Below are 57,671 nucleotides of genomic sequence, written 5' to 3'. Positions count from 1 at the left end.
TTTTTCTTTACATTCAGAAGCTGTGCACGATTGATATAATATCCGTCAACCCTTTTATCTGAAATACTTTTTGACTATTTTCCCCCCTCAGGTAAATTCGTTCTGCACCTGGCTGACAGGACTCCAATTGACGATTCTTTGATCGACACTCATATTATTAATTCCTAAAAATAGATCTTGATTATGGTATAGTGAAATCTTCAGATTTGATTTATTTTTTGCAAAATGACCATGCTCAGATATTCACAGGAAAGAAGCTTGCATTGAAAATAGGTTTTTAATATATATCTTAGCCAAAGCTTCCAGCCTGTTTTTGAAATTTCATTTCCATAGTAGCCTATTACCATCTACATAATTTTTTATGCCTTGAGCTCACTAATGAATCAGAATTTATCTATTATTATCCTCGCTGCCGGCAAAGGCACGAGAATGAAATCGCAAAATGCAAAAGTTCTTCACGAAGTGTTTTATGCACCGATGATTGAACATGTACTCCATGCAACAATCCAATTACATGCAGAAAAGACTGTAGTCGTCGTTGGTCATCAACAGGAGCGGGTTAAAAATCAACTTTTATCTTTTGAAGTCATTTTTGCTGAACAAACCGAGCAACTCGGAACGGGTCATGCTGTACTATCTGCTGAAAAAGCTCTTGAAGGGGTTACTGGTACCATAATGATTCTTTGCGGAGATACCCCCCTTATTCGCCCGCAAATGCTTGAAGAGCTCCTTGAATTCCACCGTTTGAATAACTCTCACGTTACCCTTCTCACAACTCATCTCAGCGATCCGACGAATTACGGCAGGATTATCTCAGATCAAACTGGCAACATCCTTTCGATAGTAGAGCAAAAGGATGCCAACGATGAACAGCTGCGCATTTCTGAAATTAATGCAGGGATTTACTGTGTAGATAAACAATTCCTTTTCTCTACGCTTCAGGAAGTTGGCACCAATAACAGTCAGGGCGAAGTCTACCTTACAGACATTGTTCACTTAGCTGTCGCTAAAGGCCTTCGAGTCAAGAAATATACAACGTCTGACACCATTGATGTTCTTGGGGTAAATTCACGTTTAGAGCTCTCTTTAGCCCAGACCGAATTACAACTGAGAAGAAATAAAGAACTCATGAGCAATGGTGTGTCCATGATTAATCCCGAAACAATTCGAGTGTCCAAAGACTCCGATATTCTTGCAGACTCCTTGATTGAGGCTTGCGTACAGATTTGCCAGGGGTCGGTAATAGGACGGAAAACTGTCGTTGAAACAGGTGCAGTATTAAAACATTGCCGGGTAGGTGATGGAGCAATCATAGGAGCCCATTGCTATCTCGTCAACACAACTGTCGATAAAGGCGAGTCTGTAGCTCCTAACACAACCTGTATTGCATAGATTATACGTACCGTTACATTCATCTGTCAGTTATCCTACGGCACTACTCTACAAATTTATGAGGACTATTGTATGAGCGATCTAAAAAAAATGTATTCTACTATTCTTGGCGACAGTTTTCCTGCCGATATGACGATCTCTTTTGGCAACCAGAAACTTATCTACAAAAAGAAAAGCTGGGGAATTAAACAAGATGACGACAGCATAGATGAACGTGGCGTACGCTATGGGGAAAATCCAGATCAGGAAGCTGCTCTCTATGAACTGGTTAATGGGAATTTGACTCTAGGAGATTGTAAATTCATTGAACCAGGCAATGGTCTCGTCTCGGCTATCAAGGTAGAAGACATGCTTCAGGTTGGGAAGCACCCAGGGAAAATCAATCTAACCGATATCGATAACGGCCTTAACATCATTAAATACTTAATGAAAAAGCCAGCAGCGGTCATTCTAAAGCATAATAACCCCTGTGGTGCTGCTTGGGATACCGACCTCCCCACGGCTTTTCACAGGGCTCTCAGGTGTGACAGGATTGCGGCCTTTGGCGGAGCTGTGGTACTTAACAGAACCTGCGATGTTACTACTGCCGAGTTGCTTGCAAAAAATTACCTTGAAGTGGTCTGTGCTCCTGACTTTGCTGAGGGTAGCCTTGATATTCTTAAAAAAGCTAAAAACCTTCGAATAATACAAATCTCTGATATTTCCCGGCTCGCTGATTTTGAAAAATACCGTTTTGTTGACTTCAAAAGTCTTATTGACGGAGGAATAATTGTTCAACAGTCGGCTGTAAATTCTATCCGTTCAATCAATGATCTCAAAGCGGCATCTGCTACCTGGAAGGAAAAAACATATACCTGTGAACGAAGCCCCAGCCAGCGTGAAATTGACGATATGCTCTTTGGCTGGGCCATTGAGCACGGAGTTACATCAAATTCGGTGCTATATGTCAAAGATGGTTGCACTGTAGGGATAGGAACAGGGGAACAGGACCGTGTAGGCGTTGCTGAAATTGCTGTACAAAAGGCCTATGTAAAATATGCTGATATCACCTGTTTTGATGCCCATGGTATCGGTTACGCTGATTTAGTGCTTGCGATAAAGAAAGGTCAAAGAAACATGACCGAAAAAGAAGCGATAGATGCAAAGGTTCAGCAGGACAAGGCTGGAATTCCCGGTTCAGTTATGATTTCAGATGCTTTTTTTCCATTCAGAGATGGAGCCGACGTGGGTATTGCCCAAGGTGTATCGGCGATTCTCCAGGCAGGCGGATCCATGAGAGATTTTGAAACAATTGAGGCCTGTAATGAGGCAAATCCAAAAGTTGCTATGATGTTTACCGGGCAAAGGTCTTTCAAACATTAATCTGAATCGTATTCTGCAACAATTTTGTGGCGCATCTCATAAAAATAGGGCCCGCCGACAAGTTCATCGCGGGCCTGTCATTATTTTCATGCATCTTTTCCCGTTACTTTTCCCGTTACAGTACATCGACAACACTTACATACTGAACCTTGGCTGAATATTGTGGACTGCAACTCCTCAGCGCATCTAGTGTTGCAGCATGAGGATGAGCAATTCCTATTCCAACGCCACCTTGGAGGGCCGTAGCTACAAGTTTATCAAGCTGGCCACAGATATGTTCACGGGTAAGTATATTATCGAGGAAAACGTGTCGTCTGGCGCTTCTTATCCCCTGTTCTCGAGCACTTTCCAGGCCAACACTGTTCGAACTTGTATAGCTGTCTACGAAAAAAAGCGATCGATGTCCCAGTTCCGTCATTATTTGGATCATGGCATTTTTATCTTCGGTGAATAAAGATCCCATATGATTATTAACACCAACAGCATGGGGAACTTCAGCTAGGCACCGACGTAATTTTTGTAGCTGCACCTCAGGGGAATCGCTTACAAGCAGTGCTCCTGGTCCGGGATCAAAGGCTGCTGAGTTTGGCTGAAGTGGTAAATGGAGAAAAACAGTCTTCCCCTGCGAATAGGCACGTTGTTCAAGTATTTTAGTGTAAGGCGCGTAGGGGAGAAAAGACAAAGTAAGCTCAAGGGGCATATCTAAAAGTTCTTCTCCTAAAGCTAGGTTGTAACCAATATCATCAACAATAACGGCCACTTTTGGTAACGAAACTTCTCTTCGTAATTTTTCTATATCGGCCACAAGTGCCTCTTTTTCCTTACTGTGGCCCTCTTCTTTACTTTCTTTGTTGAGGTCCTGTGTTTTGTACTTTGGAAGAGCAACTGGCGGGTCTGGTTCTTCAAAAACAATATTGTTTTTAAGTGACGGCATGATTTCCTGGGCAAAAACCGTGCGAAAAAATATCACATACCCTGCTGTACAAAGAGAGAAAATGAGGAAGAGAAATAACAAGATAAAGAGAAATAATCGTCCTGCACTTGGAAAGAGCCAATTTTTTTTGCTGGATTTCTTTTTCCTTTGTCGGGATGTTGTTTTGCGCACAGCCATTAGTTCCAGGCCTTGAAAAAATTGATCATCTCAATCACAACCGTTTGCAATCGTTTATTTATCCCTTTTGAGGATAAAATAACCAAGGGCCTGTAATAGCTCGCATTCACCACGAACGTCGAGTGAATCAAATGTTCTAAGCTCGTTGCATGCATTTTGAATCGCCCTTTCTGCGTGTTCTCTTGCGTCAGTAAAGCCATTATTGCGATTTATGACCTTAATGACGGTCTTGAGACCAATATCTTTATTTTCCGTTCCTGCCTTTAACGCCTGCATCAAAAGCATTTTGTCAGCACTGTCTGCCTTTTGCAGCGCAAGTATCAGGGGGAGTGTCATTTTACCTTCAGCAAGATCATTGCCAACGGCTTTACCTGTTTTAGCAGAATCACCAAGATAATCTAAAATATCGTCGATAATCTGGAAAGCACAGCCGAGATTTTCACCATATTTTCTAAGGGCTGTAACAGATTTTTCGTCAGCACCCGCAAAGATTGCTCCCACCTCACAGGCTGCTGCGATCAGCAAACCAGTTTTTCCCATGATAGCATTATAGTAATCAATCTCTGAGAGGTTGTGTTTTTCTGCATTCTGGAGTTGCATAAACTCACCATCAACCATCCCCTTTGTCGCTCTGCAAAAGCTCGCCAGCCCCTTGCTTCCAGCATATTCAGAGACAAGAGCCATGGAATGAGCGTGAAGAAAATCACCTGCTAAAATGGCTGCAACTATGTCAAATTCTTTGTAGACGGCGGGCTTTCCTCTTCTGGTAGCAGATCCATCGATGATATCATCATGGAAGAGTGTCGCTGCATGGAGATATTCAAAGGCCATCCCTAGCCTGTAAGCGTCCTTTGATCGATTGCCGCACAATCTTGAACAAATTACGACAAGCAGTGGACGAACACGCTTACCTCCATTGAAAAGGCCATAATCCAAAACCTTCTGCAGGAGAGGGTCAGTTTCAGCTCCCATTGATGCAAGGTCTGCTCGCATATAGCAATCTATCTCAGCAGCTTCTTTCTTTACAAGATCCAGCAGGTCAGTCATAACATTGTCTATTTTAATTAGGTTCCCTTCTTTGATAACAAATCAACAGTTTGAGGAAAAAAAGTTTCTCACATCATTAAGCTCACGGGTAACAGGAGCTGGTGGCAGGCTTTTCAAAAAGGTACGCCCGTAGCCCTTTGTATATAACCGAACATCCATAATTGCGACAACACCAGTATCGGTAACAGAACGAAGAAGCCGCCCCACCCCCTGCTTAAGGGAGAGAACCGCCCTTGGAACCTGATATTCAAAAAAGGGGTTCCCCCCCTCACTGCGAACCCGCTCAATCCTCGTCTGCAACACGGGATCTGTGGGGACCTCAAAGGGCAGTTTATCTATGATAACACAGCTCAGAGACTCTCCACTGACATCAACACCTTCCCAGAAACTGGCAACTGCAATAAGAACACTGTGTGTCTCTTTTCTAAATGTATCCAGAAGCGCATTTTTAGCCGACCTTCCCTGCACTAAAATCTTATAATCAAGCTCAGTTTCCAGAAAATCGGCGATATGGTCCATATTTTTAAAGCTTGTGCACAACACCAGCCCTCTACCTGCACTCGCTTTCAGAAGTTGTGCAACTCTATTGCCAAGTTTCTCCTGGTATCTCTGGTCTATGGGCTCTGGAAAAGTCCGTTCAGGGACATAGATAAGAGAATTATGCTCATAGTCAAATGGAGAGGTGAACTGAAGGCATCTGGTTTCCTCCCCAAGGCCAAGTCGCTTTTTAATATAGGAAAAAGATGTCCCGGTTGAAAGGGTTGCCGACGTCATTATACAGGCTTCAACAGCGTTATACAGGTACTCTGAGAGAAGGTTTGAGACTTCTAAAGGCGTTGCTGACAATGCAACGGACCGCTCACGTTTTTCGTACCAGCGAATCAGCTCAGTTTCCTCCTGCTCTGATTTTATGGCAATATCTCTGAGTTTCTCAGCCAGTTCCTCACTCCTTCCGGCAAACGACGACCAGGCTTCACCGTATTTGGACAAAGCGGTCATTTCCTTTGCAAGATGCTTAAAACCAGTATTTACAAGATCAACCTCCTCAAGCCAGGCCTCCGGGCTTATCTTATCAATAAAGGTATCAAGATAAAATCTTCCCAATTCCTTAGGGAAAAGAGCCGCGAAGTTCTCTCCTCTTTTGCGTAAACCGGTTAACTGTGGCAGCAGCGTGTCTATCTTTTCTGCCGAAAGATCATTCTTGGCCTGCTGCTCAATATCATTGAGTAGATCAATTAACTGATAATGGCTAAAACTGCATGAGAAAAAAAGACTGGCCACATCTTCAATATGATGAGCTTCATCAAAGATCACGGTCTCATAGCGGGGTAATATGTCGCCAAAACCCTCTTTTTTTAGGGCGAGATCAGAGAAAAAAAGATGATGATTGACAATCAGCAGACGCGCAGCCCCTGCCTTTCTTCGTAGTTGAGTAATAAAACACTCGGCTCCATCCGGGCAATTGCTCCCAAGACATTGACTTGATCTTGCTGATATCTGCGACCATAAATCACCCTTCTCTCCAAGCCAGCCCAATTCCGCTTTATCTCCTGTAGAGGTGGTCTTCAACCAATTGTCAATTCTAGCCACGTCGGAATCAGCACCAGCAGAAAGTTGTGGATTGGATCGATACTGATACCATCTGTAAAGACAAAGATAATTTTCCCTGCCCTTTACACAGACAACCGGTAGATCTTCCCCCACAATTTGTTGTATAAGAGGAATATCCTTAAATATTATCTGATCCTGCAAATTCAGTGTGGCTGTCGATACAACAATCTTTTTCCCCGATAAGACTGCGGGAATAAGGTATGCGAGAGTTTTTCCGATTCCTGTTTCGGCCTCTATCACCAGGCATCTTTCGGCTGGCGTGGCGCTTTTCTTTCCCAGAGACAGCACTTCTTCAATAGCAGCAGCCATCAATTGCTGTCCCTCACGGGGCTGAAAACCGCTCAAGACTTCGGCCAGATAGCCATTTTCACCAAATATATCATTTAACTGTAACATGTATTCACCGGGTAGAGAGCAGGGCCTACTATACACCAGAATATCGGTACTCGGCATACGAATTTCGATCTTTCCCGCTTCAACTCTAAAAATATTCGTACACCATTGCTTTTTTTTGCTGTACTGTAAGATTCTATGCTACAAATATGAGAGACAATCTCTTCATACCTCAATTTTACTTTAGTTGCGCTGAAGCCATGGTTGAATTTCATTTTACACAACCTCTTACAGGAGATAGTCCTGTTCAACTCCTCGAAAAAGATGAGGTCGTAGCGGTTGTCGACGACTCCCAAGAGATTACTCTTCTGCTTTCCCACTACCTTAACAGTCAGGGCTTTACCGTTGTACAGGCAGCAAGTGCCGCAGCATTCCAGGATCTATTACAATCAAAAAACATTGCTCTTGTCCTCCTGGATATTGGCCTTCCGGACCGTAACGGTAATGAACTGCTCAAGGACATTGTTCCTGCCTATCCTGATCTTGGAATAATTATGGTAACCGGTACTACGGATATAGATATTGCTCTCGGTTGCCTGCGTCAGGGAGCCGATGATTATCTCACTAAGCCGGTCTCTATCAAGGATTTTTCCCGGACTGTTCTTAACACTTTAAAAAAAAGAAGACTTGTCATTAACGGTCGACGCTTTCAAAAAGAATTGGAAATGACCAACAACCGACTGCGCTTTCTTCATCAACTCAACTATAAAATTAATACTGTCTACCTCAACGTACGCGAGTTGAAAGCTATTCTAAAAGCCATCCTTATCGGAATAACTGCCGATGAAGGTTTACGTTTTAACCGAGCCTTTCTCGCCCTGTTGGACAAGCAGACAGGACGTCTTAACGGGCACATAGCAATTGGGACCTCATCAAGGGAGATGGCGGGTCAGATATGGGAATCCATTAAACAACAGGGTCTTCAATTCGATGATATTCTCAACAGCGGCCTAGGAGATCAGAACCCCACCGACCCGATCACTGAGAGTATCATTAAATCGCTCAGTGTTTCTACCGCCGACCAAGATAATATCCTTGCCCATGCTCTGCGGAATAAAAAAACAGTCCATGTGGAGCAAGGCCGGGCAGAAGGCTGCCACGTTCCTTCATCCCTTATTGAAATTCTACAGCAATCCTCTTTTATCGTCACACCACTCTATTCACCGAGTAGGTCCTTTGGGGTAATTATCGTTGATAACTTTATAACCCAGGCCCCCATTACCCCGGCAGATATTACCGATCTGGAAATATACGCCAGTCAGGCCAGCCTTGCCATCGAACATAGTTATCTGTACGAGGAAATGGCTCACAAAATAGCCGAACTCGAGTCGGTTACCACAGAGCTCAAAAAAAATAAGGACCTTCTATTAAAAGCCGAACGGACCATCACCATCAACCGAATCTCGTCCCAGCTTCTGCATGCTCTCAGAAACCCTATCACCTCAATTGGCGGGACCGCCCGGTTGCTCACGAGAAAATCAAAGGATCCTTATACCACAGAGTTTTTAAAAATAATTACCGGAGAAACGGATAAAATAGAACGGACTCTCGAAGATCTCTTTAGCTACGCAGAAGAGAGTGAACTGCCTCCAACACCCTTTCATCTTTATTCGATCATAAGAGAAACGGCTTTTATTTTTTACTCCCGCTTCAAGGATTATAACATCGAATATGAACTGAAGCTGGATGAGGCCGGTCCCCTGCTCTGTCTGAACGAGAATAAAATACGCCAGGTATTTTCACATTTAATACGAAACAGCACGGAAGCGATGGTTCAGGGTGGCAGGCTAACAATTGAAGGTATTGAAAGAGAAAACAACGTAACAATATGTATTAGCGACACTGGCCCCGGAATCCCGGAAGAACTTCTACAACGCGCAATGGAACCTTTTTATACAACAAAAATGTATGGGAATGGGATGGGACTCGCTCTGGTCAAACAAATTGTAACAACTCATAACGGGTCATTTTCCTTGGAAAATAACCAGCCCCACGGCCTTAAGGCAACAGTAACTCTGCCAAAACCTTAACCTTCACAAAGTGAAAATGATGCGGAACGTTACATTTCTTTTACAAAAATCAGCCCTGTCATTTACCACGAGGATTTAATCACGCAACAATGAGATAAGACATGCACTCAAGGACAGTGCGGCAATACATTTGAGGGTTGCACCAAACGCTATGACAAACTGTGCGGTATCAACATCACTTTTACTGAGGAGCATCAAGCCGTTAACGCTAAAATAAGAAAAAAGAACAGTAGCAAGCGTAGCCCCAACCACCATGCCAAAATTCCTGGCCGTAGCTAATATTCCCGCAGTGGCTCCTATGCAGCCATCTCCAACCTTAGAGAGGACAGAAGCACTGTTTGGCGAGAGAAAAATTGACTGGCCTGCTCCCATTGCAGCCAGAAGTGATAAGATCCACCAGACAGAACTGTCGGCAGAAAGTCCCGAGAGGCCTGCCAACGCAAGGCAACTGACCAACAGTCCAAATGATGTGAGGTATTTTGCCCCGATTTTGTCATACAAGAACCCTGCCGTCGGTGACAAGAGGACCAGGGTTCCTGGGACCGCCATCATAGCCAGCCCAATTTGTTTACTGGAAAAATGCAGGACATAGTCAAGATAAAAAGGGATGAGCACAAGGACACTGAACAGCGAAAGAAAAGAAAAACCTGCTGTAGTTACACCGACCCAATAGTAGCGATTACCGATAAGAGACAGGGGTAAGATAGGATGCACAGTACTTCGTTCTACATGGACAAAAACAACAAGTATAAGTATTAATACAGTAAGTTTGATCCCAAAAGCAATAAACCCGGTTTGATTCACGCTTTGTAAAATATTCAGACCCAAAGCCACAATAGCGACCCAACAAAAACTCCCTCCCCAATCAAAAGACTCTGGTTGCAGATTTGTACGATGATGCAGTTGAGATCTGAAAAGAAGGAAACCAAGCAAACTGACAATCAGGCTCACCAGGCCTAAAAGTAAGAAGATGCTTTTCCAGAGGAAGTGATTCAACAAATAACCACAGACAAGAGGCCCGGTCAATAAACCGCAGGCGGTTGCGATGCCGACGATACCAAGATTGCGGCCAAGGTTTTTTACCGGGAAAGAAATCTTGATGAGAGCAGGCCCGGAAGCCATCATCATTGAGGCTCCAAGTCCCTGAATAAATCTTGAGAAAAGAAGAAAAGAAAAACCGCCGGAAAAAAAACTTAACCACGCTCCCATTGAAAACACGAGCAACCCGCCAAGATAGATATTCTCTAATCCCTTTCGGTCAGCAATTCTTCCCCAGAAAACAAGTGTAATTGTAATAGTAAGAAGATAGATAGTGACAATCTGTTCTGCCTCTTCAATAGGTAGACGATAATAGCGCATAAGGGTGGGGATGGCGATATTTACCATCCCACTATCCAAAGTGGAGAGAAAGACCCCGGCCATAACCACCAATAGAGCAAACCACTTCATTTCTTTTCTCTCTGAAAGTGATTGCATATAAGCGGTGTCTCCTTAAAACACAAAAAAGCCCAGTGGATTCATCCACTGGGCTTTGACAACTACGAGGCGTAATACGTGGTATTTCTCAAATTAGAACTTCAGAGATACACGAACACCACCCTCGAACACATCATCATCACCAACAGCGTCGCCTGCTACAAGGTAAGCAAGAATGAACTCAGCATTCAGGTTATCCATGAGTGCATAGGTAAGTTTACCATCGAATTCAAGACCGAGTTCGTCTTCACCCATTGCATTATCTTCAGCGAGCATTGCGTACCAAACGTCGGCATCAAATGTCAGTTTGTCCATTGGCTTAACAGTAACACCTGCGTTGAAAGCTGCAATGTTTGTGATACCATCAGCAGGAGAACCGGTAGGTGCAGTGTTATCGAATACGCCAAGGCCTAATATCTCAGACCAGTAGTAAGAACGACCTCTTGGATTCATGAATGCATCATCGCCAGTTGCATAGAATGCTTGACCATGAGCGATACCCGCATTGGCACCACCAGCAACCAAGAATGCATCACCATCTACATCCTGAATGGTGTAACCGTTATAGATAAAGGTACCCCAAAGAGATACAGCATCCATCTTCACGTCTATGTCAGTACCGACGAAGAAATTATCCATATCTCCTGCAGCTGTGGAACTGGTTACCACAGTCTCCAATGGCTCTCCAATTGCAACTACTACATCCTCAGTTGTATCCGTAGTACCACTGCTTGCAGCATCGTATACAAAGTAAGGGCTCATGGAAATAGCATCGCTGATCTTAACAGAGGCAACAGCACCAAAATAACCGCGATCAAAATCCGCTCCACCACCATCTTCAGTCTGTACAGCAATGTAGAAAGGAGTCACACTTACATTGCCAAAATTACCTGTTACCATGATACCAGAGAAATCATCATCAAAGAGGAAACCGCGGGCAATAGTTGCACCCTGGATACCCAATTTAACATTGGTTGTGCCAAGATTAAAATCAGCATATGAGTTCTTCACTCTAAAGGTATCACCATCAGCTCCGATATCTCCACCGTTGTCATCACCCCAGACAGAGTTGAACTCAAATTTATTAACAAATTTGAAGTCATCGTTGAATTTCGCGGTATAATAGAGACGGGTACGATTGTCCATACGCCAGTAATCAGAACCTTGAGTAAAATTATCCTGATAGAAAGCACGTGTACGCCAGTAACCACCAAACTGACTCTCAACAGCAGAGGCGGTAGTTGCAGCAACACCACCAGCGACCATAAGGCCTAAAGCCGAAGCAATTATCTTCTTCATTGTTAAATTCTCCTGAGTATTTTTCTAACCCACAAGCGGGCCGTTTATCCTTTACCGAAGCTACAGCATGTATTCACCAAGACAATTGGTAAACATCCGGTAAGTTTCTTCCTTCTTTCGCCTGTACGTTAAACCTGCCAAAACTCTTTGTCAAGATTTTTTTACTCAGAAGTATAATTTTTTATACTGATTTTTTTTATTTATTATCAGACTGTTTTTTCTTGTAAAAATCCAGGTCGTAAAGGGTTAGCCTGGTATCACTCATGCCAGGAAGTAAACCAACAAAGGATCCACTGTATGGCATATTGACAACATAGAGCCTTCCACTCCCGGTGTATATACTCTGAGATTCAGCCTGAACATCTTGAGGGGGCTCTGTTTTCTGGAAAAGATAATCTACAATATATCCTTTGTATTGTCCGGTCCTCCAGGCTTCCGTCAGTTCCGAACCATTCCAGGCCAGACCAACCACTGTACCACCATCGTAGGATCGTATTCTTTTGAAAAAACCCAGCATGCCACTTTTATTTTTATTGACCACAACCTCAGATAAGCCGTCCTTGTCAACATCAGTCACCAGGATTCTTGCTGGTACAAATTTGAGTTCCCTGTCAGCGTCTTCATCAACAGAAAGACCTGTTTGCGACTGTTCATCAACTGCAGCCCCCTGGCTTGGCCCTATATAAGTTTTACTTCCACCAAAGGTTTCACTACTTACCCAAAGAAGCTCATTGTCATTACTAAAGACCCGGAGTTTCTCATCATTATCGAGCATAACCAGTTCTGCCCCCTTCTTGCCATCAAGCTCTGCGTAAGAAAAATCAAAGAGATCCACACCATCTGGGATAGGCAGTAATTTTTTTTCTGTGAGACTGAAGTCCTTGTTGAGTTCTAACTGATAAACTCCTTTTCCAATAAAATCGGTTTTGGTTCTCCCGCGCTTTTGTCCGGCAAGGATCAGGTTCTCTGTGCTGTCTTTCATCGGTCTGAGATACCAGCCGATTTCTTGAGCCATGGTTGTAAAACCACTTGTTTTACTCCAGACGACAATTCTTGAAGCGACCCGTAGTTCATTCGTCGCACTGATATATATCTCCAGCTTGCCATCTGCATCGATATCAGCCACATTAAGAGCATGCCCCCGTAACCCAGGGGGTAATTTCATTTCATCGACTGGAATAATTTTCCTTTCCTGACTTTGATAGATATTTAACGTTGAAGGGGTAAGACTTATCAATTCATCCGTTCCATCTCCATCGATATCTCCAACAGCACAGGCTATCATCTCGCCGGAAACGGATAAAGTTTTCTTGATTCCGTTGGCCTTTGCCTCAATTCCGTGCAGATCCGACTCGACAATCGTTCCGCTATACAGACCCTTTTTGTACTCCACTTCTGGATGTTCTGTCGTAAATCCGGAGACACTCGTATCAACAGCCGACCTCCCTGCCCCGTCAGCACTTCTCTTGCCAAACATTTTTTCTACAATCTCTGAAATAAGAGCATCACAGTCAGAAATAATATCATCCTGTTTCTCTGATATCTTGGAAAAACTCAGTACTTCCTTCGTCGTGTCAAAGGGATACATTGTAACCTGGACATTGACGCCCTTGGCAAGAGCGTAAATCGCACCCGTTACCAGGTAATCCGCATCCCCTTCAATCAAGGATTTCGCCTTAGAATTCTTCTGCGCAAGTGCCGCGAGCTGTTCTTTACTCAGGACACGATCAATAACCTCAATATTATCGTCTGAGGCCAGCCGGCTCATGATCATGGTCCGCACACTATCCCTTAAGTAAGCATATTTTTGTGCTGATTTGTTATCGAAGCTTGAAAAAATCAGCTTATATTCTTTCCCAGAATCGGCAGCAAGAACCACCCCTGTAAAACCCTGAAAAAAACCCATGCAAAGAATGATGATAAAAGATAAACGCATGCCTTCACCTGATAAATATTGATGCAGTACGCTTCAAGGAAGCGAAACTGCGGTATCTGTAATTTACAAAACTATCTATATCTTACTTCCGTGTTACTGGCAAGGCTGTCTACAGCTATTTTACACCTCTATAAGTAGAGTTACACTACGATACAAACGACTCTTCTCTCCTTGAATGATGACCTCTTTGAAACACTGACACTGGTGGTTTTCATAGCGAAATCCCCTTGACTTTTCCGGAGAATCGATACAAAATGTACACATAATATATGATAAATATCTGTCTACTTTTTCAGGTTATTCTGCAACAATTCAAGACGTATCTCCCGTGATTTCAATGAGATTAAAAACCCTCATCATATTTTCAATCGCTCTCAGCTGCTGCTGTACAGGTAAACTGCAGGCAGAAGAAAGAAGTACACACCATGCATACAGGGTAACATCCTATAACCTTGGAGCAATACTCGATTTTCATAAAAAAAATCAGTGTTTGATTCGAATAATTTCAAACCGCTCATGATCACCTCCAGCACAGCGGACATACTCAATAACGAGCTGCACCCCACTGTCTCCTGGGTGGAAACGGTCCCACACACCAGTTCCAGTAAAGGCATTGCAGTTTCAGCCGAGTATGAGGCGAGCGAGAATTTCTTAGTCACTGGTGCTTTTGGAATGACGAAAAATCTCTGGGCACCAGAGAGCATAGACTATGAAAATGAGGCCAGCTGGGAAGCCAATCTTGGTTTTATCTACAAGCTCGTCGACAATCTCTCCTACGAACTCCACTTTGGTTACATGGATACAGGTAACCTCTTTACAGACCAGTCTTCATATTCCGATGTAGAAAGCATTATTATGGTAAGCAATAGAATTACCATGAGTTTCTAACAGAAAGAACCTTTACCCACCCCTTCACCAAAAACTGTTCTGTTCTTTCCTTTTCACCGGCTTGACTTCTCTTCTCACTTGGAATAATAATCATCTTCAGTAAAAATAGAGCTTTACTCTTTCCAGAACTCGCATTTATGTAACAGGCATTGACAGTATGTTGGGGAACGCGTCAAACTACTCCAGCAAAGTGTAACCTTTACCGCCTGTTTTCTTTCCCTGAGGGGGAGTGTACATATTACCAAGGACCTCCTGATGACTGCGCTCTCCACTCTATCAAACCAGGATAATAAAACATACAATATACTGATGTATTCCCATGATACCTATGGGCTCGGCCACATCCGCAGAACAATGGCCATCGCAAATCATCTGCGCGACAAAAACACCAACGTTCTGATACTGACGGGCTCCCCCCTTGCCGGTCGTTTCAAATTCCCAGAGCAGGTAGACTTCGTCAGAATTCCCGGGATGATCAAGCACACCAACGACGAATATAAATCTCTTTCAATCAAAATTGACGAGAAACAGGCTCTCTCCATTCGGACCAATATAATATTAGCCACAGCTCAAACCTTTAGACCACATCTGTTCATCGTAGATAAGGAGCCACTCGGTCTAAAAAAAGAAGTTCTTCCTACATTGAATTGGTTTAAGAATGAAAGTCCTGAAACCAAAACCGTCCTCGGGCTCCGTGACATACTCGACGACTCAACTGTTATCCAGGAGGATTGGAAAGAAAAAAACGTATACTCCTATCTTGATGAACTCTACGGAGAAATATGGGTGTATGGAAATCAGGAAATCTATGATCCCATCGAGATGTACAACATTCCTGCCTCCATACATGACAGGGTCAAGTTTACCGGCTACATCCCCAGAAAAACTCTCAGCAACAAAGATAAAAAGGCAGTCCGGAGACGCTATCGAATTATGGAGGATGATAAATTCGTCCTGGTCACTACCGGCGGAGGCGGTGACGGCTTTGAAATGATCAACCATTTCCTTGAAATGCACGACTATTACCCAAGCTCTCTGCCCTTTAAGTCCATAATTATTACAGGGCCCTTCATGCCGAAAAAGGCTCGGGAACACTTAAAAAAAAGAGCAAATAAATTCGGTATAAAAGTACTCCCTTTTCATCCACGAATGGAGGAACTGATGGGAGCCGCTGATCTTGTTATTTCCATGGGCGGCTACAATACTATCTGCGAAATACTCACCCAGCAGACGCCGGCACTCATCATCCCCAGAGAATACCCAAGAAAAGAGCAGCTTATCCGTGCAGAACGGCTTAAAAAGCAAGGTCTTCTTGATTTCATTCCCTGGAAAGAAGTAACGCCACAAAATCTACGGGAGAAAGTGTTCGACCTGATAAACCAGCAGGACGCCTATGTCAAAAGTATAAACTCGTTTGAGCTCTCCGGCCTGGACACAATGCTTGCCAGACTCACCGCTTTCAAGAACATTGAGGCAATTCCGGCCCAAACAGAAACGATCACCCAATTGGAACCTTTCGCCTGCCTATAACTCTTTTCTTCATATCCTCCAATGAACCAGTATAAAACCGAATCTACACCAAAAACTCTTGCCTATATTCTCAAAGGCTACCCCAGAATTTCAGAAACATTTATCTCCAACGAAATTCTTCTCCTTGAAAAACTTGGCTTTCAGATGCACCTGTTCCCGATGCGGCAGCCACGAGAAAATTTTTCCCATGCCTCAGTCAAGAAAATCAATGCAGAGGTAAGCTACCTGCCAACGGAACTTGGCGAAAACCTCGTAAAACTCCTTATACCGAACCTCCTTCTTGCAATCAAACATCCTAAGCGCTTTACAAGGACTGTACGACTGGCGGCACAGGGGAGTACTACAAACCGACTGGCAACGCTTAAACATTTTCTCCAGGCAGGCTACATGAGTTACTATTTCCTTATGGAGAATACAGATATTACCCATCTTCACGGTCACTTTGCCCATTCTCCAACCTCTGTCACCCGCTTTGCCTCATCATTTTCAGGAATCCCTTACAGCTTTACTGCCCATGCCAAAGACATTTACACATCCAAAAAGGACAAGCTTCGCCAGAGAATTCAGGAGGCAAAGTTTGTTGTGACCTGTACCAAACACAATCAGAAATACCTTGAGGAGATAAAGGGGGATTGTCCGACCCCAATCCATTGCATTTATCACGGCATCGACCTTGACCTTTTTCAAAACAGCACAGGTGAAAAAATACCAACAGAACCCCATCAAATTTTTACTGTTGCCCGACTCACTGCAAAAAAAGGCTTGCCAACAATATATCAGGCTCTCGCCCTGCTTAAACAAAAAGGACTCAGCTTCACTCATACCTTGATCGGGGATGGAGATGACCGGGATCAGATAATGGCACTCATCAAGGACCTTGATCTGGAAAAAGAGTGTCACTGGCTGGGAACCCAGACCCATGAAGAGGTGTTGAAACAGTTTAAAAAGAGTGATCTCTTTGTCCTTGGTTGCGAGATCGCGGCAAATGGTGACCGAGACGGGATTCCAAACGTCATTGTTGAGAGTCTAGCCATGGGTATCCCGGCTCTCTCCACCCATGTTTCTGCTCTTCCTGAAATACTTGTCCATGAACAGACCGGACTCCTTGTCCCGCCCAAAGACCCTGCTGCCATGGCCGAGGCCATGGAACGTATTCTCACAGATCAGGCCCTCAGAAAAAAGATCATTACCGAAGGTAAAAAACGGGTCACAACCCAGTTTGACAATAAACTGTTAATCCAAGAACTGGCGCAGATATTCCGCAGTCAGGTGCCTGAACTTGCTTAGTTATGGATGACAAATGACGAGAGAAATTCCAGAAAAAACAACTCTTATTGGTCTTATTCGACACGGCGAAACCGAATGGAATACCCAAAAAAGAATCCAGGGTTCAGGTAATTCTCCCCTCACCCCAAAAGGGGTCAGCCGAACCAGAGAATGGGCCAGGACACTGCAACAATGGCCGTGGGACCAGATACATGCCAGTGATCTCGGTCGGGTTAAACAGACGGTAACTATCCTCAACAAAGACCTGCAACTCCCTGTTTTTTTTGATGAGAGGCTCAGAGAACAGCATTGGGGTGAGTGGGAGGGTCTCACACTTTCTTCAATTAAGACGGATCACAGAATTGAACTGGAAAGACAGGTCGCCAGAGGCTGGGAGTTTACCGCCCCCGGTGGAGAAGCCAGAAGCAGTGTACGCAACAGGGTTTTTGCCTGCCTTGAACAGATCGTGACAGAGGCACCCGGAAAAAAGATACTTGTTGTCTGTCATATGGGAATCATAAAAACCATACTCTATCACATAAGTAACCGCGCTTTTCGCCCCGAAGAAACAGGTTTTATTCAGAACAACCTGTTCCACATCATCAGCGGTGACCAAGACGGATTTAAGCTTGAATGCCTGAATATTCCAAGACAGAGTAACGGATGAAAATTTCTTATTACTGTCAACATGTCCTCGGCATCGGGCATCTTCGCAGAAGCCTTGAAGTAGTAAAATCTCTGATGAAAGACCATGAGGTCACCCTTATCCTCGGCGGCCCTCCGGTATCAATTGACACCACAGGTTGTAAAATCCTGAAGCTGCCGGGTCTGCAGATGGATAGAGAATTTAACAACCTCATTCCATCAGACAACAAGCTCACTCTTGAAGGTACCAAACAAAAGCGACAAGAGCTTCTGTACAACCACTTTGTGTCCTCAACACCGGATTGTTTTATCACAGAACTATACCCCTTTGGCCGAAAAGCGTTTCGCTTTGAACTCGACCCGGTTCTGACAGCCATCAAATCAAAGGAACTTCCAGAGTGTAAATGTATCTGCAGTGTCAGAGATATTCTTGTAGAAAAAACACAGGGAAAAGAAAAATTTGAAAAGAGGGTCATTGCTACACTCAACAAATATTATTCGGCCATCCTGGTCCACGCAGACCCTGCTGTTGTTGAACTCAGCGAAACATTTGAGCCGTTAGCTGAGATCCAGACACCACTCTACTACACCGGATATGTCAATGAAACATTAACTGCAAGCAACAGATCCATTCGCAATGAGGTGAATATGGGCCAGCAGGATAGCCTTATTGTCGCAAGTGCAGGAGGGGGAAGCGTTGGCAGCGAATTGTTTTTTGCCGTCATCTCGGCCTTCAAAGGCCTACTCAAGACCTCTCCTCTTGCGAGACTGCAAATTTTTACTGGGCCCTACTGTGACGCCCAAATGTATGAAGATCTTGTGGCACACACCTCAGAAAATATTAAGGTCGACCGTTTCAGCAACTCCTTTACCGACTGGCTGATGGCAGCTGATCTCTCTATTTCCATGGCGGGCTACAATACCTGCATGAATCTTCTGCAAACTGGAGTTCCCGCTCTGGTACTACCGTTTACCCAAAACCGCGAGCAGCATCTTCGCGCCAGCAAATTGAGTTGCGCTGCGCCGATAGAGGTCCTCGATAAAACAGACCTGAATACGGAAATATTACTGGCCAAAATGATCCGTCAGCTCCAACTTCAACACCAAAAAACGTCGGTTCAGCTCGACGGCGCCGCTCGTAGCCTTGAGATAATCAATACGCTTCTCACAATAGGTAAGTAATCAAATGACCAGACCCTCCTCACAAATTTACCGAACCCGCCTGCCGGACCTACCCAGACAGCTGATAACGGCAATTGACAAGGGCTGTCAGAGGAGCACTACACCTCCTGTTGTTTTTTTTCGGGCAGACGATATAGGAATCCCCTCCCGACAATTCTCCCAGCTCATAGAAATTTTTCATCGCCACCGTATGCCGCTGTGCCTGGCAACCGTGCCCGGCTGGCTTACACCTGAAAGGTATAAGGAGCTGAAAATACTCACAGGAAACTCCAAAGAACAATGGTGCTGGCACCAGCATGGCTATGTGCATCGCAACTTCGAACCTAAAACCATGAAAAAACAAGAGTTTGGTCCTGGAGTATCGGCAACTGGAGCAATGAACATCACAGCTCGCCTGTTACGAGGAAAAAAAAGGCTCGACAATATTTTAGGGGATCACAATCAGCCTGTCTTTACTCCACCATGGAACCGCTGCAGCAAGGACACCCTCGACGCCCTGCAGCAACTGGGCTTCAAGGCAGTTTCAAGAAGCCTTAGGGCAAAACCACCAACCACTCGAGCGTTTCCAGACTTCCAGGTGAGCGTTGACCTGCATACCAGAAAAGAAGCTACCGCTGAAGAAGGGCTCCACAAGCTGCTGGCAGAGATTGAAGAGGGACTCACTTTAGACAGATGCGGAATAATGCTCCATCACCAGAGAATGAATGGTCGCGCGGTGGCACTGCTCGACACGCTTCTCTCTTGCCTTAAACAGGCACCCCAGATCTCCTTTGTCCATTTTGGAGATCTTCTGTGAGATACCCCTGTGGTAATTTGTAACAAGACTAGCCTGTCAACTCATGACAACGACTGGTTTCATCCCTATTATCAGAAAAGTCACAGCAGCATACGATATTTTTACATATGTTCATCCATAAAAGGGTAAATGGGTGAACGGTCAAATATCCAACGCCCCAATCCCCGGAGTGACCAACTCCATAATCATCTTAACCATAGAAGTGTCCGATGAATAATTCATATAAAAAACTTGTTGACCAATTCAGTAAACTTGCCCATCTCGAACATGCACTCACCTTTCTCCAGTGGGACCATATGGTCATGATGCCTCCAGGGGGTAACACCCCCAGATCTGCAGCTATTGCCGAGCTGACGAGCTTGCACCACCAAGAATTGACATCATCCAAAACAGGTGAACTCCTGGATCAGGTAACAGCTGAAACAGCGGTAGAGGAGCAGAGTATAAAAGAGATGCGCCGGGAATACCAGCAGGCCGTTTGTCTCCCCGCAGATCTTGTAAGGGCGCAATCCCTGGCCGGTTCAAAATGTGAGCATGACTGGAGAAATCAGCGCCAGCAAAACGACTGGCCCGGATTTTTGAAAAACTTCAGGCCTGTCGTCCTCTTGGCACGACAAGAGGCCCAGGCAAGATTTGATGCTGCGATCGAGCCGCTTGCAAGCCCCTACGATGCCATGCTCGACCTCTATTGCGCCGGGGACAGTGCAGGCTTTATTGCAAATATCTTCACCCGCCTGAAAAAAGAACTCCCCAACCTGCTCCAGGAGGTGATGGAAAAACAGAAACAGAATCCAACCAGACTAGCGACGTCTTCCTACCCCATCGAGGCACAGAAAGAACTCAACCGGCAGCTCATGAAATCCCTTGGTTTTAATTTTGATCACGGCAGGATGGATGTCAGTGCCCATCCGTTTAGTACAGGTTGCCGCGGTGATCAACGCATTACTACACGGTTTCGGGAAGGGGATTTCTTAGACGCCCTCCTGGCAACAGCCCATGAGACCGGACATGCCAGCTATGAAGACGGCCTGCCTGAACAGTGGGACAACCTGCCCATCGGCCATGCCCGCAATCTCTCCCTCCACGAAAGCCAAAGCCTGTTCTTTGAAAAACAGATTTTTCTCTCGGCCCCGTTTATCCATTATTTCACCTCTTTTATCCATACCCATCTGCCCGAGACTCTGAAATATAGCGGGAAACAACTCAGAGACGCAGCAATCTCAGTTCAACCAAGCTATATACGGGTGGAGGCTGACGAGGTAACCTATCCCCTCCACGTTATCCTGCGCTTTGAAATTGAAAAAGAACTGATAAATGGTCAGATCGAAGCAGAAGACATCCCTGAGCTCTGGGACCATAAAATGACAGAAAGTCTTGGCCTGTCTACAAAGGATAATTACAAAGATGGCTGCATGCAGGATATGCACTGGACTGACGGTTCTTTTGGTTACTTTCCTTCATACACAATGGGTGCACTCAACAGCGCACAGTTTTTTGCAACCATAAAAAAGACCTTCCCGGACTGGGAGAAAAACCTTCGTGCTGGAGATATCTCTTTTATCAGAAGGTGGCTCAAAGAAAACATCTGGTCAAAGGCCTCCAGTATGGCTGGACAGGACATTATTATTTCAGCTACTGGCGAGAAAACAAATGCGAATTTCTTTCTCAGCCATTTAAGAGATCGCTACCTGAAAGATCTGTACTAACCACCATTATACGGCGAAAAAAATCGAGATGGACACAAGACAGCTTGAATACTTGAAATAACAAGAATTCAAGCTGCAAGTTTCAAAAAACCAAAACGTTGAACCGCATCTTTTCATCAACGCTGAAATTCATATAACTGGACATGCCTTCAGCGCCAAGAACTGTATAAATATTTTTTATGCTGTAAACGATCGGCCAAAAACACTGTGGCAGTTGTTATCCACACTCTTTGCCAACATAGAGATTGGAACAGCCATCGGTTGCAGACACACCGGCTGCAACACCTGGGGTCTTTACCCTCTTGGGTCATAAGCAGGCTGAGCAAAACATTTCGAAACGAGAAAACAGATGTGCCGTAAGGCTATACGGCCACAATATTTTTTAAATTTATCTCAATGATTTGCACCTCTTGCCCGTACTGTTGTATACTTTCAATGGTAAGGCTTAAAAAATACTCTCAACTCTCTCACTATGTTACACAAAAGGAGTAACTTTATAATATGGAATTGACAAAAAACCAGGCAGCATTGATTCTAGATGCCTCAGAAGATGGCGAAATTACCGTTGATATTGCCTTATCAGATGAAGCAAATCTCGCAGGAGCTCTCTGTCAGGCTATTGCGACAAAGCTGATGAACGATGAGAATTTCCAGACGGAGCTGATGCAGATGGTTGAGGGTGATACGATGAACTAAAGTTTGCAAACCTCATCCGCCCACCGGCTTATCCACTGGTGGGCCCGGCTTTGGCAAGCAAAGCATCTCTCTAAAACAGCTTCACCCGCCGGGCCTCCCTCTCCAGCTTTACAGCAGTATGATGCAATATTCCTCTGAAATCTCTCAACATTGACAACGACCAGATAAGCAGCTAGATTTATAGGTTAGTACAAAACTGCCATCCCTTTGGCGACACCCCAATTTCTTTATTCGCAGAAGGCTGTATAAGATATGAGCCGCTTAGTTGCCCTACCTCTGTCGAAATCCCTCCAGATGGCCTACCAGTCTATCAGAGTTCGCTTTTTCAGGTCCCTGGTAACAACAATGAGTCTGGTACTGGCGGTAGCATTTCTCACCTTCATCCAGACAGGTAACGACATGGCATCAGGCCTGCTCCACTCCGGAGAACCAACGATGGAGAGAAATCTCAGCAAGGCAGGCTACGACATCAACCCGGAAACCCATGTCATCGAGAGCTCGGCCAAACAGCGCTGGATTGTTTTTCTCTCCCTTCTTACCTGTGTAGTGGGCATCATCAACGCCCAGCTGATGTCAGTGACGGAACGATTCAGGGAGATTGGAACCCTCAAATGCCTTGGCGCACTTGACCGGTTCATCGTGCGAATTTTCGTCATTGAGGCAACTCTGCAAGGGGTAACAGGAGGATTTGCAGGCGCTCTTCTTGGCGGTGGCGTTGGAGTGCTCTCTACACTTATCAAATTTGGGTTATCCTCTTTCGCTTTCATTCCCTGGTCAACCATCGGTCTGACGATGTTCTATGCAATGTGCATCGGCACAGTGCTCAGCCTCGTTGGCGTGCTGTATCCCGCCATTGTCGCCTCAAGAATGCAGCCGGTTGAAGCCATGCGTGTTGAGCAATAAGTCAGTTGTAGAATAAGGACAGGTTATGAGCGAAAGTAAAAATATCGTCAGGGTCTCCGAAGTCACAAAGGATTTCGATCTCGGCAAGATCGTGGTCAAGGTGCTAAAAGGTATAAACTTGCAGATCGAAGCCGGGAAATATATATCCATCATGGGCCCATCGGGTTCCGGGAAATCGACTCTTTTTAATATGATCGGCGGCCTCGACAAACCGACAAGTGGTAAAGTCTTTATTGACGAGGTGGATATAGCCCAGCTCGACGCCTACGAACTGGCCTGGCTCCGCTGTAGAAAAATCGGTTACATTTTCCAGACCTTTAACCTTATTCCTGTGATGACAGCCCTTGAGAACATAACGATCCCCATGACCTTTGCCGGAATCTCCGCAGACGATGCAGCCAAACGTGGAATGGCACTTCTTGATCAGGTGGGCCTTGGGGGCCGGCATAGTCACCGTCCATCGGAACTGTCCGGAGGTCAGCAGCAACGTGTTGCCGTTGCCCGGGCTCTGGCTAACAGCCCTTCTATTATCCTGGCCGATGAACCTACCGGTAACCTTGATCTCAGTACTGGAGAGGATATCATCAAGCTCTTAAAAAACATGAGCCTTGAACGTGGGGTCACCGTTATCTCCGCCACCCACGACTACAAGATGCTCAACGTTTCAGATCAGGTCATCTGGATCAGGGATGGGAGAATTGATAAAATACAGGAAAGGGATGAATTGGATATCAGAACCGGCGGTCTTGAAAGTGCCCAGTAACCACCTGCTCAAAAACCTCTTTGTTACCCTCTTTTAAGGACTCAGACGGGGAACACTGTTAACTATTAATCTTTTCAAGAAACTGAATGCGAATTTTACCAGCTTTTCTCCTACTGTGCCTTCTTTCAACTCTAACTGCACTGGTTCCTCCACCAGTTACAGCAGATGAGTCAGGGGTCCGTCTTCGCAATACTGTCACAACTCTCAGCAGTTTTGACAGCAGATCAACGGGCTCTACCGGCTACCATAAAAGCGTTACCTATATTAAAAACAGCCTTGAATCAATGGGCTTAGAACCCCAGAGTTACTACTATGAGCTGCCCGTCCGCCGCTTTCTCGGGGCTGAACTCACCTTTAAAAATCAGCAGTTGCCACTTTCTCCCCTGATCTACAATGCAATCAGCCCCGAGGCAACCGATGGAACCATAAAAGCTCCCGTCTATTATGTCGGTAAAGGACAACTGGATGAGCTTGATGGGAAAAAAATCAAGGGCAGTATTGTTCTGCTTGATTTTGAATCCGGGCGCAACTGGCAACTTCTCGCCTCTCTGGGGGCGAAGGCAGCAATTTACTTACAAAAACCAAACAGTCAGGGGAAAATATTTTTTACCGAAAAAGAGGAACTCACCCCTTTACAATTTCCCTGTTTTATCATGAACTATGAAAAAGCAGAGGAAGTCTTCGGCCCTCTGAACAACCAGTCTTCTCCCATTGCCGAGTCAGTGGAACTGACCTCCCGCTGCGTTTGGGAAAAAAACCTGGCTGAAAATATTTACACGGTCATTGAAGGCTCTGACCCGGACCTCAAACAGCAGTTGCTCATCGTTGAAGCTTTTTTTGATAATCAGGAATTTGTCGCCAACAACTCCCCCGGTGCAGATTCGGCAAGCTCCATTGCCACATTTCTCGAACTCGCCGAGTCCTTCAGGAAGAATCCACCCAAAAGATCGATACTGCTGCTTGCCACAAGCGGGCATGCCCAGACTCTTGCCGGCATGCGCGATGCTATCTGGAGTCTTAATGCACGGTCAAAGGATTTACGCGATTCGAAGAAAACCCTCAGCCAGGAGCTCTTACGGCAGCAGGAAACCCAACAACTCCTGCAGTCTCTTCGCTTTCCTCTGACCAAAGACAGCACAAGAGACAAGGCCATCAGCCTGGCAATCCGCCAAAGTATCAACAGCGCGGTCGATATCCTGTCCCGCCAGCTTATCCAGCTTCGCATGGATGACGGTGGTGAGTCTCAAAAAGAGCTCATTGCCCAAACAGCGAACCAGCGATTTCTTTTTAGACGTCTGGGTTGGGCCGAATCTTTTCACAACCTCCCTGAAGTGGAACTTGATCTCTTACAACAGATTGTACCCCAGGCAATAGAGCGGACTGAACGTACCATCGAAGACATTCAACGCCAGCAACAGACCCTTGCTTCAGCCGTGACTTTTAGAAATACGGTCAGGGAGTATGAGATAGCGGCAAGCGTCAGTCTACACCTTTCAGGCCATGGTAATGGTGTAGGCGCTTTCAACAAAGGCTGGCTCTACAATCTCAAACAATCGGTAAACAGAACCGGTATCTACAGTATCATTGCTCAAACCCTGGAAGAGGCGGCCGGGACCTTGCCAAAGTCCCTGAAGATCAGCTACCAGGACACCTTGCGGCCAAGCCATTTGCGCACCTGGGACTCGTGGTTCTTCGACCGCCCCAGCCTCGGCGGAGAAGTCACAGCCCTTGCTGGTTATCTGGGCCTTACCTTCGTGACTACAGGCGACGGCAGGCAGCTCTGGGGAACACCGGGCGATGTAGTGGAAAAGGTCGACTGGCCCTATCTTCTCGAACAGTTTCACCTGGTAGAACATCTCATCTCTACCCTGGCTAGTACCGACCGATTACATGACGACAAATTCCCCTCGGATGGTTTTGTTACGGTAAATGCAAGAACAAATCTTCTTCTCCAAGGGGAGCTTTTCGCCAATTTTCCTGCCAGTAATACCACTATTCTCGGATATCAGGGCTTAAATAAATATTATGCTATGGTTGACCAGCTCGGCTATTTTACCATCAAGGGCCTGGCCGATAAAAAGCATGTCCTGGATAAACTGGTCATTGAAGGCTACCGCTACGATCCTCTATCCGGTAAGGCAATCTGGGCCATTGACAAAAAAGAGACCGGCAAAGATAACTACCGCCTGAAACTGCTGCGTAAATCCATGCAAACCGACCTCGTTATGTTCAACTGCCGGGAGACAACTCTCTTTGACCTGCTGGAACCGCGAAGTTTTGCCTTCATGACTAAAATCCATCTCTTTGACGGCCGCAGAGATGCCCCACCGGAACACTTCTGGTACAGCCGTATCGATACGCGGAATTCCATTATATCTTCGATCTACACAGAACCGGGTACCATGCTCAAACTGACGCTCTCGGATACTGTTCTCACCAATAAAATGATTTTGACCAACAGCTCAGAGGATAACCACTCAGGGACGGGCTACCTGGTCGATGACTATCCTGCCATCATAAATACAACCTTTCATGCAGCAAAAGATGCCTGGACCCTCCTCACCCCCCGCATTAACAATCTTGAGACCCATGGGATTTTTGACAAGCGGATCAACGACCTGAAAAATAGAGGTATGGCAGCCCTTGCCCTCAGCGAAACAGGTTTTGTCCACTTTAACTATTCCCAGGCAAGAGAAAAGGCCGCAGAGTCCCTGGCCCTCGCCGCACGTGTCTATGTGCAGATTGAAAAAACCCAGAAGGATGTCCTCTTTGGTGTTCTCTTTTATATCGCTCTTTTTGTCCCTTTTGCCTTTGTGATGGAAAGATTCCTTTTCAGCTTTGCCAATATCTACAAACGAATCGTCGCTTTCAGTGCAATTCTTATCCTCCTCATCACGATCATCTACAATGTCCATCCCGCATTTGAACTCGCCTACAGTCCCATGGTCGTCATCCTTGCTTTTTTCATCATCGCCCTGTCGTTTATGGTAACCCTCATCATCTTCTTTCGTTTTGAAGATGAGATGGAACTGCTTCAGCGCCGAGCAAGCCATAAACGCCCTGAGGAGATCAGCCGATGGAAGGCCTTTACCGCTGCTTTTTTTCTGGGGGTTTCCAATCTCAGACGCAGAAGAATACGTACAATCCTGACATGTACCACGCTCATTATCTTAACCTTTACCATAATGAGCTTTACCACCATCAAATCCAACCAACAGCAGGTCCGGCTTCCCTTTCAGACCAATGCACCTTACCAGGGATTACTCCTGAATAAGGTGAACCGGCAGAGTCTGCCACCCCAGGCAACGGACATCCTGGTTACCTCCATGGCAAGCATCAGCCGACCTGCACCTCGGGTGTGGCTAGAGAGCAACGACCCCTCAAAACCTGTTTCGATCCCCTTGAAAAATGGCTCCATTGAGCTTGATGCCCATGGATTAATCGGGCTTGATGCCAACGAATCCTACGTCACAGGACTCGACCGCCTGCTCACAAGCGGCAGATGGTTTACAGATGCGGACCGCACAACAATCATCCTCGAAGAACAGATGGCTGCAAACCTTGGTCTCAGCAAGGGGAATTCCCAGGAAGTGGAGTTGTGGGGGAGCCCATTTACGGTCATTGGAACCTTTAATGCAGAAAGCTTTGACAAGACACTTGATCTCGATGGGGAACCACTCACGCCCGTCATTTTCCCCGAGGAAGCTGCCGTAGAAATGACCGAAGAAGAACTTGAAGCGATGGAATCAGGCGATGACCTCCGCTCCTTCCAAAGCCGCTACCAGCATATTCCGGCCGGTCAGATTGCCATCATCCCCGCCAGAACCTTACTGGCCGCGGGAGGCGTTCTTAAAAACATAGCCGTACGTCCCAAGGATCCAGGTAGTATCAGAACGATTGCAACGGAGCTCACAGACCGGTTCAACCTGGCAATTTTCACAGGGGAAAAAGATGGCGTCTGGCTCTACAATATCAGCGATACCATGAACTACAGTGGCGTCCCCAATATTATCATTCCCCTGCTTATCTCCATCCTCATTGTGCTAAACACCATGATCAGTTCAGTCTATGAACGTAAAGGGGAGATTGCGGTATACACCTCAGTGGGCCTTGCACCTTCCCACGTTGCTTTTCTGTTTGTGGCCGAGGCGATGGCTCTTGCTGTTATCTCTGTGGTTCTTGGCTATCTTGTGGCACAGGTTTCAGCGGCTATACTCTCAGCCACTTCCCTCTGGGCAGGCATTACGGTGAACTACTCCTCCATGGCAGGGGTTGCTGCGATGATACTTGTCATCATGGTGGTTCTGATCTCTGTCATCTACCCTTCAAGAGTTGCTGCACGCATTGCTATCCCCGATGTGAACCGGACCTTCAAACTGCCGAAGCCAGTCGATAACACGATTACAGTGACACTTCCCTTTTTAATGAAATTCCGGGAGCACGACTCCATTGGCGGCTTCATCCACTCCTATCTCACCAGCCATAGAGACATCTCCCATGGTCTTTTTTCAACGGGTCCGGTTGAAGTGATTTTCAGTTGTTCAACAGAAAAGGAAATTGCAGAAATGGTGCACCAATCTCAGAGCCCTCATGATCTGAACTGCCTGCATCTCAGGACAAATGTCTGGCTGGCCCCCTTTGATTTTGGCATCATGCAAACTGCTGATATTCAATTCTGTCCAGCAAAAGAAGGTGAGGATTTCCTCGAAATAAAAATTACGCTTAAGCGGCAATCTGGAGAATCGGGTATCTGGCAAAGGATAAACACCTCATTTCTTCATGAATTTAGAAAACAACTACTGATCTGGCGGTCTCTGGACGAATCTGCCCACCGCGAACTTGAGGCATCTTTTCAACACTCCATCGGTAAAAATGAGGCCACCGGCGATGCTATCTTAACTCATGCGCAGTTGGGGGATGCCTGAGATGTCTGCCTACAACCAACCTTCAGCTCTCAGATCTATCCGACTGCGGGCCCCTCTTCTAGGGTTGCTGCTGGCAGCTGTAATCTGCCTGCTTACCCCGTTTAATAATATATACCTGCGGGCCACCCCACTTGGCGGCGGCCATTTTCCCCTGGCACCGTTTTTTATTTTTCTGCTGCTCACTGTTTTCGTCACACTCATCAGCTGGGCGTTCAAAGCAAAACTTCTACTCAAGGGCCCGGAACTGCTTGTTGTTTGGATTGAGATGGTGGTTGGCTCAGGTATTGCCTACACTGGTTTTGCCAGAACCTTTCTCATAAATCTTACTGCTCCTGTACAGTTCGCGACCCCTGGCAACCGCTGGGAAGAAGTCCTTCACCCTCTCATCCCGCCGGCCCTCACCCCGACAAACAGGGAGGCGATCGAGCTTCTTTACAACGGGCTTCCCGGCAGCCGTGACATGGATGTCCTCACAATCGCAACAACTATTCCCTGGTCTGCCTGGATCCAGCCTCTTCTCCTCTGGGGCAGCTTTATTCTCGTCTCCTATCTGGTCATGCTGTTTTTAGTCAACATTCTTTCTCGGCAGTGGATACACAATGAAAGAATGAATTTTCCACTGCTTAAAGTACCCGAGATGATCGGCAATGCCGTCAGCGAAGGGAAGACGGCACAGTTTTTTTTGAACCGGTTTCTTCTTACAGGTATCTCAATACCTGTGGTTCTCCATCTGGTGAATGGACTCAACCTGTACTACCCTTCTATACCTGCCATTCCCACTCTCTTTCTTGCTGGACCATATTTTTCTGAAACCGGAATCCTGACGGGTTTTCAAAAACTCAAAATTTATCTCTACCCGTCCTTCATCGGTTTTGCCTTCCTCACCTCGCGGCAGATCTCATTTTCCTTCTGGGCCTTCTTTCTTTTCGGCTGCCTTTTTTACGGTATACTGGGCCTGATGGGGTACTCTATTCCAGGTTCCGAGCTCGGTGTCACCTTCGGTCCGACACTTGCAAGACCTGAAGAGATGCAGATGATTGGTGCCTATGGAATTTTCTTTCTCTTTCTGGTCTGGCTGGCCCGCCTGCATCTCCTTGATGTGTGCAGGCAATCATTCTTTTTAAAAAGCCCATCACCGGATCGCTCCGAGTGGTTCGACGTGCGTATCTCTTTCTGGGGTGCAGTCTGCGGTTTTGCTTTTCTTATTACCTGGTATGTGCAGCTTGGCATGACCATATCCACTGCATTTCTTGTGGTGGGAGCATTTTTCATGATCATGCTTGTGGCAACCAGAATCATCTGCCAGGGTGGACTTGCTTATTTTACTCTCACAGCAGCCCCAACAGATGGAATTATAGCTCTTTTTGGAGCGAAGGTATTTGCTGGAGCCAGTGGTCTTCTTGCTGGAATGAGCCAAAAAGTACTCTTTGTTGATCTCCGTGAATCGCTGATGCCTTCCCTCCTGCATGGCCGCCACCTTCACCAGAACAGACATCCAGCTCTTTTACTTTTTTCAGGCCTGGCTCTGACCATTGTCGTTTCAATGACAGCCTCCATCCTGAGCATGATGATCCTTTGCTACAAATACGGTATCCGCGAATTACAACTCGACTGGGCAACCCAGACCAGTACCACTGTCTACGAAAACATTTACCGGCTTGTCGCCACTGAAACGGTCACTGGCAGCTGGGTTTTCATTTTCGCTCTGATCGGTGCAGTACTGATGCTCATCATGGTCACCTGCTACCACAGACTCTACTGGTGGCCGATTCACCCCATCGGGTACCTGACGGCCTACAGTTCTGCCATGCGAATTCTCTGGGTGAGTTTTTTTATTGGCTGGGCCTGTAATGCGCTGTGTATGCGTTATGGTGGTGTTACACTGTTTCGAAAACTCCAGTTTTTCTTTATTGGCCTTATTATTGGCGACTTTCTCATGGGAGGTTGCTGGGGGATTGTTGGGCTCTTCACGGACATCAGCTACCAGGTTCTACCAGATTAACAGGAGAAGACAGAATCACCTGTCCCGCTACCCCCGGCTCTGTAAATATTATGTATGATGACAAAGAACTAAAAGAATATCGAGACCTCCTGCCGCCCCCCACTCACTTTGAGGAAGGATTTGACTGGAAGACGATTATCGGTGCCATTTTCATAGGTTTTCTGATGATGCCAGGTTCAATGTATCTGCAACTGGTCATCGGCCAGGGCATTGGTCCAGCCGCACGCTGGGTAACCATCATCTTGTTTGCGGAAATTGCCAAACGGGCTCACTCAGACCTCAAGCAGCAAGAGATCTTTCTCCTGTACTATATGGCCGGGGCAGCACTGGCGTCCCCTTTTTCGGGACTTCTCTGGAACCAGTATCTTGTTCAATCAGATGCGGCCAGAATGTTGGGAGTTACGGAGTTCATTCCTACCTGGATTGCACCAGGGCCCGATTCCGTCTCCATGGTGGAACGTTCGTTTTTTCACAGGGACTGGCTGATCCCGATTCTTCTCCTCGTCGGTTCCCAGATCATTCAGCGAATCGACCACTTTGGCCTGGGCTACGCCCTCTACAGAATCACCTCCGATGTGGAAAAACTCCCCTTTCCCATGGCGCCAGTGGCAGCCCTTGGCACGATGGCTCTGGCCGAATCCGCTGAAGAAAAAAAAGAAAGCTGGAAATGGCGGGTTTTTGCAATAGGCGGAGTCATTGGCCTTGCCTTTGGTTTTGTCTATGTCCTTCTCCCTATCATTTCAGGACTTATTTTCACCGAGCAGATCCGAATTATCCCCATTCCCTGGATTGAACTCACCCGGTACACAGAAAATATCCTGCCAGCGGTTGCAACGGGCCTGCAGCTTGACCTCGGCCTGTTGTTTATTGGAATGGTTCTGCCTTTCTGGGCGGTTATTGGCGGGCTCATCGGCCTGATCATAACTATCATCCTCAACCCCATTCTCTATTCGGCGGGTATCTTAAACAGATGGCATCCCGGTATGGCAACTGTGGACACCGTTTTTGCCAACAACTTTGACTTTTACATGAGCTTTGGTATTGGCCTGGGTCTTGCCATTGGTGCCATAGGTATCTGGTCAGTCATTTCATCGTTCAGGACAAAAGATGCGGGCAGAGGCACCCTGCATGACCTGTTTCATCCACCGCCTGGAAGAGGTGACTTTAATTTCTGGATCGCCATAGCCATCTATTTCTTCTCAACCCTCGCATACGTCGGCCTCTGTGTCTGGCTGGTGCCCTCTTTTCCGTGGGTATTTTTCCTTGGCTACGGCTTTATCTACACCCCGATAATCTCCTACATCACAGCACGAATGGAAGGAATTGCCGGACAGTTTGTCAGTCTGCCACTTGTCAGAGAGGCAAGCTTTATTGCCGGAGCAAGATTCTTTGGCTATCAGGGCATTGAAATCTGGTATGCTCCAATCCCGATTCACAATTACGGCGAGGCAACCGTTCAGTTCAGGCAAATAGAACTGACCGGTACCTCCCTTCGTGGTATCATTAAAGCAGAGCTTCTGGTTTTTCCCATTGTTATGGTCGCCAGTCTGGTCTTCTCCCAGTTTATCTGGAGGCTTGCCCCTATCCCCTCAGCAAACTATCCGTTTGCTCAGGAACTCTGGCACCTGCAGGCTCTCAATACTCTGCTTATGCAGACATCAACCCTTGAGGGGAATTCTTTGTTCTATCAGGCACTCAACGGAACTACAGTCGCCTCCGGCCTGGGGTTTGGTCTGCTGATGTATATGGTCCTCTCACTTTTTGGTCTCCCGGTTTTACTCATCTACGGAGTTGTACGGGGGCTGGGCCAGTCCACTCCCCATGGCCTGATCCTTGAAGTTGCAGGTGCGCTGCTTGGCCGATACTATTTCCTGAAAAAATTCGGTCCCATGTGGCGACAGTACGCTCCTGTACTGCTGGCCGGTTTTTCCTGCGGAATGGGCCTGAGTGGTATGTTCGCCATGGGCTTTGCCCTCATCATGAAATCCCTTGGGCATATGGCCTATTAAGGCCAGGTATCATCAGATATTTACCTCAATTTGATAATTTCGATACCGCTGCAGCTCCTCACTGGAATCATACCAATTCTCTACTTGACACCTCTTTTGCAGAGCCCCATTGTCTCAAACAGGGGAGTGAGTTGATCTTGAAGAAAACAGGAATGAGGATCTTATGAAAATAACGTTATTACAGTTGACAGTAATGCTCTGCTTACTCCCTTTCGCCGCCGCTGCGGATTCTGCAACAGGAAAGCCTGTACCTATCTCCATTGCCGGCATCTCCCTTGGCAGCGAAATCTCTGCCTATCCAGATATCATCGACTCGAATTTCATGAAAGAGATGGTGGTCACCGACTGGCATGGCTTTCGAAAAGGTGTCATTGGCTATGGTGTCTGTCTACACAAGGACACCATCCTCAAAATTGACATGAAATACGAAGATAAAAGTAAGGAATTCTACAACACACTGCTGAAAAAGATTAAAATTCAGTATGGAGATCCGGATACCTGGAGTGGAGATTCTTTCGGTGTCAAATATATCTGGAAATGGCATTTCACCGACAAAGACAACAATGAGGTCATCCTGAAACTGCAGCACAACAGCAAAGATTCCAACGAAACAATAGGCAATATGATCAAATTATCCTACCCCGGTAAAATTGCCGAAGAACGTCGCTGCTTTAATGAGATGTGTGAGCAGAATATGATGAAATTCGATCCCAGCCGCCAGGAAGAACTGAAAAAAAGTGACTGGCCTCATCTCATACCGCAAGCACAATAGTGAATAATACAGCTCCATCCAGGCTCAGGCCAATTGCCTGGAACGGCATTCGGCTGAACGTTCCGAACCATTGGGAAGCTATCGTCTCAGCACCTGGACACCTTATCTTTGAAGACGATTTCAACCCTGTTTTTCATATCCGCTGGAGTCATCTCAGTGAACTGCGTCCTCACAAATGGCAGCAACAAAGTGATTCCTGGTGGGAGAAACTGGGTGTTAACAGCAGTCCAGCGACCTTGCCCGTTGAGTTGAAACCGCTTGCAGATACATTTACTCACCTCCGCTATTATAAGGGTAAAGACCCCCTTGCAAACGGAGGAATCTGCTATTGTGACAGTTGTCATACCCTCATTCTTTTTCAACAACTCAACCACACGAATCTACAGGAACAGGAAACAGCTAAAGCCCTTAACTCCCTGTCATGTCATGATTTAGACGGCAGTCTCTGGCAAATTCAGGATATTTCACTCCGTCTTCCTGAAGATCATTTTCTAAAAGATTACAGTTTTAAGGCAGGGCTTACCCGTATCTCTTTTACCGCAGGGAGCAGCAACCTGCAGTTCTGCAGGCTGAGCCAGGCGAAGAGCCGCCTGGCAGCACAGCCTTTACCACAAATCCTCCAGACCCTTGCAGGCGTAAAAGGCCTCAATCTTTCCATCGATTCAACGAACACAGTCTGCACAGGCCAGAGAACTCCGTCTGTGGCAAGACAGCTGCTCTATAGGATGAGAAAGGAAAAACCATTTATCCAGGCAAAAATATGGAGGCCTCCCGAGTATGACCGCCTCCTTGCCTATATTGCCTCGTCACCCCATCCTTTAGCTCCAACGGATCTCATTTCATACTATGAAAATTTCAAAATTGTTGAGTAAGAATAAAGCCGATAAGCCTGTACATCCGGTCACCCGCACAGAATCCCTGGCCTGCATACCTGAAAAGTCATCTGCGGTAGAATGGAGTCAACAAGATAATGGCGAGATCATCATTGAGTATCCTCTGCAGTTAAAACCTTTTTTCATTAGCCTGAGTAAGAGATTCAACAAGGGGGTAGAGCAGAAATTGAGCAAAAAACTGCAGCTCGATGCCATCGGTAGCAGGGTCTGGCTGATGATAGACGGTACAACAGATGTAAAGACCATCATTAAGGAGATGGCCCCGGCTACAGACCTTTCCCTGCAGGAAGCGGAAATCTCCGTCACCACCTTTTTACGCGAACTCGGCAGGCGCGGACTGATCCTCCTGAAATAGTCTACTTAGCAGGCAGTGAGCCCATCTTATGGGCAAGAATCTGCAGATCATTCCAGGTTGCCTTTTTCATCTCCGGGTTCTGTAGAAGATAGCTGGGATGATACGTGGTGAGCACGGGGATTGCTCCTCCACCCGGAAGTGTATAATCGTGAAACTTCCCTCGCAGCCGGGAGAGAGGCAGAGAGCGCTCCAGAACTGCACGCGCCGCAACCATGCCCATGGTACAGATATACTGGGGGCGTATCAGGTCTATCTGTTTTTTTAGAAAACCCACGCAGGTCTGGACGTGGCTGGCCTTAGGCTGGCAAGTATCCGATATCGCACACTTGATCACATTAGTAATGAAAACATCCTGTGCATCGATTTTCATGGCAGCAAGCATGCGAAAGAGCATCTGATCCTGCTGCAGGCCAAAGAGTTGACCGGCAACAGGTGCCGTGGTTCCGGAAAGTGACAACCAGTCCCCTATAATCATGAGACGGACCGGAATGTCTCCTCTGCCTGCAACCGGATATATTCGTTTTTGGTGCAGTTCACAGTCTCTACAGGACGCAACCTCCTTTTCGATGTCGGCTATTGTAAATATCGACTCTGTTGAAACCTTTGTTGTTTCCTTTCTCTCCAGAATTGTACCGGCAGCAGGGAGTTCCTGATCAGAAAGAGACTCCACAGGCTTTATTACAGAAGGGATTGGAGGGCTTAGGCTGAGAAATTTGCGTATCTCATCACCCAGTGGTAGCGAATCGATACCAATCTCTTCATGGTATTTCAGCAGAGACTGCAGCCCTGCATAAAAATCTAGCTGATTATCCGCCAAAACCGCCTCGTCTTATGAAATTCATTGTCTCACCTCAATACCGGAAAGCCCCCGGCTTTGGACCAATTTAATACATTTTACACCGTGAATATAAACACATAAGGCAAATGTGAAATCTATACTGTATCTCGGTTTTGAACAATATTTTTGATTGTAAAAGCACTCTTAAGATCTTTCAAAAGGAAAATAGAAAATACTCCACTCGTCACTAACGTCTGGTTTTTGTCCCCGAAAAACACCAAAATAGTTAAATATTATGTATTTACTTCCTGAAACGGTTTCAATTTTCTTGTCAATTTTCAGTTTATTCGGCACTCCCGCTAAATGACTGAAAAAAGGTGTAACATCAGAGGTCATGAGAACAGCCCCGTTATTGTCCACCCAACTCATTTTCAGAAAAAACGTCTTTAGTACCGGATAAGAGTCGGTAAGACTCCTGTCGAATACGAGTTCTCCGGTGAAACGGGCTCCATTTTCCTCCTGGATCAGTGAGTACTCTAAAATCATATCTTTTGTTGTGAAAACCCCGTCCTGTTTGTCTTCATCTGAATATGCAATCCGGCTGTCCACATGGGAAATCGTCCCGGCTTCCGGCACAATAAACCTTGCACACCCGACCAACAAGAAACAACAAAGAGCAATCAGCGACCACAGCTTCATTATCTTATCCATAGAATATTATTCCTTTTTTATGTTTTTCAAAAAATATAGGGGTATAACTGTATGCTGTGCCACAAACAACAATATAGTAATCAATGCACCACAAATTAGATAATATTTTTTGTTATCCTTGATAAAGTACAGCCATTCGTATCATTTTTTGGTAATTATTGAACATATGATTATTAATCTAGAAGAGAATGTCACAGCTGTTTTCGAATGGATCAAACTTACACAATGAGGTATTGCTCTTGACCAAAGAAGAATTTAGTCTTGCAAGAAAAAAACTTGGCAAGACTCAAAAACAACTTTCAGAACTCCTTGGCATGTCACTCAAGACCATTCATAGCTATGAGCAAGGGTGGCGTACAATTCCTAACCACATAGAAAAACACATTTATTTTTTGCTCATTAACCAGCGAGGAAGAAAAGACGGGCTCCAACCCTGCTGGGAGTTGAAAAAATGTACCATTAAAGAGAATTGTCCTGCATGGGAATTTCAGAGTGGACACCTTTGCTGGTATCTCAGTGGCACCCTGTGTGAATGTACGCTTGACACTACCAAAAAAGAGAAACTTGAAATATGCAAACAATGTTCGATATTTACGGACCTGCTCTCCTAGCTGAACACAACACTCTAGGTGTGGGTCGTAAACAGTATCTATAAAATGTTATCCGGAGTAAATGATCATGCCGATTTATGAATACAAATGTAAGGACTGTAACAAAGAATTTGAACTGCTCACAACTTCCGCTAAAGATGATCAGAAGATCCAATGTCCTACCTGCAAAAGCGCCAATGTCACCAAATTGATTTCTGCGGGAGCACCGCTCAGTGGTATTGGAATCCCGCTTGCCTCCTCTGGATGCGGAGGCAATTCACGCTTCTCCTGAGCGTCATAAAACAAGGATTCCGTGAGAGTCCTCAATAAAGAGCAATGGCGGTCAAAGGGGCGGAAAAAAAATTTCCCGCCCCTTTAATCATTTTTCTTATCAGTTTCGTCGAGGTCGTCGAGGTCGTCCCGGTCGTCTTGATCATCTTTAGCGGACGTTGTTTTCCTGGAAAAATCGTAGACTTTTTCGTTTGGTTTCAACAGTTGGAACTTTTCCCGGGCTATTTTTTCCAGATAGACGGGATCGGTAAGAAGTTTATCTATTTCTTCCTGCAATTCTACATTTGCTTTTTGGAGTTCACTCGACTGTTGTTGCAACCGTTTAAATTCTGATTTTTTGCTCATATAGGAGACAATCCCCAGCCCAGGAGCAAAGAATAACCACAGAAGAGCCAGCAGGACGATAATTACCGCCTGCTTTTTGAAACGATTTTTTTCGTGGGCCGAAGATTTTTGAGAAGGCCTCGGTTTTCTATTTGGAATTGCCATAATATATTTTCACTATGTGTACAACACGACCAGTTTATTTAATCAGTAGTTGTCTCCTCGGCCTCTGCACACGCTACGATCAAAAGACAAAAAAATATCCCATTGCAGAAAAAGAGCTGGAGAACGCAATCTTGATCCCCGTCTGCCCGGAACAGCTTGGTGGTTTACCTACTCCAAGAGACGCCGCAGATCTCATAGGTGGAGATGGCGATGACGTCCTTGACCATAATGCCCTCGTGGTCACGAGAAACGGTGTTGATGTCACATCCGAATTTACCCTGGGGGCTGAACAAACCCTGAAGGTGGCTCAATTACTGGGGGTTACAAAAGCTCTCCTCAAAGCACGCAGTCCCTCCTGCGGAGTAACCGGCAATAAAGGAGTTACCGCAGCTCTTTTGCAAAAAAACAATATAGAAACTGTTGAAATTGATTAAAACACACTTGTTGCATCACCTTCCTCACCGATTTAAGCCTGCGGTGAAGATGAATCCGCAGGCTTGAATCGAAGTACCTTTAATATGACAATACCCGATTCGTATAAAAGATAGAGTGGGCCTCCCATTAACAGCATATTTACAATATCGGGTGTCGGTGTCAAAAGGGCAGAGAGAATGGCGATTAAAAGCAGGGCGTAGCGCCTGTTCTTTTCAAAGAATGTACGACTGAAAACCCCTACCTTGGCAGAAAAAACCATAAATATGGGCAGCTCGAAGATCGTCCCGAAAGCAAGTATAAATATGGTCACAAAATTAACAAATTTACCTATAGAGATCACCGGTTTCAACTCCTCTGAGCCAAAACCAAGGAGAAATTTAATTCCAAACGGCAAGGTAATAAAATAACAGAAGATGGTTCCCACGTAAAATAAAAGACAGGTAAAGAAAATAAAGAAAAACAACTGGCCAGGCCCGACACCAAAGGGTTTTCCCATTGCCCGCCAGAGTACTGTGGCAAACCATGGCATTAACGCATAGAGCGCCGCAAAAAGGGAAAGTTTGACATGCGCAAGAAATGGCCCGGCCACAGAAAAGAAATAAAGTTTATTCGCAAGGTGCTGTTGTACAAACTGGAGCAGTTGTGGGGAGAGGAAAAAAACAACCAGGGTCAGCAGCGCAAGAATCAGAGCCAGATTACGAATCGATTTTCGCAATTCACCTACAAAGGTAATAAGTTTTATATGTGCAGCCATGGAAGGATCGCGGGATTCAGGTGATTTTTGCGTCTCTTATAAAAAGGACAACATTGAACAGTAACACATCAGAAGGCTAACGTATCAGAAGCATGTTAAAAATGCAATTTTATAGAGGTTGATTTCACCCCTCAGCCGTGCTAAACATGAATTTTTCTAACGCAACTTAATCAAGGGTGGCTTAAATAATTCAGTATTTCAACCGATCTTTACCAGGTGAGAAATAATAACTACAGAAGCCTCCCCCAAATCAACCTAAATGAACTCTTATGCTTGAATTACGATTTATACGCGAAAACCTTGAACTCGTTAAAGAAAAATGTATCAAGAGAGGAATGGACACAACTCTTGTCGACAACTTTGCCTCCATAGACAAAAAGCGTCTTGCCCTCCTGTCTGAGGTTGAAGGACTTAAGGCAAAACGCAACAGTGTCTCAGACCAGATTGCAGAACTCAAGAAAGGCAACGCTGAGCAAAAAAGCCAGGCTGACCCTCTTATCGTTGAGATGCGGCAAACCAGTCAGAAAATCAAAGAAATGGATGGGGAACTCAATGCAATCGAGGAGAGCTTATCAGAGATTGTGATGGCCATTCCCAACCTTTGCCACGATAGTGTGCCCGTTGGCCAGGATGATGGAGACAATATCCTGATGCGAACCTGGGGTGAAAAACCAAACTTTTCTTTTACCCCTAAAACCCACTGGGAAATCGGCGCTGATCTCAACATCATCGACTTTGATACCGCAGCCAAACTGGCTGGATCCCGCTTTGCACTGCTTAAGGGCTTTGCCTCGAAACTTGAACGTGCACTCATCAATTTTTTTCTTGACCTCCATACGCAAAAACATGGCTACACGGAGGTACTGCCACCATTTCTGGTAAACACCCCAACCATGACCGCAACGGGTCAGTTACCTAAATTTGAGGAAGATCTTTTCAAAATTAAGGACTGGGATCTCTACCTCATCCCCACGGCCGAGGTACCTGTAACCAATATTCACCGTGACGAAACGATCAACGAAAAAGATCTACCCATAAAATATACGGCTTACACGCCATGTTTCAGATCAGAGGCAGGAAGCCACGGCAGGGATACCAGAGGACTTATCCGCCAGCACCAATTTGATAAGGTTGAGCTCGTCAAGTTCACTACGCCTGAGACCTCCGAGCAGGAACTGGAGAGTTTACTTGTTGAGGCCGAAACTGTACTCCAGCTTCTAGGCCTTCACTACCGTGTCGTCACCTTATGTAGCGGTGATCTCGGTTTTTCCTCGTGCAAGACCTATGACATAGAGGTGTGGTTACCTGGGCAAAATGCATACAGAGAAATTTCCTCCTGCTCCAATTTTCTCGATTTTCAAGCCCGCCGGGGTTCGATCAGGTACAGGCCTGATGGGCAGAAGAAATCCAGACTGGTCCATACCTTAAATGGTTCTGGTCTTGCGGTGGGGAGAACCCTGCTCGCTATACTTGAAAATTATCAACAAGAAGATGGCAGTGTGACGATTCCGGAAATACTGCTGCCATATTTTGAAAAGCGGTTTTAGTTTTCGTCTCGCCTTGTAGGATGTGTGATCTGTTGTAGGAGCTGTTCTTTTTGATCGCTCCCGCAACGGGTCAAACATGTGACAGAATACACCCAGCAAACAGGTTATTGCTGAGGCACCGGTCTTTCAGTAAAATCTTCAAAGACAACACTGAGCGCAGAGGCGATCAGGACAAAAATCCCGAAAAAACTCTCCGCTGAAAAGAAGGTTTTTAGCCTTTCTTTTTGGTGGGCGCCAAACGAACACGAATCTCAATTTCTTCTATCTCGTCATTGAATTTGAGGGTCTGAACAAACCCCGCTACGGTGCCTGCCAGTGCTTCCTGAATGTACTCTTTTATGGGTATTTTATTACCATTCACCAAAAGCGCCGTGATTTCACCACCGTGCTTTTGGGTAAGAAATCGTTTTTCAATAAAAAGTGCAATCTCCTTTGCCTCATCAAGACGAAAAACATAGTCGCCAGGCACCCCCTCAACATTGGTTGCAACTGCAATGACCCCGTGCACTTCATCCCGCAATTTCTGGTCATTATTACAAAACACCTCTATTTTGGGTATTTTCCGTGCCCTTTTAAAACCTTCGCCTATCACAATATCCACATCCGGGAAATAGCGATGGGCTAGGGTTCTCAGGGATAGATCTGAGTTTGCCGTCTGCAGTATCATCTGATCAGGCGCCACGAGCATAACACTGTCGGCTCCTGCCTCTTTATGCTTAAAGGTATCGGTTCCCGGGGTGTCAAAGGCGATTCCGGTGTCATTGGATGACTTGATGACGGCCACTCTGTAACCAAGCTTTTTCAACTCCGCCACCACCTGGCAGACCAAGGTAGTCTTGCCGCTGTCATGCCAACCAATAAACGATACAATCGATGACATTTCCTCTCCTTTATGTAAAGTAAGGTTTCCTCTGTTTGGCCATTATCCCCAATATATTTGATATTTGGCTCATTGTATAACTATTTCAATAGGGTGGTGATGGAAAATGAGATTCAGCACCATTGTCGCCAAGCGGATGGGCCTTCAGGAATACCAGCATTTGGGCAGGAGCACCAAGCAAGGAGCCAACCGCACATCAGTACAGTGGTACAGTCGTGGAGTACCGCAGGGTCAATGGCTCTGGTTGTTTATGAGAGGCTTAGGTGTTAATGAGAATCAAGGGTTTTAAGACCGACGACGACATCTTCAAGTTCAGGTCTGACGTTGATATCTTCAACAATCACCTTAGTTATAACCCCTCGCAGGTCGATAAAGATAAGTGCTCTTTCTGCGGTACCATCCGATCTGAGGATACCATAGGCTGAAGCAACTCCACCGTGGGGCCAGAAGTCCGAGAGAACATCGAACCAGAGCGTTCCCATCTGGGTAGTCCAGGCATGAAGGGTTGGAATATTGTCCACCGTGATCCCCAGTAAAACAGCATTGTGTTCATCGAAAATCTTTTTGGCAATATTATATCCCGGCCACTGATCAGAGCATACTGGCGTCCAGGCAGCGGGCACAAAAGACAGCACCACGTTTTTTGTGCCTTGAAACTGATGAAGAGCAATGCGATGCCCGCCGATAGATGGCAACGAAAACTCCGGCGCAGGATCTCCAGGGGCTACTTTGAGCTGGCTATCTACCGGTTTCAGCTGACCTGGATCGTAGATATAATCGAGTTTGGTCACGTTTTTCGAGTAACCCGGTGTTAAAACCCAGCAAAAGAACAACAGATGACAGACTATTTTCAGTAAATGTTTCATGGTTGTTCTCCTCAATAGCTCCTTCTATAAGCCGCTATTGGTAATTATATCCTGAATAAAATCTTCCGTTGTGTAAAAACCACCAGAATTTCGTAGGATATTAACAGGTTCTTTTGCCCCCTTTAATTTGTAACCGACAAATCCAGGGGTACCTTTGCCTCCAAGGGCGTTATACATACTCATATCCTTGTCTGCAAAAAGAGGAAATTGCACATCATAGGTATCCGCAAAATGCTCCACTTCAAATTGAGAATTAGATGCACCAAGACCAATGATTTTAATGGTCACTCCCTTAACAGGTCCTTGCTTGATTTTCTCATAGAATTCATTGACCAGGGGTGCTTCCTTCTGGCAATAGGGACAATACATACTAAAAAGCTCGATTATAAGCAGATCCGTCTTTATATCCGAGAGTTTAAACATCTCCCCTGCAGCAACGTCCAGGCCAAGATAGTCGCGAAAACTCTGATTTTCAGGAGCTGGCAGAAGAAGTTCGGGTAATATCGAACCGTCACTTGTCTCAGCTGAAAAAGATAATGAACTGCAGCATATTAAAAATCCAAACAGACAACACATAATAAGTTTCTTCATCATTGATCCATCCTGGCAGTTATTTTTTGTAACCGATGACTCCATCTTGTTGTACAACGTTTCATGAGCACATAACTATAAGACTTCTTTCTACCCCTGCATAGCGTAAACCTATTTAACCCGTCAGCTATGATGAAAACACATCAAAAAAAAGGCGGAGAATCGTCAAGATTCACCGCCTATTCTGCTTACTTCCGGTCAAATAAAGCTGGGATGAGCCTGATATAACCATGGATTTTCTTTATTTAAAAGAATTACTCATACTTGTGTAGACTATGAAGAATATCCACTTCCTCTTTTGGTTTATATCCAGTTTTAATTGACTCAAGTGACCCTGCTATCGCAAAAACGGACATGTATACATGGGTCAGATAAAACGCGACAATCCCCATACCAAGGACATTATGAATTATAGTCAACAATCGAACTGTTTCAATATCCGCGCCCATTCCCCAGATAATATATCCGGTAAACGCCATCACACCACCGCCAAAAATTGCAAACCAGAAATACATTTTCTGTCCTGCATTAAACTTGGCTGCAGGAACTGGTACCTTCTTCTTGCTCAGATACCCACCCAAGATAAACATCCACTTAATATCGTGAAGTTGTGGCAACATGTCTTTGAGCCACATCATGAACATCATCACACAAGGCAGCGCAAAAACTATTGCCGAAACAAGGTGAGTGTAGCGTGCAAGCCGAATTAATGAACCGCCACCGAGAAAACTACCAAAAATGATCATAAGTCCAGTCACTACCAACAGAGAGAAACTGATGGCTGCAACAAAATGGACAATTCGTGCATAAAGCGAAAAAAAGTAAATCTGTGGCCCATCATGGTCAAAATGCTTGGCACCTATGATCATATAATGGAGGAAAAATACTGTTGGTACCACTGTTATGATAGCCAGAAATATTTTCCAGAACCACTCCCCCTGCAAAAAAGTGAACAACTGACCGTACTCCTGCCAGTTTCCCGTAACCACACCAATGAGGTTGTGGAAATAATCAGCGGATGACCCCGCTGCAACACCTGCGAGCGCCCCACCTTCCTGGGCGGACGCCACTGTAGCTATTCCTGCCACAAGAAACAATGTAAGCAGGAACACAGAATGAACTAATCTCTGCATGATACGCCCCTGTAAAAAGAGCACTTCCCCTTCACCGATGAGGTGAAGGGGACGCTTACTTTTGGTTATGACTAATGTCTTTGATTACTCTTTATACGCCTTACTCCAGCCCCAGGCATTCACACCCGAACCACGCTGGAAGACCCGCTCGCGATAGACGTCGGCTACAATATCAGCGTCTCCTGCCAGAAGTGCTTTGGTAGCGCACATACCGGCACAAAGAGGCACCTTGCCTTCTGCGATACGGTTTTGGCCATACAGATGTTTTTCCTCTGCACTGAAGTCCTCTTCAGGACCACCGGCACAGAACGTACACTTGTCCATTGCGCCGCGAGCCCCAAAAACATTGCCTTTAGGAAACTGAGGGGCACCAAAAGGACAGGCCATAAAGCAGTAGCCACACCCAATACAGGTCTTTTTGTTCACCAGAACAATGCCATCGGCACGCTGATAGATCGCATCAACCGGACAGACTGCGATACAGGGTGCATCAGCGCAATGCATGCATGAGACCGAAATCGACTTCTCGCCAGGTTTACCCTGATCGAGAGTGATTACCCGGCGACGGTTCACACCGACCGGCACATGATTTCCTTCCTTACAGGCGACGACACAACCGCTACAATCGATACAACGGTCGACATCACATAAAAATTTTACTCTTGCCATTTCATATCCTCCTCATCAGGCCTTGGCTATTTTACACAGTCCATCTTTTGTGGCCTGAATCTGTGTGATAATGTCATATCCATAGTTAGTGACAGCATTTCCGACTTCACCGACAACGTATGGTGCGGTTCCCTCGGGATATTTGTCAGCATAGGATTTGCCCTGCAGAATTCCTGCAAAGTGATATGGAAGGAAGATTGTTTTCTCATCAACCCTCTCGGTATGAAAGGCTTTAACGGTGATTTTGGCACCTTCAGGTGACTCAACCGTCATCATACTACCGTCACGGATACCAAGATCATTGGCCAGACGAGGATTGATCTCAGCATACATTTCAGGCTGGAGCTCAGCAAGATACTGGTTGCTGCGGGTTTCAGCGCCGGCTCCCATGTGCTCTACCATACGACCAGTGGTAATGACATACGGGAACTCTTTAACGAGATCCGGCTTCTGCTCCGACTCAAAACGTGTATCAACACGGAAATGATCCGGCTTATCCTTAAAGGTAGGATACTTGGCAATAAGATCAGGACGCGGTGTATGAAGTGGCTCTCTGTGAATAGGAACCTGATCAGGGAAGTTCCAGACGACACAGCGAGCGCGGGCATTACCAAACGGCGCCATACCCCGTGCAATTGCATCTTTAATGGTCTTCTGGGACAAATCCGTCTTCCAGTTGGTGCCTGGTACGACGTCCTTGAACTCAGAATAGCCGCCTTCGACTTCACTGCCTGGATTGCAGACACCTTTTGCAGCCAGCTGATTTTCAACCCGACCACTTGCCTCATATTTCATCTCGTCACCGAAACGATTTCTAAAAGGCAATCCACCTTTAGCAACCGATTTCGAGACATCATAGAGAATCGGTGTACCGGGATGCTCCTCAGTCCAGCAAGGCCATGGCAGACCATAATATTCCCCGTCACATGGTCCACCTATGGCCTGAAGGGTATCAACATCAAAGGTATGCCAGTTTTCCATATGCAGTTTAATTCGCTCAGGAGTCTGGCCATTGTAACCTATGGTCAATGAACCCTTGCCAAGCTCACGGGTGATATCTTCAGGTAACTGTTTGATGTTCTTGTAAAATGGCTCAGCAAAACCAAGCTTTTTCACCAGAAGTTCCATGATCTGATAATCATCTTTACAGTTATGGACCGGATCGACCACCTTGTTACGCCACTGAATCTGACGAGACGTTGAGGAAACACTTCCTGAAGTCTCATACTGGCTGGCACTTGGCAGCAGATAGACGTTATCTGTCTCACATGCAACCGCTGCCATGGTTGGGAAAGGATCGACAATGACAAGCAGATCCAGCTTATCATAGGCTCTCTTTACCCGGGTATACTGGGAGTTGGAGTTCGATCCACAACCCCATTGAACCAATGCCTTAATGGGGGTATCCTGATAGATTTTTTCCTCTCCCAGAACACCTTCATACCAGCGAGCCAGAGTAAACCCGGGCTTGCTCATATCTTCTTTTGATTTGAATCTTCCTGCTATCCACTCATAATCAACATCCCACACCTTACACCAGTGCTTCCATGAACCTTCGGCCAGGCCATAATAGGCAGGAAGGGTATCTGCAAGAATTCCCATATCCGTTGCGCCCTGAACATTGTCATGGCCACGGAAAATGTTGGTACCACCACCGGATTTACCCATATTTCCAAGAACCAGCTGCAGAATACAGAACGTTCTTGTGATGGAACTACCGATATGATGCTGGGTTCCTCCCATACACCAGGTCAGACTGGTAGGTCGGTTATTGGCAAGCAGTTCAGCGATACGCAGGGTCTCACTGGCAGGAATACCCGTAATGTTCTCGACCTCTTCGGGAGTATAGTCCTTAGCAACCGCGACCATCTCTTCGTAACCGGACACACGGGTTCTGATGAATTCTTTATCTTCCCAGCCATTTGTTACTATCGCGTTTATCAGGCCCAGCATGAAAGCTGCATCGGTACCAGGACGTATACGCACGTAGTCCGTCCCCTTGGCGGCAAGCTTGGTCCGCCGTGGATCGACCACGATGATTGGTGCATTATTTTTCTCTTTCGCATAGAGAATATGCTGCATGGAAATTGGATGTGCTTCTGGCGCATTTGAACCGATAAAGATCATACTTTTCGCATGTCGTATATCGTTCAAGCTGTTGGTCATTGCTCCGTAACCCCAAGTATTGGCGACACCTGCCACCGTTGTTGAGTGTCAGATACGGGCCTGGTGATCGACGTTATTTGACCCCCAGAAAGCAGCAAATTTACGATGCTGATAAGCCATCTCGTTTGAAACCTTTGCACTACCCAGAAACATCAAAGAGTCCGGTCCATCTTTTTCACGCATGGCAAGCATTTTGTCGCCAATCTCGTTTATTGCCTGATCCCAGGTGAGATTGGTCCACTTACCGTTGACTTTCTTCATTGGGTTTTTCAGACGCTTGGGACTGGTAACCATATCGATAGCACCGGCACCTTTACAGCAGTGTCCGCCATATGAAACAGGGTGATCGGCAGCAATTTCCTGACGAACCCATACTCCATTATGTACTTCGGCTTCAATACCACAGCCCACGGCACAATAGGTACAGATGGTCCTGACAGTTTGGGAACCTGGATATGGTTCTTTTTTGTCTGCAGCCTGTGCTTTGGTTGTCATCTTAGCGGTCATAGCAACGCCGGTCAGAGCCGCAGTCGCAGCAGACAACTTTAAGAAAGATCGCCTTGCAACCTTTGGATTGAGTGTCACTCTGCTTCCGCTTGTCGTGCCGGCATGCGAGGACGTCTTCATTTTACTTCGAGCCATTGATTATTCTCCTATTGAAAAGAACACTTTTAACGTAAAGTTTTGTAGTATTTCTTAAAACTCTCACTCTCGTGGTAAAGCGTTTCATCCGAACGGTCGACCGTCGGGGCGGACTTCGCCTTCACTGGTTGAACAATGGCTGCTGTTCCTACAACAGCGGCAGTTCCAGCCAGGATGTGCTTAAGGAACGAACGCCTTTTGCCTTCTTCCTGTTTCATGTAAATCCTCCTTTTCCTCTCATTTTTACTCAAGAGCGCGGCATCTGCAGAACAGATTACACGCTATTCAACTCAAAACCTGACAGATATAAAACGCCAGGAAACGTGCCTTTGGAAAATCCATTCGTTAAGCACCGTAATGAGTTACGAATCAAGGCACTAACCCCGGCCAACAGATGCCGAGATAAGTGTCATCACGAAATTCATTACACTACAAATGAATTTCTATGGCACTAAACCGCTACAACCAAACTTTTTTCCAGATCGAGGTACCCTCCCAGTACCCTGCAACAGAGATAGTAAAAGTCGCACTGCTTATTTTCTTTTAACTTTGCCGTAAACTTTTCTGCAAAAGGCTCAAGGAATTCTTCAAGTAGTCGAGCCTGTAGCTCCTTGACCTTTGCTGTCGATTCTTTTTTTTCCTCTTCAACTAAAGAGGCAAAGGTGTCAAGCATCACAACGAGCGAATCTTCAGGCTCTGACACCTCCTCAACCTTTACAAGGCCCGCATCCTTCATGAGATCACGCATGGCGACAAGGGCCTGGCCATAACTGCGGCCATCGAAGTAGTAGGAAGCATTGCTGGCTATTTGCGCCCCCTCAAAAGGATCAGTGAAAAGTTGATAGTATTCACCCTGAAGCTCTTCTAAGGTTTTCACGGCAAGAGCCCTGGATATTTCCTTCACCGCACTATCGAAACGGGGGCTTATCTGCTCACGACTCAAGGCCGAGAAAGTACCACGCCAGCGGCTCATTTTTTCCGCATCAGGTTCTTCAACGAAAAAGGATTTCACAAGGTCGATGAACCTAAGACGTATGCGGACCAACTCACTGTCATTCATTTCATTCATAACTATTCTGTCTCAAAAAGATTAATGACCCTGCAATCTTCACAGTATTCAAAATGACTCGTATCTACAGCTTCTTTCTGCTTGAGAATTTCCATAACCCGGTCAAAACTTTTCTTGGTCCCAAACACCTTACCGCATTTCTTGCAGGCCATAGCTTCGGCCTCGGCCAAGGTTACACCGGCAAAAAAGCCATTACTGAAGGTAAATTGTGGAGAAAGAGAAAGAGCTTTTTCAGGACAGACCCGGGCACAAATACCACAACCGACACAGAGGGCACCGACATGATTGAGCTGCAGGACAGAGCTGTCTGTCTGCATCGCCCCTATCCGGCAATCGTTAAGACAGGCCATACATTGGGTACAACGATCAACGTTACAGGAAACCGAGGCAAAAGGAGCATAGCCCTCAGGCTCAAAACTGACATCTTTACCACTTTTCTGCCACAGGGCGGATAAGGCTGAGGCAATCGATTGCCTGCGATTCACAAAGGGTTTGGCTTCTAGAGGCTCATCAACGAGTGCACCAGAGGTTGTCTCGGCAAGACCAGCAAAGTCATCAGCCGAACAGATGGCAACAGCGTCGGTTTTCCCAAACAGTTGGTCCGTTACTTTGTGGGCAAATGACACCTGTCTTTTAAAAAGCCCTCCGCCTGAAGCCGCATCCATTTTGTCTAAGACAACGATCCTACGCACTCCACGCTGAAGAAGAACAAGAAAATGAAAGAGTGACAAACTGCCAACATTTTCAAATTCAAGAAAAAATACATTTTCAAAACTCTTCTGTTGATTTTTCCACCACAGACGGTGCAGGGCTTTTTCATCTCCAAGAACGACCGTGCCCCCCAAAGGCAGCTCGACCCTTCCCAGATATTCCGTAAAAGCCGTATCACTGAACCTCTCATTCTGCAAAGCCCCTGTGGGACAGACTGCAACACAGGCACCACATTCCTGACACTTCAGGGCATCAACGACAACACCTTTTTCACCCTGAACTACAGCACCGTGGGAGCAGCTGGACACACACAGATCACACCCATGCCCCAACTTTGCGCTGTACTGGCACAAGGTTTTATTATGGGTGATAACCTCATCTATCTGGCTGGGAAAAAGACTTGCAAAATACTGTTGCAGATCTTTGCTGTGAAAAATGGCATTTGTGGATCCATCTTTGATGTCAATCTTTGGTTCCCCAAGAATAAGAACTGCAGGAAAGTCTGCGGTCAGATTAAGCGCGCCATGGATATCTATTGCATCAGCCTGACAGACCTTCTCACACTCTTTGCAAAAGGTGCAGGCACTAAAATCCACAAACAGATTTTCAGAAATACAGGATTCAGGACAGCTCGTACCGCAGGCCCCGCAATAGGTGCATTTTTCCAGATCTATCGCTGAGCGAACCTGATACTCAACCTTACAACCGTCAACCCGTGGGGCCAGATGTATCCGGCTGGCGGTCGGGATCTCAATATCGTAGCCGGCAACCAGTAACGGGCTGATATCTAAAAGACCACCATAGGTATCCATAAAGTCCTTAAGCTCGACTGCACTGCTGCCTATAACACAGAGTCGAGTATCCATCTCGATTGTGTAACTCCGGAAGTTGACACTGTTCTGTCGATGAAGCTCAGCATCTGCTATGATCTGTAAGCTCTTTGAAGAATAATTGCTTAACGCGTGATTGAGGAAAAGTGTTGGTGAAAGAGGAAAGGCAGCTTCTGGCGATATGGAAGAAAAGCCCCCGGAAAGAAGCACGGTTTTTTTCTGATCAGGAGAAAAACCCTTACCAGGGTGGAGGTTGACTTCAGACATCTTGAGTTCAGGTGCACTCGAACCTTCCTGAACCAGTTGACACGTGGAAAAAAGTTTAGCCATGAATTTTAAACCTTCGTTACACATTGCTGCAGAGTCACCCCTGCCACCAACAGTAATTTTCTATGTGTTGTCGGACTGTTACACAAAATCAAATGAAATATTCGATAGTAATGGCCCATGAACAACAGAACTACCCCTCTGTTATTGCTGGTCATTATAAGAAAGTCTAGCGCCAAATTAAATCAGCACAGCACCTTTTGTTTTGTAAGGTTTTCACAACGAGCGGTGTAAGTTATTTCCCTACAAATTATGACTTGTTTGATTTGAAATAATCTTTTTCCGTCCAGAGGACTGCACGGCGGCTCAATTCAGCTGCATTTTTGAGGCCAAGCTTTTGCTTTACCCGGTCCCGGTACGTTCCAATTGTCTTCAGACCAAGCTTCATCCTCTCAGCAATTTCGCGGGTTGAGAGCCCTGAGCCGATAAGACGGAACACTTCAAGTTCCCGGTCTGTTAAAAGATCCACAGTGGGCGCTGCTGGAGTATCTGGCTGCATCTGCAGGCGGTCCAGAAAACGTTCCATAATGGAGTGACTGACATGGATCTTGCCATTTCTAATATTTCTAAGCGCAGAGATAACATTCTCACTGGCCTCCTTTTTCATGATATAACCTCTGGCACCAGCCCGAATAGCCCGCTCCGCCCAGACCTGTTCATCATGCATGGAAAGGACCAGAATCAGGAGAGAACTTCTCTGTTTTGACAGCTCTTTCACGAGATCAAGACCATTATCCCCTGCAAGGGTAATATCAACAATTGCAAGATCAGGCGATTCATCCTCGATCACCTTCCTGGCGCTTGCAATATCCTCAGCCAGCCCGCAGACAATAAAATCCTCCTCCTGGTTGAGCAGCTCTCCCATACCCATGCGAAAGATGGGGTGGTCGTCTACAATAATTACTCTTGATTTCATTCTTTACCTTCACCGGTCACTGAAATCAGTGTACCGCCTTCTTTTCCAGAACTGATAACGAGCACAGCTCCAATAGCCTTAGCTCTGTACTTCATGGTATGAAAGCCAAGCCCCGTGGCAGCAGGGGTCGCATCAACCCCTATACCATCATCAACAATTCTGACGGAGAACTTTCCTTCCTCCACCTGCACGTAGACACCGATGTTTTGAGGCTTCCCATGCCGGGCGGCATTAAATACAGCTTCTCGGATAATATAATGGAGATGGGTTGCTGTATTTTTTCCAAGGTCATCACTTTTTCCTTCCCAGGAAAGATCAAAATTCACCTTAAAAATATTCTCTACCTCAACCACCAACTCTTCTATCGCAGATTCCAGACCATATTCTATGACATGCACAGGGTAGAGTCCATGGGACAATCTTCTGGTTTTTTCTATCGCATCTTTAATAAGATCCCGAATTGTCCCCAATTGTTTGGATCTTTCCGGTGCCTCAACAGAAAGTCGCTGCTCCAGTGCCTTACTCAGCAACTCCACTCCAGTAAGATGAGAGCCGAGATCATCATGGAGGTTTCGGCCGATATTGGAGCGCTCTTCTTCACTCACAGCGATAATCTGCCGCTCAAGCCGGGCAAGCTCCTCTTCTGAACACTGACGCAAAACATGCAGCCACATCCCCTCAAGCAGCATCGTCATCTGCCTGATATCGGAGTTATCATATTTTTCGCCGTTATTACAAACGCCTGCAACGACCACAATCTTTCCATCATTGTAAATTGGCACATCGAGATGCCTAAACACCTCTTTTGTGTAAGGATAACAATCCACGAGGCTAGTCCCCTGACTGTTGACGATAACCGCAGTCTTTCGCATAACCGCCTTACCTGGCAGGCCACCCTCTTCAACTGTTCTGGCCTGGTTGAGTTCGCCTTCACGGGCGACGACATCCTCCTCACTGCTCACAATAAAGGAGCAGATAGTGATATGACTCTGCGTGCTGTTTACCAGGGCAAGATAGCCCTCTTCACTCCGGGTTATCTGGACGATGCGCCTCAGAATGAAGTCATATTTATCCTGCAGAGAGTATTTCTCCATCATTCCAAGGCGCAACAGGGTATCAAGCCGCAATTCATCACGGTGGAGCAGCAGTTCATTCCTGATTCGGTCCTCCACCATCCTGTTGGCCAGGTGGCTGAGGTCCTCAAACTCCCTGAACACCAGATCTTCTGTTGATATTTTTTCTTTTGAATCCGTCGCAGCTCTAAAAAAATGGGTAAAACGACTGATTCCCTGTTTGATCTTCAGGGAATAAAAAAAGGTACTCAATAATAAAAAAATTACCGCAACGGCAAAGAGGACTATGAAAGTGAAGACGTTTTTGAAAGAAATTCTTCTATAGGTTTCCGTCTCGTTTTTAATACTCAGCTCCATGGCATCCATAAACATGGCTGCCCCAAGTCCCCAGCCCCATTCCTGGTATACCTGAACGTAACACAGTTTCTGCTGGCGGCTGCCCCAGCCTTCTTTTTGAATGGTGTAGTGGACATATCCATTCTGACTTCCGGTGGTGGAAGCATGGTAGAGCGCGTCTCCATATTTTTTCCCATCGGCATCAACCAGAGTCGAAATGGACCGCCCCACCAGCCGCTCGTTCTGATTGGTGAGGATCGTACCGTCCAGCCGGAAACAGAAGACCTCCCCATCTTTACCAAATTGAATATTCTGAATTCTGGCAAGTACCTCATGCTTGAGGGCCTCTTCAAGATCGTCACTGTAAATACCGGCACCAATGAACCAGTCCAGTGGAGGAAAATATTTCACAAAGGAGACCTTAGGAAACACCTTACCGGGATAGGCAGGTTTTTTCAGGGTGTAGCGATAGAGGCCAGCCTCTTTTTCAGATATAATTTTTGAAATATCCCCGACAATATCGACGCCAACAATCCTCTCAAATTCAAGGGCACTCTTGCCTTCAAAAAAAGGTTCGTCTGCAAACAGATCGATTCTGGCCTCTTTCAACCGGCCGGAAAAGTAGTAGCCTCTCTCATTGTTCCAGCGCATTGGGCGAAGAAGTTCGATCACCATCGACCGGATCTCATCAATACTTCGTTCATCCTTGTACAATCTGTAGTTATGGGAGGCAATGGTATAGGCAGCCTGCACTCTTTCCCTGATTTCCGCCTCCACCCTCAGGGCGCTTTGACGCCTGCGATAATCGATGAGCTCCACAACTTTATCGAGTTCTTCTTTTACCCGGTTCTCGTACTGGCTCCTGTAGGTATTACGTATATTTTCAATACTTTCCTGGTATGCCTGATATTCATTGATTGCCCAGAAAATCCCGATAAAAAAAGCAAGTGAGGTAATTACCACCAAAGACGCGTAAAATGGAGCGGATGAAAGAGAGATTTTTTTAAAGAGTCGCATACAGATATTTGAGCAATAGAAGGAGTATAGATATATCAGTTTCCAGCTTTAATCTCTTCCACCTCAGGATATATTTGGGTCAGATAGACAGCGTCAAGCCCCTGATGGTCATCAACCCCATACTCGAGAACCAGGCCATTTAAATTAAAACGTCCTCCCTGCTCCATGGCCGCGATAAAACGCTCTCTGGTTAATCCATTTTTGACAGAACGGGCAATTTCGCAGAACAACTTGCCAACGATAAAGCCTTCATAACTGGTAAAACTGATGGGAGCGTCGTGTTGATACTTTGCCATGGCTCTCTTGAATTCACGGGTGAGACCAACACCGGTATCCTGCGGGGAAGGGACAACCTGGGAGACAATCACGTTTTCACCATACCTTCCAAGTGCCTCACGGAGGCTGTCTGTACCTACAAAAGAGATATTACAGAAGGTCACATCGCCAGTGTATTTGTTCTTGCTCAATTTAATAAACTCTGCACAGGCGGAATAGGCACCAACCAGCACCACTGCCTCCGGACTGCCTTTATAGATATCTCTCATGGCACCCATTACAGCAACCGTATTTCTTTCATAACTGCCCTTTGACACCAGAGCCATCGATCTCCTGGCCAGCGCAATTTCAATTCCTTTAAGGCCTGCAAAGCCGTAGCTGTCGTTTTGATAAAAACAGGCAATCCGGCTCAGCTTTTTTTCTTCGACCAGATATGAGGCCAGTTTTTCCATCTCCTGAAAATAACTTGCCCTGACGTTTATCACATACTTATTAAACGGTTTACGTAAAAACTCAGCTCCGGTAAATGGCCCGAAAAAGGGGATACCCGCATCTGTTATAATAGGTGCAACAGCCTTAGATGTCGGCGTCCCAACTGCACCAATCAGGGCAAAAACCTGATCATCGTAAATAAAGGCTTTAGTATTTCTGACAGCTTTATCCGGCTCATAACCGTCATCTCTTGTTAACAAAATGATCTCACGACCATGGACCCCTCCACTTTCATTCGCATCAGCAAAGGCGGCAAGCAGGCCGGAGCGCATCTCAAGCCCGAGGTTCTGAGCGGGTCCACTCAGGGCGCAGGACTGTCCAAGCACAAGGGGACCAAAGACCTTTAACGGGGTCCCGTACACTTGTATTGGCATAAAAAACAAAACAAAAAGGATAATCCGGTTACTTGTCTTCATAGATATTTCAACCTCGGCTCAGCTGGAAACCGTGTTTTGGTGTCAGCTCCTGGGCATGGACTTCATTCATTCGACTCAGCGGGAATTACGCTGGGATTCATTTCGCCCCAATGCTTGTAAAGCCTGCATGAGGAGCGACCAGCCTTCAGCCAGATCATTTTTATGAAAACCAATGACTACATGCTGGTTTCAGGACAATCTATAACGGACGCAAAAGGCAGTTCAGAATAGGGAAAAAAAATGGTAAAAGCAAGGGCAATAGCAATGGACGCGGTAGCTTGACAAGATTTACAGTGCATCCTACCAGTTAACAAGAGTCCCAGACACCGTCGGAAGAGAAGATCAACAGGCCTTGTTATAAAGATAACAAACGAGGAAGAAAAGGTACTTGAAATTGTCAGCGACTCCATATAGGCTAGCCTCCACCAATAATTTCCTTTATCCCACTACAAAATTGAGAGATATGAGTACAGCAAATGTCGCAAGCACCAGCCTGACAATGAGTTCAGTCACAACCGTCATCACACCTGAAGGATCCAGTGAAAAAATTGAACAGGTCGCCATTGAATCCCCCTACTCCATTGCACTAAATGACGAGACTATCGGCTCATCTATGGTTCTCCCCGTCGCTCTGGAGGAATTTGGGGCAGGCTTTCTTTTTGGCCAGGGATATATCAAAAAACCTGAAGAAGTACGAGAGGTCATCGTCTGCCCTGAAGGGAGAATCGCGGTTTTTGCCGACGTTGATGTCAGCGAACCCAAAGAGGTCATTATCACCTCGGGCTGTGGCGGTACTGGTAAAATATCAAAGGAAATGCTGGAAGGCGCCTTTGAACCGCTGGCGGAATGTACCATTACATTTCCTGAAATAGCCGATTTTATAAGGCAGTCGCTGCAATACTCCCCTCTCGGACCACAGACCCACTGTGTTCACGGTTGTGGTTTCTGGCAGGATGGGAAACTTCAGGTGTATTACGAGGATGTCGGCAGACATAATGCTGTCGACAAGGTTCTGGGCGCCATCCTGCTTGGCAAAATCACCCCCAGAGGCGCCATCTACACTACAGGCCGCCTGACATCCGACATGGTGCTTAAATGCGCTCGAATAGGAATTCCCATCATAATGTCCCGCACGGCCCCATCTTCGCTTGGACTTGCCATCGCAAGAAGGGCCGGAGCAACCCTTGCGGCCTACGCCAGACCTGACCGGCTCAATATCTTCCATGCGCCACAGCGGATAGTCAAATAACCTGTCCCTGAGCCAAAACTGGGTTACAGACAGGATACGGTCACAATTTTAGATCGTCTCACAAAAAAATGGGCTGCACAGAGACACAACTCTGCACAGCCCTCTGTTCAAAAAACCTGGCTGGTTGTCTTAAAAAAGCTGCAGAAGTAAAGGCGCAGAAAAACACCGGCCAGCTGTAAAGAATTCAAAGCCTCTCAATCTTCCAGCCCCAACGCGATCAGCTTTTCAAGAAAAGCAGGAAAGTCAAGGCCATACACGGCTGCAGCCTGAGGCATCAGACTGGTCGGGGTCATCCCCGGGATGGTATTGGTTTCCAGGAGATACAGCTGACCACTGTCTGCTAAGATCATGTCTGTCCGCGAATACCCTCTGAGCCTTAAGGCCTTATGGGCAAGGGTTGCATACTGTTTTGCCAGCCCACTGATTTCCTCACTGATTCGTGCAGGACAGATTTCTTCAGAGGCACCCGCTTTATATTTGGCATCATAGTCAAAAAAAGAAAAGCCTTCACCCGGCACAATTTCAATAACGGGTAACGCCTGAACATCACGATTACCAAGCACCCCCACGGTGAGTTCTTTTCCATGAATATATTTTTCCACCATCACTTCATCGTCGAGCTCCTGGGCCTTGTGGATACCGACAAGTAACTCACCCAAGGTCTTTGCCAGAGTCAGCCCCAGGCTTGAGCCTTCCCTCACCGGTTTGATGACCACAGGAAGCCCAAACCGCTCCACCAGTGCGGGACCATCAATTTCATCATCGCCACTGACCACAATCCAGTCGGCCACAGGAAGATCGTTGAGGCGGTACAACTCCTTGGCCAGATTTTTATCCATGGCAATAGCGCTCCCCAAAACTCCGGACCCCTGATAGGGAACACCAAGGAGATCGAGAAACCCCTGCATGGTCCCATCCTCTCCGTATAGGCCATGGAGTAAAATAAAGGCAAAATCAATTTCAGGAGCATCAGCGGCGAGTTTTGCAAGATCAGTCGAAGGGTCGTACCGCCGAACAATAAATTTTTCAGGATCCAGATTACTCTCGACTCCTTTTGCACCATTAAGAGAAACCTGTCGCTCGCCGGAAACCCCACCCGCGATAAGAGCGATATGCAGTTTTTCTTTTTCCATAGAGTGTATCCTTTTTATTTCTAAAGTTATAAGAGCTTGCGTCCATTCCCTACCCTTGCTTTCAAATGGTATCTACCTGCCATTACAGGGTATTGCTGTGTACTTTAACACAGTAACAACAATGGTGCACATAAAGGTTGTTTTAAAAAAGAGAGGACAAACAGCCTGTAACCTAAATTCCCGGGCTATTGTAACGATGCCGGTGGCGTGACACCCAATTTAGTATAAAGTTCAATCTGGCGTTTTGTGGTTTCTCCAATCTGAAGCTGTTGTCCCGGCACTTCAAAGCATTCAAT

Annotated in this window: 46 protein-coding genes and 1 pseudogene; 24 read left to right on the top strand and 23 right to left on the bottom strand. The window is 46.1% G+C overall.

The window, feature by feature from the left end; all coding sequences use genetic code 11:
• Positions 1-378 precede the first annotated feature (378 nt).
• Positions 379-1,035: pseudogene (locus tag FCL48_RS25985) on the top strand (sugar phosphate nucleotidyltransferase); the annotation flags it as partial.
• Positions 1,036-1,464: 429 nt separating this feature from the next.
• A complete protein-coding gene (locus FCL48_RS21545; RefSeq protein WP_136875560.1) occupies positions 1,465-2,754 on the top strand; it encodes an IMP cyclohydrolase in 1,290 nt (429 codons plus the stop codon).
• Between the two features lie 115 nt (positions 2,755-2,869).
• On the opposite strand, the gene FCL48_RS21540 is transcribed toward FCL48_RS21545, so the two are convergent.
• From FCL48_RS21540 to FCL48_RS21530, 3 genes are all read right to left on the bottom strand, one after another.
• Positions 2,870-3,724 (bottom strand): divergent polysaccharide deacetylase family protein, encoded by an 855-nt coding sequence (locus FCL48_RS21540; protein ID WP_169309320.1) that lies wholly within the window; start codon positions 3,722-3,724, stop codon positions 2,870-2,872.
• 195 nt (positions 3,725-3,919) lie between these two features.
• The gene (locus FCL48_RS21535) at positions 3,920-4,912 is read right to left on the bottom strand and encodes a polyprenyl synthetase family protein (RefSeq protein WP_136875556.1); all 993 of its coding nucleotides are present in this window, start codon (positions 4,910-4,912) and stop codon (positions 3,920-3,922) included.
• A gap of 42 nt (positions 4,913-4,954) precedes the next feature.
• Entirely contained in the window at positions 4,955-6,919 is a 1,965-nt protein-coding gene (locus FCL48_RS21530; protein ID WP_136875554.1) for an ATP-dependent DNA helicase, read from the bottom strand.
• Positions 6,920-7,116: 197 nt separating this feature from the next.
• Between FCL48_RS21530 and FCL48_RS21525 the strand changes: the two genes are divergently transcribed.
• Entirely contained in the window at positions 7,117-8,946 is a 1,830-nt protein-coding gene (locus FCL48_RS21525; protein ID WP_169309319.1) for an ATP-binding protein, read from the top strand.
• A 75-nt stretch (positions 8,947-9,021) separates the two neighbouring features.
• Here FCL48_RS21525 and FCL48_RS21520 read toward each other — a convergent pair whose 3' ends face one another.
• The 3 genes from FCL48_RS21520 to FCL48_RS21510 all read right to left on the bottom strand — a co-directional run bounded on the left by FCL48_RS21520 (position 9,022) and on the right by FCL48_RS21510 (position 13,657).
• Positions 9,022-10,422, bottom strand: a complete 1,401-nt coding sequence (locus FCL48_RS21520; RefSeq protein WP_136875550.1) for an MFS transporter — start codon at positions 10,420-10,422, stop codon at positions 9,022-9,024.
• 93 nt (positions 10,423-10,515) lie between these two features.
• Positions 10,516-11,721, bottom strand: a complete 1,206-nt coding sequence (locus FCL48_RS21515; protein WP_136875548.1) for a hypothetical protein — start codon at positions 11,719-11,721, stop codon at positions 10,516-10,518.
• A gap of 196 nt (positions 11,722-11,917) precedes the next feature.
• On the bottom strand, positions 11,918-13,657 hold the full coding sequence (locus FCL48_RS21510) for a VCBS repeat-containing protein (RefSeq protein WP_136875546.1): 1,740 nt from the start codon (positions 13,655-13,657) through the stop codon (positions 11,918-11,920).
• Positions 13,658-14,143: 486 nt separating this feature from the next.
• On the opposite strand from FCL48_RS21510, the gene FCL48_RS21505 reads away from it, so the two are divergent.
• The 16 genes from FCL48_RS21505 to FCL48_RS21430 all read left to right on the top strand — a co-directional run bounded on the left by FCL48_RS21505 (position 14,144) and on the right by FCL48_RS21430 (position 34,988).
• Complete coding sequence (locus FCL48_RS21505) at positions 14,144-14,545, top strand: hypothetical protein (RefSeq protein WP_136875544.1); 402 nt, start codon at positions 14,144-14,146, stop codon at positions 14,543-14,545.
• A gap of 255 nt (positions 14,546-14,800) precedes the next feature.
• Positions 14,801-16,075 (top strand): glycosyltransferase family protein, encoded by a 1,275-nt coding sequence (locus FCL48_RS21500; protein WP_136875543.1) that lies wholly within the window; start codon positions 14,801-14,803, stop codon positions 16,073-16,075.
• A 21-nt stretch (positions 16,076-16,096) separates the two neighbouring features.
• Positions 16,097-17,362, top strand: a complete 1,266-nt coding sequence (locus FCL48_RS21495) for a glycosyltransferase family 4 protein (RefSeq protein ID WP_136875541.1) — start codon at positions 16,097-16,099, stop codon at positions 17,360-17,362.
• Between the two features lie 13 nt (positions 17,363-17,375).
• Complete coding sequence (locus tag FCL48_RS21490) at positions 17,376-18,008, top strand: histidine phosphatase family protein (RefSeq protein WP_136875539.1); 633 nt, start codon at positions 17,376-17,378, stop codon at positions 18,006-18,008.
• On the top strand, positions 18,005-19,168 hold the full coding sequence (locus tag FCL48_RS21485; RefSeq protein WP_136875537.1) for a glycosyltransferase family protein: 1,164 nt from the start codon (positions 18,005-18,007) through the stop codon (positions 19,166-19,168). The genes FCL48_RS21490 and FCL48_RS21485 overlap by 4 nt, the downstream gene beginning before the upstream one ends.
• Positions 19,169-19,172: 4 nt before the next feature.
• Positions 19,173-19,964 (top strand): DUF2334 domain-containing protein, encoded by a 792-nt coding sequence (locus FCL48_RS21480; protein ID WP_136875535.1) that lies wholly within the window; start codon positions 19,173-19,175, stop codon positions 19,962-19,964.
• A 209-nt stretch (positions 19,965-20,173) separates the two neighbouring features.
• A complete protein-coding gene (locus FCL48_RS21475) occupies positions 20,174-21,670 on the top strand; it encodes a carboxypeptidase M32 (RefSeq protein ID WP_136875533.1) in 1,497 nt (498 codons plus the stop codon).
• A gap of 501 nt (positions 21,671-22,171) precedes the next feature.
• Positions 22,172-22,366: a twitching motility protein gene (locus FCL48_RS21470; protein WP_136875531.1), complete on the top strand. Its 195-nt coding sequence runs from the start codon at positions 22,172-22,174 to the stop codon at positions 22,364-22,366.
• 252 nt (positions 22,367-22,618) lie between these two features.
• Positions 22,619-23,269 carry an ABC transporter permease gene (locus tag FCL48_RS21465; RefSeq protein WP_136875529.1) on the top strand — a complete coding sequence of 217 codons (651 nt, stop codon included), beginning with the start codon at positions 22,619-22,621 and terminating at the stop codon, positions 23,267-23,269.
• A 25-nt stretch (positions 23,270-23,294) separates the two neighbouring features.
• The gene (locus FCL48_RS21460; protein WP_136875527.1) at positions 23,295-24,032 is read left to right on the top strand and encodes an ABC transporter ATP-binding protein; all 738 of its coding nucleotides are present in this window, start codon (positions 23,295-23,297) and stop codon (positions 24,030-24,032) included.
• Positions 24,033-24,118: 86 nt separating this feature from the next.
• Positions 24,119-28,957, top strand: coding sequence for an FtsX-like permease family protein (locus tag FCL48_RS21455; protein WP_136875525.1), 4,839 nt, complete (start codon positions 24,119-24,121; stop codon positions 28,955-28,957).
• Positions 28,950-30,959 (top strand): DUF6785 family protein, encoded by a 2,010-nt coding sequence (locus tag FCL48_RS21450; protein WP_240744915.1) that lies wholly within the window; start codon positions 28,950-28,952, stop codon positions 30,957-30,959. The genes FCL48_RS21455 and FCL48_RS21450 overlap by 8 nt, the downstream gene beginning before the upstream one ends.
• A gap of 50 nt (positions 30,960-31,009) precedes the next feature.
• Positions 31,010-32,968 carry a peptide transporter gene (locus FCL48_RS21445; protein WP_136875523.1) on the top strand — a complete coding sequence of 653 codons (1,959 nt, stop codon included), beginning with the start codon at positions 31,010-31,012 and terminating at the stop codon, positions 32,966-32,968.
• Positions 32,969-33,131: 163 nt separating this feature from the next.
• Positions 33,132-33,740, top strand: a complete 609-nt coding sequence (locus FCL48_RS21440; protein WP_136875521.1) for a hypothetical protein — start codon at positions 33,132-33,134, stop codon at positions 33,738-33,740.
• The gene (locus tag FCL48_RS21435; RefSeq protein WP_136875519.1) at positions 33,740-34,612 is read left to right on the top strand and encodes a hypothetical protein; all 873 of its coding nucleotides are present in this window, start codon (positions 33,740-33,742) and stop codon (positions 34,610-34,612) included. Before FCL48_RS21440 ends, FCL48_RS21435 begins: the two co-directional genes overlap by 1 nt.
• Positions 34,587-34,988 (top strand): PqqD family protein, encoded by a 402-nt coding sequence (locus FCL48_RS21430; protein WP_136875517.1) that lies wholly within the window; start codon positions 34,587-34,589, stop codon positions 34,986-34,988. The genes FCL48_RS21435 and FCL48_RS21430 overlap by 26 nt, the downstream gene beginning before the upstream one ends.
• A 1-nt stretch (position 34,989) precedes the next feature.
• Here the strand turns inward: FCL48_RS21430 and FCL48_RS21425 are convergent, their stop codons facing one another.
• Together FCL48_RS21425 and FCL48_RS21420 are read right to left on the bottom strand one after the other, a co-directional pair.
• Positions 34,990-35,805: a uracil-DNA glycosylase gene (locus FCL48_RS21425; protein ID WP_136875516.1), complete on the bottom strand. Its 816-nt coding sequence runs from the start codon at positions 35,803-35,805 to the stop codon at positions 34,990-34,992.
• Between the two features lie 165 nt (positions 35,806-35,970).
• A complete protein-coding gene (locus tag FCL48_RS21420) occupies positions 35,971-36,477 on the bottom strand; it encodes a hypothetical protein (protein ID WP_136875514.1) in 507 nt (168 codons plus the stop codon).
• Positions 36,478-36,716: 239 nt separating this feature from the next.
• On the opposite strand from FCL48_RS21420, the gene FCL48_RS21415 reads away from it, so the two are divergent.
• Both FCL48_RS21415 and FCL48_RS21410 read left to right on the top strand, forming a co-directional pair.
• Positions 36,717-37,088, top strand: coding sequence for a DNA-binding transcriptional regulator (locus FCL48_RS21415; RefSeq protein ID WP_136875512.1), 372 nt, complete (start codon positions 36,717-36,719; stop codon positions 37,086-37,088).
• 67 nt (positions 37,089-37,155) lie between these two features.
• Complete coding sequence (locus FCL48_RS21410) at positions 37,156-37,359, top strand: zinc ribbon domain-containing protein (RefSeq protein ID WP_136875510.1); 204 nt, start codon at positions 37,156-37,158, stop codon at positions 37,357-37,359.
• Positions 37,360-37,442: 83 nt separating this feature from the next.
• Here FCL48_RS21410 and FCL48_RS21405 read toward each other — a convergent pair whose 3' ends face one another.
• Positions 37,443-37,847, bottom strand: coding sequence for a septum formation initiator family protein (locus tag FCL48_RS21405; RefSeq protein ID WP_136875508.1), 405 nt, complete (start codon positions 37,845-37,847; stop codon positions 37,443-37,445).
• A gap of 14 nt (positions 37,848-37,861) precedes the next feature.
• On the opposite strand from FCL48_RS21405, the gene FCL48_RS21400 reads away from it, so the two are divergent.
• A complete protein-coding gene (locus tag FCL48_RS21400; protein ID WP_136875506.1) occupies positions 37,862-38,281 on the top strand; it encodes a DUF523 domain-containing protein in 420 nt (139 codons plus the stop codon).
• 32 nt (positions 38,282-38,313) lie between these two features.
• Here FCL48_RS21400 and FCL48_RS21395 read toward each other — a convergent pair whose 3' ends face one another.
• On the bottom strand, positions 38,314-39,036 hold the full coding sequence (locus tag FCL48_RS21395) for a twin-arginine translocase subunit TatC (protein ID WP_136875504.1): 723 nt from the start codon (positions 39,034-39,036) through the stop codon (positions 38,314-38,316).
• Positions 39,037-39,305: 269 nt separating this feature from the next.
• Here FCL48_RS21395 and serS point away from each other — a divergent pair, with 269 nt between their 5' ends.
• Positions 39,306-40,583, top strand: a complete 1,278-nt coding sequence (serS, locus tag FCL48_RS21390) for a serine--tRNA ligase (RefSeq protein ID WP_136875502.1) — start codon at positions 39,306-39,308, stop codon at positions 40,581-40,583.
• A gap of 211 nt (positions 40,584-40,794) precedes the next feature.
• Here serS and mobB read toward each other — a convergent pair whose 3' ends face one another.
• The 12 genes from mobB to FCL48_RS21330 form a co-directional block, all read right to left on the bottom strand.
• Complete coding sequence (gene mobB, locus FCL48_RS21385; RefSeq protein WP_136875500.1) at positions 40,795-41,463, bottom strand: molybdopterin-guanine dinucleotide biosynthesis protein B; 669 nt, start codon at positions 41,461-41,463, stop codon at positions 40,795-40,797.
• Between the two features lie 266 nt (positions 41,464-41,729).
• A complete protein-coding gene (locus FCL48_RS21380; RefSeq protein ID WP_136875498.1) occupies positions 41,730-42,329 on the bottom strand; it encodes a redoxin domain-containing protein in 600 nt (199 codons plus the stop codon).
• 24 nt (positions 42,330-42,353) lie between these two features.
• Positions 42,354-42,923 carry a peroxiredoxin gene (locus tag FCL48_RS21375; protein ID WP_169309318.1) on the bottom strand — a complete coding sequence of 190 codons (570 nt, stop codon included), beginning with the start codon at positions 42,921-42,923 and terminating at the stop codon, positions 42,354-42,356.
• Positions 42,924-43,174: 251 nt separating this feature from the next.
• Positions 43,175-44,053, bottom strand: a complete 879-nt coding sequence (locus FCL48_RS21370) for a formate dehydrogenase subunit gamma (RefSeq protein ID WP_136875494.1) — start codon at positions 44,051-44,053, stop codon at positions 43,175-43,177.
• An 84-nt stretch (positions 44,054-44,137) separates the two neighbouring features.
• On the bottom strand, positions 44,138-44,722 hold the full coding sequence (gene fdh3B / locus FCL48_RS21365; protein ID WP_136875492.1) for a formate dehydrogenase FDH3 subunit beta: 585 nt from the start codon (positions 44,720-44,722) through the stop codon (positions 44,138-44,140).
• A 15-nt stretch (positions 44,723-44,737) separates the two neighbouring features.
• Positions 44,738-47,515, bottom strand: a complete 2,778-nt coding sequence (locus tag FCL48_RS21360) for a molybdopterin-dependent oxidoreductase (protein WP_256374306.1) — start codon at positions 47,513-47,515, stop codon at positions 44,738-44,740.
• 44 nt (positions 47,516-47,559) lie between these two features.
• A complete protein-coding gene (locus FCL48_RS21355; protein ID WP_136875488.1) occupies positions 47,560-47,748 on the bottom strand; it encodes a twin-arginine translocation signal domain-containing protein in 189 nt (62 codons plus the stop codon).
• A 233-nt stretch (positions 47,749-47,981) separates the two neighbouring features.
• On the bottom strand, positions 47,982-48,599 hold the full coding sequence (locus FCL48_RS21350) for a molecular chaperone (protein ID WP_136875486.1): 618 nt from the start codon (positions 48,597-48,599) through the stop codon (positions 47,982-47,984).
• Positions 48,600-48,601: 2 nt separating this feature from the next.
• On the bottom strand, positions 48,602-50,470 hold the full coding sequence (locus FCL48_RS21345; protein ID WP_169309317.1) for a 4Fe-4S binding protein: 1,869 nt from the start codon (positions 50,468-50,470) through the stop codon (positions 48,602-48,604).
• Between the two features lie 247 nt (positions 50,471-50,717).
• Positions 50,718-51,383, bottom strand: coding sequence for a response regulator transcription factor (locus FCL48_RS21340; RefSeq protein WP_136875482.1), 666 nt, complete (start codon positions 51,381-51,383; stop codon positions 50,718-50,720).
• A complete protein-coding gene (locus FCL48_RS21335) occupies positions 51,380-53,809 on the bottom strand; it encodes a cache domain-containing protein (RefSeq protein ID WP_136875480.1) in 2,430 nt (809 codons plus the stop codon). The genes FCL48_RS21340 and FCL48_RS21335 overlap by 4 nt, the downstream gene beginning before the upstream one ends.
• A 35-nt stretch (positions 53,810-53,844) precedes the next feature.
• Positions 53,845-54,993 (bottom strand): ABC transporter substrate-binding protein, encoded by a 1,149-nt coding sequence (locus FCL48_RS21330; protein WP_136875478.1) that lies wholly within the window; start codon positions 54,991-54,993, stop codon positions 53,845-53,847.
• A 463-nt stretch (positions 54,994-55,456) separates the two neighbouring features.
• Here FCL48_RS21330 and fdhD point away from each other — a divergent pair, with 463 nt between their 5' ends.
• Positions 55,457-56,242, top strand: coding sequence for a formate dehydrogenase accessory sulfurtransferase FdhD (fdhD, locus tag FCL48_RS21325; RefSeq protein WP_136875476.1), 786 nt, complete (start codon positions 55,457-55,459; stop codon positions 56,240-56,242).
• Positions 56,243-56,436: 194 nt separating this feature from the next.
• On the opposite strand, the gene FCL48_RS21320 is transcribed toward fdhD, so the two are convergent.
• Positions 56,437-57,375: a D-alanine--D-alanine ligase gene (locus FCL48_RS21320; protein WP_136875475.1), complete on the bottom strand. Its 939-nt coding sequence runs from the start codon at positions 57,373-57,375 to the stop codon at positions 56,437-56,439.
• Between the last annotated feature and the right edge of the window lie 296 nt (positions 57,376-57,671).

The sequence above is a fragment of the Desulforhopalus sp. IMCC35007 genome (genome assembly GCF_005116575.1).
GTDB lineage: Bacteria > Desulfobacterota > Desulfobulbia > Desulfobulbales > Desulfocapsaceae > Desulforhopalus_A.
The sequence above is the reverse complement of the archived record's forward strand: the minus strand, read 5'-3'. Positions and strand labels throughout refer to the sequence as shown.

Coding starts and splice junctions, on each gene's coding strand:
- FCL48_RS21545 (WP_136875560.1), top strand. CDS start 1,465: ATGAGCGATCTAAAAAAAATGTATTCTACTATTCTTGGCGACAGTTTT.
- FCL48_RS21535 (WP_136875556.1), bottom strand. CDS start 4,912: ATGACTGACCTGCTGGATCTTGTAAAGAAAGAAGCTGCTGAGATAGAT.
- FCL48_RS21530 (WP_136875554.1), bottom strand. CDS start 6,919: ATGTTACAGTTAAATGATATATTTGGTGAAAATGGCTATCTGGCCGAA.
- FCL48_RS21525 (WP_169309319.1), top strand. CDS start 7,117: ATGGTTGAATTTCATTTTACACAACCTCTTACAGGAGATAGTCCTGTT.
- FCL48_RS21520 (WP_136875550.1), bottom strand. CDS start 10,422: ATGCAATCACTTTCAGAGAGAAAAGAAATGAAGTGGTTTGCTCTATTG.
- FCL48_RS21515 (WP_136875548.1), bottom strand. CDS start 11,721: ATGAAGAAGATAATTGCTTCGGCTTTAGGCCTTATGGTCGCTGGTGGT.
- FCL48_RS21510 (WP_136875546.1), bottom strand. CDS start 13,657: ATGCGTTTATCTTTTATCATCATTCTTTGCATGGGTTTTTTTCAGGGT.
- FCL48_RS21500 (WP_136875543.1), top strand. CDS start 14,801: ATGACTGCGCTCTCCACTCTATCAAACCAGGATAATAAAACATACAAT.
- FCL48_RS21495 (WP_136875541.1), top strand. CDS start 16,097: ATGAACCAGTATAAAACCGAATCTACACCAAAAACTCTTGCCTATATT.
- FCL48_RS21490 (WP_136875539.1), top strand. CDS start 17,376: ATGACGAGAGAAATTCCAGAAAAAACAACTCTTATTGGTCTTATTCGA.
- FCL48_RS21485 (WP_136875537.1), top strand. CDS start 18,005: ATGAAAATTTCTTATTACTGTCAACATGTCCTCGGCATCGGGCATCTT.
- FCL48_RS21480 (WP_136875535.1), top strand. CDS start 19,173: ATGACCAGACCCTCCTCACAAATTTACCGAACCCGCCTGCCGGACCTA.
- FCL48_RS21475 (WP_136875533.1), top strand. CDS start 20,174: ATGAATAATTCATATAAAAAACTTGTTGACCAATTCAGTAAACTTGCC.
- FCL48_RS21470 (WP_136875531.1), top strand. CDS start 22,172: ATGGAATTGACAAAAAACCAGGCAGCATTGATTCTAGATGCCTCAGAA.
- FCL48_RS21465 (WP_136875529.1), top strand. CDS start 22,619: ATGAGCCGCTTAGTTGCCCTACCTCTGTCGAAATCCCTCCAGATGGCC.
- FCL48_RS21460 (WP_136875527.1), top strand. CDS start 23,295: ATGAGCGAAAGTAAAAATATCGTCAGGGTCTCCGAAGTCACAAAGGAT.
- FCL48_RS21455 (WP_136875525.1), top strand. CDS start 24,119: ATGCGAATTTTACCAGCTTTTCTCCTACTGTGCCTTCTTTCAACTCTA.
- FCL48_RS21450 (WP_240744915.1), top strand. CDS start 28,950: ATGCCTGAGATGTCTGCCTACAACCAACCTTCAGCTCTCAGATCTATC.
- FCL48_RS21445 (WP_136875523.1), top strand. CDS start 31,010: ATGTATGATGACAAAGAACTAAAAGAATATCGAGACCTCCTGCCGCCC.
- FCL48_RS21440 (WP_136875521.1), top strand. CDS start 33,132: ATGAAAATAACGTTATTACAGTTGACAGTAATGCTCTGCTTACTCCCT.
- FCL48_RS21430 (WP_136875517.1), top strand. CDS start 34,587: ATGAAAATTTCAAAATTGTTGAGTAAGAATAAAGCCGATAAGCCTGTA.
- FCL48_RS21420 (WP_136875514.1), bottom strand. CDS start 36,477: ATGGATAAGATAATGAAGCTGTGGTCGCTGATTGCTCTTTGTTGTTTC.
- FCL48_RS21410 (WP_136875510.1), top strand. CDS start 37,156: ATGCCGATTTATGAATACAAATGTAAGGACTGTAACAAAGAATTTGAA.
- FCL48_RS21405 (WP_136875508.1), bottom strand. CDS start 37,847: ATGGCAATTCCAAATAGAAAACCGAGGCCTTCTCAAAAATCTTCGGCC.
- FCL48_RS21400 (WP_136875506.1), top strand. CDS start 37,862: ATGTGTACAACACGACCAGTTTATTTAATCAGTAGTTGTCTCCTCGGC.
- FCL48_RS21395 (WP_136875504.1), bottom strand. CDS start 39,036: ATGGCTGCACATATAAAACTTATTACCTTTGTAGGTGAATTGCGAAAA.
- serS (WP_136875502.1), top strand. CDS start 39,306: ATGCTTGAATTACGATTTATACGCGAAAACCTTGAACTCGTTAAAGAA.
- mobB (WP_136875500.1), bottom strand. CDS start 41,463: ATGTCATCGATTGTATCGTTTATTGGTTGGCATGACAGCGGCAAGACT.
- FCL48_RS21380 (WP_136875498.1), bottom strand. CDS start 42,329: ATGAAACATTTACTGAAAATAGTCTGTCATCTGTTGTTCTTTTGCTGG.
- FCL48_RS21375 (WP_169309318.1), bottom strand. CDS start 42,923: ATGATGAAGAAACTTATTATGTGTTGTCTGTTTGGATTTTTAATATGC.
- FCL48_RS21370 (WP_136875494.1), bottom strand. CDS start 44,053: ATGCAGAGATTAGTTCATTCTGTGTTCCTGCTTACATTGTTTCTTGTG.
- fdh3B (WP_136875492.1), bottom strand. CDS start 44,722: ATGGCAAGAGTAAAATTTTTATGTGATGTCGACCGTTGTATCGATTGT.
- FCL48_RS21355 (WP_136875488.1), bottom strand. CDS start 47,748: ATGAAACAGGAAGAAGGCAAAAGGCGTTCGTTCCTTAAGCACATCCTG.
- FCL48_RS21350 (WP_136875486.1), bottom strand. CDS start 48,599: ATGAATGAAATGAATGACAGTGAGTTGGTCCGCATACGTCTTAGGTTC.
- FCL48_RS21345 (WP_169309317.1), bottom strand. CDS start 50,470: ATGGCTAAACTTTTTTCCACGTGTCAACTGGTTCAGGAAGGTTCGAGT.
- FCL48_RS21340 (WP_136875482.1), bottom strand. CDS start 51,383: ATGAAATCAAGAGTAATTATTGTAGACGACCACCCCATCTTTCGCATG.
- FCL48_RS21335 (WP_136875480.1), bottom strand. CDS start 53,809: ATGCGACTCTTTAAAAAAATCTCTCTTTCATCCGCTCCATTTTACGCG.
- FCL48_RS21330 (WP_136875478.1), bottom strand. CDS start 54,993: ATGAAGACAAGTAACCGGATTATCCTTTTTGTTTTGTTTTTTATGCCA.
- fdhD (WP_136875476.1), top strand. CDS start 55,457: ATGAGTACAGCAAATGTCGCAAGCACCAGCCTGACAATGAGTTCAGTC.
- FCL48_RS21320 (WP_136875475.1), bottom strand. CDS start 57,375: ATGGAAAAAGAAAAACTGCATATCGCTCTTATCGCGGGTGGGGTTTCC.